We start from the raw sequence: 57671 nt of genomic DNA on the forward strand, positions 1-57671 counted from the left end.
AACTAATTTTAGAGTATACACAGGAAACAAACCCTCTGTACTTTATGCATAAATGGACAAAGTATAGAAGAAAAAATTTAAGCTAAAAACTCTGGAGTTGCCAACTCGACCTTTTTACCTTTTTGTTCCATGACCACCACAGTGATCTTATCACCTTCGCTGTATCTTTCTGAAAGGTTATTAACACGTTCTTTGGCTACTTTTGAAATATGAAGCAGCGCATCAAAACCGTCTGGCATTTCAACAAAAATTCCGAAATCTACGATCTTTTTCACTTTACCCTCATAGCTTTCACCGACTTTATATTCCATTTGCTTTTTCACAGGGGATGAAGCGATCTCTTCTATATGGGCTTTTGCGTCTGCTACTTTTTCTTTGTCTTCACCTGAAATTTTTACGCCACCTACATCACGGTCAAGATCAACGGAGACTTCAAACTTTTCTATGATCTCACGGATCGTTGCACCTGCTTTCCCGATGATATCTACTATCTTGCTTGGATGTACTGTAAAATGTTCTGTACTAGGAAGTGCAGCACTTGAAACAATGTTTTTTTCTGCTTCTTCCATAATATTAAGAATATGATTCTTTCCCTGGCTGGCTTTTTGTAATGCATCTCTTAGTACAGCCAAGTCTATACCACCGAGTTTCATGTCCATTTGAAGTGCGGTGATACCCTTTGAAGTACCTGCTACTTTAAAATCCATATCCCCATCATGGTCTTCCAGCCCCATGATATCTGTCAGTACAGCATACTTGTCACCTTCACTCACTAGACCCATAGCGATACCTGCCACAAGTGCTGTAGTATGTACCTCAGCAGCACGCAATGCCAATGCACCACCACAGATAGTCGCCATAGAGGACGAACCATTACTTTCTAAAATTTCAGAGACCAAACGGATACTTCCATCATAGTTTAGATCTAAAGTAGGTTCTAATGCTCTTTTCCCTAAATTACCATGTCCAAGCTCTCTTCTACCAGGCGCACCTATAAATTTCGCTTCTCCTACAGAGTAACCTGGGAAATTATAATGTACCATGAAGTTCTCTGACTGAGCGTTTTTCTCAGTGATCAATTCATACATCTGTGCATCTTTTTTATCGCCAAGTGTCACCGTGACAAGTGCCTGAGTCTGGCCACGTGTAAAAAGACATGACCCATGTACAGAAGGTAAAAGATTTGTCTCGATGCTGATAGGTCTTACTTCATCGAGTGTTCTGCCGTCTGCACGAATATTTTTATCTAGGATCATCGCTCTAACCACTGTTTTTTTGTAGCGTTCCAGGACTTTGGATACCAGTTCTTTATCTGCCTCTTTACCCTCTGATTCTAGAGCTTCCATGATTTTCGTACGCACTTTTTTAAGTTCAGTAGAACGCTCACTCTTTGCCATATGTGAGATAGCTTTTTCGACATCCGCTGCATAATTCTTTTCTATCATTGCATACAGTGATGCATCTATTTTCTCTTCAGCTAATGGTAGGTCCAGGGGTTGTCTTACCATAGGAGTAAAGGCATCTGCATAAGCAGTTGATGCTGCATCTATAGCTTCTGCTGCCATTGCGATCACATCAACCAGTGCTGACTCATCAAACTCATTGGCACTTTGTCCCTCTTCACCCTCAGTGGCGAGTGTACGCATCTCTATCATCACTACATCTTTACCTGAACCAACAACCAAAAGATCCAGTTCACTCTCTGCCTGTTGTGTAAGTGTCGGATTGATAACGATATCATCTCCGACTGTACCAACTCTGACTGCAGCGATACTTGTGGTCACTGGGATATCTGAAACATACAGTGCTGCATTTGCCGCATGTAAAGCAGCTACCTGCATATCAACCTCTGAATCTGCACTTACCACCATCACTGTGATCGTTACAGGATAGTGAAACCCTTTAGGGAATAACGGACGTAAAGAGCGGTCAACGATACGAGATGTCAGTGTTTCAAAGTCACCAGGCTTTGTCTCTCTCTTGATGAAACCGCCAGGGATCTTGGCTGCAGCATAAGATTTTTCCATATACTGCACAGTTAAAGGAAGAAAATCCTCATCGACTGCTTTTTCATCGACTGCAACAGCTGCTATCAGTACCGCTTTCCCCTGTCGGTACATCACTGCACCACTTGCCTGCTTTGCTATTTTATTAAATTCATATTTTTCTTCGAGACTGTTTACCTTGATCTCTATGTTTTGTTCTTTCATTCGTTTTTCTTTCCTTTTAACTGTTAAATACTTTCATACTATGCTGTTTTACATGTTTATTTTCATAAAAATATATTTATTCTACTTCTTTTGGTTTTACTTCTTGATCATGGACCATGGAGGATATCTCTTCAAAATTCAATCTTTCAAAATCTTTGTAATAGTATTCTATCGAAATATAGTCTTGTATCTTATGAGGACAAAATACACCATCACACACCGTAAGAAGATTTTGATAGACACCTTTATCCAATATAGGTGTTGCAATAAAAATATTTTTAGCTCCTCTTGCGATGACCGACTTCAGTGCAACCATCATGGTCAGTCCTGTTTCTATACACTCATCAGCTAAGATAACATATTTCCCCTTGAGAGAGATCAAGTCCTTGCCTTTTCGATATTTATAGACATAAGAGAGTACTTCCTCTTCATACTTTCTGTGGGCTTCGCCATAGACATAGTCTTCATTGATCTCAAATGCATCTACCAGTGCTTTATGTATCACCACTTCTTCTGTTTCGGAGACCATTGCGATAGCCAACTCAGGGTTATTCGGTGCCAATATAGGTTCTGCGAGTAAAATATCCATCTGTGCATTAATAGACTTGGATATCTTATCTGCAAAATAAACGCCCCCTTCACTGACACCTATCACTACCGTTTCATTTTTTGTGAATAGCTCTATAGGAAGCGTCTCGATCAACTGTTTTGAGGCATCTTCTCTATCTTCAAAATAGGCATTAGGGTTTGAATCGTTGGGCATAATCTGCTCCTGGGAATTGTTTGGAAATCTCTTCTTCATCAAAAGTATAACGAAACTCTTCTATATACTTCATCAATAATTTATACGCATGATTTAACTGCTCCATGTTTTCAACATCTCCACCCAGGTCAGGGTGATTCTTTTTAGCCAAAAAATGGTACTGTTTTTTTATATCTGCTTTGCTGATCAACTTAGGCAGATGTAATATCTCTAACGCTTTTTCTATCTCATCTTTAGGATTGATATTCATTATTCTGTTCCTACTGCACCAAAAGGAATAAAGTTCAACTGCAAATAGAAAGTAGTATCCTCTGTATAGCCTGTTGGCCTAGGTACAATGTCTTGTCGAACAGAAGCTGTAGCATTCCAGCAATCACGATGATAACTCCCCCCAAATCTCCACTGCTTACTTGATGCATCATCCACATCATATGTGACACCGCCATTCAACTTCATTTGTTCATTGAGTGTATATCCAAAAGAAAAATAAACTTCATTTGCATTGATATTACCGGTAATATACGTCGGTACATCAGGTAATATTTGTTTATAGGTATGCCCCAAACTAAAATGGGAACCTTGTTCATTCAAGGTAATACGGCTGGCTGACTCACGTATTTTACCATACTCATGTGAATAGATCACATTATTATACAAACTCCACCCATTCCAGTTGTACTGCATTTCATTACTCAGATCAGCAAACTCATAGCTTCTGTCAGGGTTATAGGTCTGCGTCAATCTTTGAAAAAACTTTAAATTCATCATTTCATCATAAAAGTATTGGCTTAAATTAAATGCATAGTGCTCTTCTGGTAACCCTACCGTGAACAATGCTGTTTGGTTCACATCCAGTGCAGACAATGAAGGGGACTTGTATTCATTCCCAGGTCTAATGTATGATAAAGCGGGTTGCAGTACATGGGTAAAGCCATCATATTTTTTCGTTAGATCTGTAAAAAGTTTTACCTTATGTATATTACTATAATACTCAAAATCATCATAAAGGTACTCTCCATTACCAAAAAAGAATTTACTGTAATATAACTCTTCTCCAAAGGAGAGGTTCAAAAAATCATCAAAAAAGGAGGTCGTGAATTCCACTGGTACCTTGAGCTCTGCCTGACGCATAGTTGTACCTTTTTCTCTATCAAAATTATTGATACGGAGATCTGCACTATAGGTAAGATTATCCCATAGTAAATGACTTAAGTATTTATGTAATTGTATAGAAGGCAGTATCTGTAATGTATCACTATTATCTTCTTTTCTTGTATCGATAAAATATTTGCTATTGAATCCTGCATAATAATCATTGTTATAAAGAAAATAATTCACTCTGGATTCCTGTAAAGGAATAAGTCCAAAATGTTTCAAATGACTTTGCTGTAAATTCAAATAATCGATATCATTCAGATAAGTGGTATTGATATAGAGACCATCTGTAAATCCAGTGGGTAATTTATGAGAAAATACTTTAGAAGATTCATAGTTGAACTCTACCCCATAATGACTACCATTTGGAAGAGAATTCTCCTCTATATACTCCGTTTTATCTTTGAAATATCCTACCCTTAACTTTCCAGATGAATACGCTGAGTCAACAAAACGTAACGTACTATACATCCCTATACTTCTTGCCGTTCGAATCTGAGGGTTAAACTCTATATCCATTCTTGGAGAAATAGCCCAAAAGATAGGTTGTTCATACAAAAATCCCCCATTGGATGAATACCCAAAAGCAGGGAAGAGAAGCCCTGAACTTCTTTCTTTATCAGTAGAAAAAGCTAAATACGGTGTGTAAAACACAGGAATATCCCATAAATATACTTTTGCACCATAGATCTTTATATAGTTTGTATCACTATCGTATAAAGCATCTGAAAAAGCCATTTTCCATAAAGGATCTACTATATCACAACTGGATATCAGAGATGCACCCAACGTGTAGTTGCTTTCTTCTTTATGTGCATCATCCGAAAAGATCCACACGTCATTTTTACCGATAAGAAAGAGTTCGTCAAAAGTGACCTCTTTCGACTCTGTATGAATTTCAAGATGATTGGTATGAACTTTACTTCCTTGATATCCCAGCATTTCGATCTGACCATCAAGCACAAGTATTTTCGTGCTTTTGTCAAAATATGCAGAAGATGCTTTTATCACAGAATCTTCATAATATACGACCACATTCTCTCTAGCTTTGACTAAGTTTTTAGTCGCATCCACATGTTTTGCTGTGATCTCTATCTTACTGTTATCTGAAACAGCATGCAGTATTTGCACACCCATTACTATAGATACAAGAAAAAAAAAGATCTTTTTAGTCATTCACAACTACGCAGTTAGAGAGTTTATCATGAAGCGTTTGTCTAAGCGGTACAAAAAATGCCATAAGAAAGCCTAAGTAAAAGAGTACTTCACTTGGAATTCTTACTGAAGCACGTAAAAATGCCTTTTGAAAACCAGGAGTTTCTCCTGTTTCTAAGTCTATGACTTTGATCTTCATAAAATACTTACCTAGTGTCATACCATTTTGCCATATCAAAACAGTATGATAGAGGAGTTTTATAGAGAGTACCACCAAAAGGTTTTGAGCGATAAAAGCATTGATATTTTCAAGTGCTGCTTCATCTACCACTGTGATATTTGAAAGAACTGCAGAAAACTGATCATAAAAAATAATAATAAAAAACAGTGTGATAACAATATCATCTATCACAAAAGAAGTAATTCTTTTTTGAAGACTTGCAATAGGCAAGGAGAGAGATTCAGACATCTCCACTTCCTAGAGTGCTTGATATGCAATGTCTGTACGACACTGCTTGCCTGCAAAATGTACCTGCCCTACTAACATATAGGCACGCCTTTGTGCCTCTTTGATACTGTCACCAATACCTACACAAACCAGTACTCTACCGCCTGTTGCATAGAGTTTTCCATCTTCACCACGCGTGACTCCCGCATATGAGATATGTGCATTTTCCTTTACCTCTTCATGGTAGATATCATCTACAATGATCTCTGCAGGCGGTGTACTTTTATAAGGATAGTCTTTACTTGCCATCACGACACCAACTGCATATTTGTCATGAAACTCTATCTTGGCATTTTTAAGATCACCCGTTGCTGCCTTATAAAAGAGTTCAGAAGCCGGAGACTTAAGCAGTGGCATCAACTCTTCACATTCAGGGTCACCAAAACGTACATTATACTCAAGAATTATAGGCTCACCTTTTACCACCATCACACCGATAAAAAGTACACCCGTAAACGGCATACCTTCAGCTTCCATACCCTTCAGTGTAGGCTCTATCACTCTTTCGTTCAGCTTACGATAGATCTCATCATTGACCAGCGGTGTAGGCGCGTATGCACCCATACCACCGGTATTGGGACCTTCATCATTATTAAGAAGTCTTTTATGGTCTTGTGCAGCAGGTAAAACCACATAATCTTTTCCATCACAGATAGCAAATACAGAAAGCTCATAGCCATCCAGGAACTCTTCCACAACGATACTGGTTCCCGCATCACCAAATGCATTGCCTGAAAGCATTTCACCTGCGGCTTTTTTTGCCTCGTCATGGCTTTGTGCGATGATCACACCCTTACCCGCACAAAGTCCGTCTGCTTTCACTACGATCGGTGCATCAAGTGTCATGATAAAATCATAGGCATCCTGCAGTGAATCCGTTTCAATATATTTTGCGGTAGGAACATTGTGTCGCGCAAGAAAGTTTTTCATAAAAATCTTGGAACCTTCAAGTTGTGCAGCTTGGGCTGTGGGTCCAAAGATCGTAAGACCTCTCTCTTTAAATACATCAACAATACCACTGACCAATGGTGCTTCAGGCCCCACAATAGTCAGTTCGATACCATTGGCTTCAACAAAATCTGCCAATGCAGAAAAATCACTGATCTCTAAGTTCTCACCTAATGTGTCTGTTGCTCCATTACCCGGTGCAAAATAGATCTTCTCTACATTCTCATCTTTTGTCAATGCCAAACCAATAGAATATTCTCTACCGCCGGCACCTATTATCAATACGTTCATTTACAATTCTCCGAAAAAAGTTTAATTATCACCATAATATGCGGTCTGATTAGCAGGGATGACCATTGTGCGTAGAGGGTTTTGGAAAGGTAAGAAGGCGAACTTCCTTGTCCGTCAATGACCTTTCCAAAGTCCTATGCGTGCAAACATCGTCACTAATAAGACCCGGGCGAGCGTTCTGTGTCAAGTCGGCCCTATATAGCCAACGGTGTAGGAGAGAGTCTCTCTTTAGGGGATGATCTCTCGCTGACCAAGTCAAGCTCAAACGAAAACATCCACACACTAAGAGACTACATGTCCCACTAAGAATAAATGTTGGACCCCAAATACAGTAGTCGCATCACCTAGGCTAAATATATTATAACCTATTTGGAGTTAGAAGTGAGTAAAATTTGCTTTGCTTTTAGTATACAGGCATCTATTGTTGGTCTATCTGCTGCTTCGTAGTGTACCCCGTCAGGTAAATGTACTTTTGTCGCTTCACCTATCACAACAGCTGTATAACTATCGTCCCATTGAAAATTTTTAAAGAAACAATGAATCGTCGAGGGAGATGTGAAGATGATAATGGCATTTCTACCTGGTTTATCTTGTTTATCATAGCGAATGCAGGATGTTTCATAAATAATTTGTTCCTGAAGTGCTATCCCTGCCGTGGCTAAAAATTTTTTGGACTCAAAAGAGACTTCTTTGGGACGTAAGTATAAAATCTTTTTATCTTGAAATTGCGTGATGATATCTTGACTGAGTCTCTCAGCATAAAATGATTTGGGTTGATAGATCACATTTCCACCCAAAGATTCTATCTCTTTTGCCGTTGCTGAACCTATGGCTATACATGGATATTTTTTCCATTCAGGATTTAATGCTTCTGCACTTTTGACCGCCTGCTTGGAGGTAAAGAGAAGGGTGTCACATTTTGAAAGATCTAGCGCTGAATGTAGAAGCGAAAAACATATCATGGGTAGATGTATCGTTCCTTCCTTCCGTAGAGGGGATAAAAGATAAATCATACCATCATTTTGAGTCATGATTACTTGTTTGCCACTCTGGATAAATGCTCACCATTCAGCATCGCCACATTCATACGTTCGTCATCATAAGGATCAAAGTGTGGTGTGATGACCCAGTTTTTATTGGTATCTAGTAAAAAGATTTGATCCTCTACTTGATCGGCGATACGGTGTGCTTCAAGCAGCAACATATTAGGGCGTAAAACCATATGAAATTCTACAAAGTTAGTGGTACCGTCCGTACGAGTTTTAAGCCAATGGTGACTTGTGATTTCAGGATGATTCGAGAGGATCTTTGCAATGTTTTCCACCATATCTGCATCCAGTGCACGGTCTAAAAGTATCTCTATACCTTCTTGAATGATCTCATAGGCAGAGTAGATAATATAAAGTCCTATTCCTAAACCAAAGATCGCATCAATCGCATCAATTCCTGTCAGATATACCAGTCCCAGTGCCAGCAGAACAGCAGCATTACTCCATAGGTCTGTTGTATAATGTAAAGCATCTGCTTTGATCACAAGATTGTCTGTTTCCTTTGCAACTTTCAAAAGATACTTAACTAAAAGATAGGTAATGATGATAGAAAGTGTCATTGCCACAATGGAAGGGGTAAGAAGCGTGGTCACAGATCCACTGCTTAACTTTTTAAACGCCTCATAAATGATATAGATACCCGACATAGTAATGATCGTCCCTTCTATGACCGCAGCAATAGCTTGGATCTTACCTTTACCATAGTGGTATTCATCATCTGGATGTTCTTCTGACTTTTTAATCGCAAAAAAGTTAAACCCGGACACCAACATATCTAAAAGTGAGTCAATTGCAGAAGCAAGTACCGCCACTGATCCGCTTGCTATACCCAAAACCAATTTTAAGATCACCAAAAGTGTTGCAACCGAACTTGACACAAGTGTGGCTCGTTTTTGTGGTGACATTTTTAACGCCTGACTCATATTCATACTCCTCTTTTTTCTTTCATCATTGTCAACCCATTGAGTGTTAACAATCCCACAGATACCATAAAATAAATTATAAGAAGTATACATAATCCACGACTTACTACATCCAAGAAGGTGAAGAAAAGTGTAATACGATACAGTATACCTAGTAGGACTGTATATTTCACTATGTTGTGTAAACGTGTATAGAATGTAACAATAGTTATTTCACGGCAATTGTCACATCGATCTTCAATCGCTTTTTGCTGATGTTTATCCAAAAATGCATAAACAAACTTTAACACATAACGTGACAAAGTAATGATCACAGCTATTCGAATGATAACAAAAAATGCTTCTAACCAAAAGCCCTCTGGTATCTTAGCCCACAGTGTAAAGAGAAGTGCTTTAAGACTCTTCCCCTCTGAGAGATAATAACTACCAAATATGAAGACACCTATGAGCCCAACCCATAACAGCATCTTCAGTACAAAAAAGAGATAGTGTTTGGCTTTCTCTATTTTAGCCTCATGTGTTTCATACGAAGAGGTATTTTTCATCAACCCGAAAGCAAACTGGTAATGCAATTTAAGCATAAAATGGAGTGCTACTACAGCACAAAGAAGCACTCCAAATGCAATCACTTCTTCGTATAAATTTGGGATGTTCATATGTAATGGCCTCAATGTTAAATGAAAAATGATTTTAGCATAGTTAGATTTAAATGGCACGGGAGAGTTTGCCCGTGCACTAAAATATAAAGAAAAATTAGAGTGCTTTTGTCGCTAACGAAGCTACACGTTGTGCGAATGCTCCCTTATCTTTAGGTTCGAGTCCCTCAGAGAGTTTTGCAGAATCCAGAAGTATCCATGAGAGATCGGAAAAGAGCGATTCGTCATCAAGTTTATCGAGCTTTTTGATCATTTCATGGTCAGGATTGATCTCCAAGATCAAAGGTATCTCCGGCATTTCCTGTCCCATTTGTGCAAACATCGCTGCCATGCTCGCCATAGGATCTGAGCTGTCTTTCAGTACACATGATGGACTAGATGTCAGTCTTGTCGAGGTTTTCACCTCTTTAACCTCTTCACCCAATACCTCTTTGATCTTATCCGTAAGCGATTTGAACTCTTTAGAGATCTCTTCTTTCTCTTCTTCCGTCTTAGAGTCTGGTGCTTCAATCGTTGTAATGTCTTTAAGGTTCCACTCTTTATAGGAACCTATCATAGGAGTAACGATACTGTCCACCTCTTTATCATCCATGATAAGTACTTCGATATTTGCTTTTTTATAAGCTTCAAGAAGTGGAGAGTTTCTGAGTACTTTTTCATCATCACCTACGATATAGTAGATCTCTTTTTTCTCAGAATCACCACGGCTCACATACTCTTCAAACGATACAAGACCTTCTTCTGTCGAACTTTTATACTTGACAATATCGAGCAATAACTCTTTGTTCACATGGTCTGTGTAGATACCCTCTTTCATTACTCTATTGTATTGTCCAATAAATGTATCTGCCTCTTCACCGCTTAGTTTCTTAATAGCCTGGAGTATCTTCTTTGTTGAATTTTGCTTAATGTTGGCCAAAATTCTGTTTTCCTGGAGTAACTCACGAGAGACATTCAACGGCAGATCCTCAGAGTCAATGATACCCTTTACAAAACGCAGATACGGTGGCAGTAACTCTTTGTTATCATCAGTAATAAATACACGCTTTACATAGAGTTTTACACCTGCTTCATAATCTGCTCTGTACATATCCATAGGCGCAGTTTTAGGGATATAGAAAAGTGTGGTAAACTCATTGGCACCCTCTACTCTATTGTGTAGATAGCTCAATGGTTCATTATCTCCATGGGCCAATGTTTTATAGAACTCTACATAATCCTCTTTCTTCAAATCAGATTTTGGAAGTGTCCAGAGTGCAGTAGCCGCATTTATCTGTTCTGATTTATGGACCATTTTAGTCGTTGCTTCATCCCCTTCACCTTCTGTCTCCTCTTCAGAGTAGTTCAACATAATAGGGTATGCAATGTGGTTTGAGTACTTCTTCACCACCTCTTGTACTCTCCACTTATCTAAGAACTCTTTTTCATCCTCTTTAAGTTTAATATAGATGATCGTTCCATGCGCTTCCTTCGTCACAGGTTTCACTTCATACTCACCTGTACCGTCAGTGCTGAACATGTAAGCCTGCTCTTCACCTGCCTTTTTAGAGATCACATCTACTTTGTCTGCAACCATGAACACAGAGTAGAACCCTACCCCGAACTGACCGATAAGATTTGAATCTTTTTTAGCATCACCGGTCAAGTTTTCCATGAATGCTTTTGTACCAGACTTGGCAATGGTCCCTAAGTGGTCCATCAAATCGGTCTCATTCATCCCTATACCATTATCACCGATGGTAAGAGAGTTATCCTCTTTATCTAATTTAATAAATACTTTTCCAGACCACTCATCCTTCTTGAACTTTTCATCTGTAAGAGAAAGATAATTAAATTTATCTAACGCATCTGAAGCATTAGATACAAGTTCACGTATAAATATCTCTTTGTTTGAATAAAGAGAGTGTGTCATCAGTTTTAAGAGTTGACCGATCTCTGTTTGAAATTGATGTTTTGCCATGCTATTTCTCCTATAGTGTATTAATTTTGTGGGATTATAATATATTTTTCTAAATTTTACAAGTTTTCTGAAGGAAACTTTAGTGTTATTGACTAAAGTATTTTTGTTTTAAAATATTTCTTTATCTTGCTATAATAAAAATATGAAAAATTTATACCTTATAAGACATGCAAAATCAGATTGGAGTGATGAGAGTCAAAGTGACTTCGATAGGGGTCTCAATAAAAGAGGTGAAAAAGCGATCCCTACCATGGCAAATGCACTCAAAGAGAAAAAAGTAATGCCGAATCTCATACTCTCCAGTTCAGCCAAAAGAGCCCAACTCACAACCAAAGGTTTAGCCAAAGAGATAGGTTATACTGGAAAAATAAAATATATCGATGCTCTTTATATGGCAGAACCTCTGGATGTCATTTCCATTATTAAAGAGATCAAAGACAAATATGATGATGTGTTTATCGTTGGGCACAATCCCGAAACAACTGAATTAACAGACCTGATGCTCGATGACTACATTGACAATGTGCCTACTTTAGGTATCGTCGCTTTGAAACTTCCTATCAAGCATTGGAAGAAATTAAAACCCGAAAAAGCAAAACTGAACTTTTTTATTTACCCCAAAATGTATACATGACCTTTACTCTTTCCACTCTAGACTCTCTATAGAAAGTTTTTCGTTTGAGAATGGCTCGACAATGACATCGATCTGATCCAGTGTATAGCGTAAAGGAAAACCTATATTTGAATTTCTGGCCGTGCTTTCAAGGATAAAGTATTTCTTTCCATTGATCCAGAACCCTTTTGTCTTATCCATTCGTTTATCCTCTATAGCTGTAATGACGAAAATGTGTTTAGGTACCAAAACAAAATAGGCTTCTATCCCTAATGCATGTAGCATAGAAATAAGTAAATTACTCTTATCATCACAATCTCCAAAATTCTGCTGTATTGTTTTTTGTGCAGAATACTGCTGAAAAGTGTTGGTCTGGTAAGGGATATTGGTCACAAAATCCAATAAGGATTGTATTTTACAGAGTTCATCGGAACAATGCGCTGTTAGTGCAAATGCTTTCTCTTGTATCTCTTGGGAGGTCGTAACATAGGATCTATAGAACCCATTAGATGTACCTATATGGGTCCTGTCTACGATATCCATCGCTCTGATCGTACCGTAGATAAAGGCTATAAAAGAAATAGCCATAATAAGAAGGGATAGATGTTTTTTACTTTCGCTTGTCATACCAAAACTACACCCATTTCAAAATATATTTTCTTATTATTCTTCAGCTGATTTACAACCCTGTTTTTCACGTTCAGTTAAAAGTTCTTTACGTTTTCTCTCTGCATCTCTTAACATTTTCTTTTTATTATTACTCACCGTAATCCCCGGTACCGGCATTGCTTGAAGCTTTTCTTCTAAATGAAAAGCACTGGTATTCTTTACCATAATCATAAATTCATACAGTTCGATCAGTTCTTTATCAAGGGCATCGCATACATCAGAATTGCCTCTCACAGCTTTTTTGTCAGCTATTTGAGCACTCTCCACCGTCATAAGAGCTTCAACATTCTCCTTTTGACGCTCTGCAGTATCTTCTGCATCTTTTTTCGTTTCCTCACTGACCATCTGCACTGTATTCTTTTTCACCGTGATTCCCGCTGCCGGAAGTGCTACAGCTTTTTCTTTCATATCGACAGTACCGATAGGGTTGACCTTGGTTGTCGATTCTTCTGGTTTTGTCATTTTTTTATCACTCTGAGTAGATGGTTCAGACACTGACACAGATTTATTGATCTCTTCTTTTCTATCTGATATGTTGGCAGTGCGTATAGGCATAGGTGTTTTACAATTGTATGTTTGGCGCTCTGCCGTATACTCTGTATATTTCTTCTTTGCATCTCTTAGCATCTGCTTTCTATTGTTACTGACTGTAATCCCCGGTACTGACAGTGCTGCAGCTTTTTCTTCCAAATGAAAAGCACTGGTATGGTTAACCATCGCAATAAATTCATTCAGTCTCATCAGTTTGTTATCGATAGTATCACATCGATCAGATAAGAGAGCAGCTTTACTTACCACTGCCATTTCTGCAGTGCTTGTATGTATAGAAGATTCACAACCGTATTTTTGATGCTCTGCAGCATACTCTGCATATTTTTTCTCTGCATCTTTTAGCATTTTTTTTCTATTTGTACTGACCGTGATCCCCGGTACTGTCAGCGCTGCAGCTTTTTCTTCTAAATGAAAAGCACTGGTGTTTTGTACCACTTGGGTGAACCTATCTAATCTCATCACTTTTTGATCGATCACAGTACAAGGATTAGAAGATAAAGAAGGGGTACCTACTACAGCCATTTTATCAGCCATTTGACCACTGCAGGCGGTCATAAATGTAGCAATAGCAACAGACAAGAAAGTGTAAAAAAAAGTTTGTTTCATAAGAGATTCCTTTAAAATATTATCACCGAAGCGTCTCAAATAAACGTCATGGTATTGGTGTAAAATTACTGTAAACGCTTTTGGGTAACCGCATCCGGTTCAACTTCACATAACATTGTATCTTGTCCACAATGACGGCAGGTTGTTCTGACTGTAAATATATACCAGCCATTTTTATCTTTCAATAGGGAATTACCACATTTGGGACAGTTGATGCGGCTTTGAAGTATGGCAAAGACCATTGCTACTCCTAGCTGAAGTGTACTATGTGTATAAAAGATTGACAAGATAATAAAAAGACCGACCATCACACCTAGGAGAATATACTTAATATATGCGGGGATACATTTCATCATTCTATTTCCTTTTTATTTGTAAATACTATTGTAACACAATGGACTTGCATCTAACGGTATAGCTATGATTCTATTTCTTTCTCATTGGTATTGGATTCAAGGGTTGTTAAGAAGAAGCTTGCGAAGTCACATGACTGACTGAACAAACTCCCATAAGATCAAATAGGAGAAACTACTCCCACTCGATCGTTGCAGGAGGCTTAGAGCTGATATCATACACGACTCTATTGATCCCATCAATCTCATTAATGATTCTTCTACTCATCCCTTCAAGTACATCATGTGGGATATGTGCAAAAGTAGCAGTCATACCATCCACTGATTCAACCATACGGATACATACCGTATTGTCATACGTACGGTTGTCCCCCATCACACCTACAGACTGTACATTCAGCAGTACCGTAAATGCCTGCCATACTTTGTCATAGTAACCTGTAGCTTTCAACTCCTCTTGCATGATCGCATCTGACTCACGAAGCAGTCTCAAAGCCTCTTCATTCACATCACCCATGACTCTTATCGCAAGACCAGGCCCAGGGAATGGATGTCTACCTATCATATGCTTTGGAAGGCCAAGCTCAAGACCCAGTTTTCTTACCTCATCTTTAAATATCTCTCTCAGCGGTTCAACCAGTTCAAATGTCATCCAGTCAGGAAGTCCACCTACGTTATGGTGAGATTTGATCGTCTTTGATGGCCCTTTGACCGAGACCGACTCGATGACATCTGTATAGAGCGTTCCTTGCGCCAGGAAACTTACATCTGTATGTTTCTTTGCTTCTTTATCAAATACTTCAATGAACTTCTCACCGATCGCTTTTCTCTTGGTCTCTGGGTCCGTTACCCCTGCCAGTGCTTCCATGAACTCTTGTTTTGCATCGATCGTGATCAAAGGTATACCGACCAATTTAAACATATCCTGTACCTGCTCTGCTTCATCTTTACGAAGTAATCCCTGATCCACAAATACACAGATCAGTTGTTCTTTAGGTAATGCTTCGTTGAGCATAGCAGCAACAACAGAAGAGTCTACTCCCCCACTTACACCACAAAGGACTTTTCTGTCACCTACTTGAGCTCTTATCGCGGCAATCTTCTCTTTAGCAAAGCTCCCCATGTTCCAAGTACTGTCACAACCACAGATGTGCTTCGCAAAGTTCTTCAACATCGCAGTACCCTCAACAGAGTGATGTACTTCCGGGTGGAATTGGAATGCATAGATGTTTCTACTCTCATTGGCTATAGCTGCATACGGAGAGTTTTCACTTGTTCCGATCACTTCAAAACCATCAGGTATACGTTCTGCTCTATCGCCATGACTCATCCATACGATAGAGTCATTTGAGATATTGTTGAAGATACCGCCATTGTTTTCTATGTGAAGTTTTGCTTTTCCGTATTCATGATGATCCGCTGCAATCACGCTTCCGCCAAAGTGCTGTGTGATAAGCTGCATACCATAACAGATACCCAAGATAGGTAGTCCTAGATCCCACACGCCATCATCTGGTTTATACGCATCTTCCGCATAAACAGAAGCCGGGCCGCCAGAAAGGATAATACCTTGCGGCTTTCTGGCCTTAATGTCTTCAATACTCTCGCGATACGGTACCACTTCTGTATAAACACCACTCTCTCTCAGTTTTCTAGCGATAAGCTGCGTATATTGTGATCCGAAGTCTAAGACTAATATAGGTACTTGTTTCATCATCTTTCCTTGTATATGTATGGTTAAATCTTTCAAAAAAAACTTAACTATAAAAATACGTTTTTAGTAGTTCTAAGGGATATTCAGAACTACTAATTCCATAAACCAAACCTACGTAAGGTTACGCGCCTATTCCAAGTATAAGAAACTGCACATACCAGACAGAGACAGATACGATATAACCTACCAGTACGGTCCAAGCCAGTTTTAAATGTGCACCAAATGTATAGATACCATGAAGTTTACCCATGACACCCACACCGGCAGCAGAACCAAACGAGATAAGTGAACCACCCACACCGGCAGTCAGTGTTACAAGCATCCACTGTGCATGTGCAGAAGCACCCATGTCCGGACTTGACTTAAGTACTGCTGACATCACAGGTACGTTATCCACGATTGCAGAAAGGAATCCTACCCCGATATTCACGGTAGTTGCACCAAACTGAGAATAAAGTGCCGTGAAATATTCTAAGAAACCTAAAAAGTGAAGCCCGCCAACCGCAGCTAAAATACCAAAGAAGAAAAGCAGTGTATCATTTTCAATTTTAGCAATGAATGAGAAAACATTGACCGGAGGACATACAATACCATCACTATCATATCTTACTTCTCTGCTCATTCTATAAATATAGAGTTTAAGCACAGCCAAACCGAACATCATTCCCCACATTGCAGGCAGATGAAGCACTTGGTGCGAGAGAACTGCTGAAGCAATGGTTAAAGCGAAAAGACCCATGATCACTTTTCCACCTGCAGAAATATACACCTTTTTTTCATCAGCTGCAAATGGTGGTGTACCGTTCGGTACAAAACGGCTCAATAGAAATGCCGTGACAAACCAGCCCAGTATAGATGCAGGGAAAAGATAAAGGAAATCAACAAATGCCCCCTTGCCATCAACCCATACCATCAATGTAGTGATATCACCAAACGGTGACCAGGCACCACCTGCATTTGCCGCAACAACGATATTGATCGCGGAAGGTACAATAAAGGCTTTATTCGTCTTATCAATGGTGATCAATACCGTTGAAAGGATCAATGCTGTGGTGAGGTTATCGGCAACAGGAGAAATGAAGAAAGCCAAAAGACCTGTGATCCAGAACAGTTTTTTATAGCTATACCCTTTAGAGACAAGATTGTAACGTAAAGCAGAAAACACATTCCTATCGATCATCGCTTCAATATAGGTCATAGCCACATAAAGGAAGAAGAATATCCCTGCGATCTCATAAATAAGCAACTCTATTTCGTGGTGCAGATGTGCCCCGTCTAAACCATTGATAGCATAATAGACACCGATCAACATAAAGATCATTGTTCCTGCAAAAAGTGCCGGTTTTGCTTTGTTTATAAGGTATTTATCTTCCGCTGCAATAAAGTAGTATCCTACGACAAATATGATAAGTGAAGCGATCCCCACCCATGTGGTTGTCAAATCTGTGTGTAATATCTCTGTGGTCATTAATTGTTCTCCTAATTCTTTGGTATGCCATATCTGTCCATACATGGAACGTTATAAAGACTCTATATAGTGCGAGCCCAAAGACTCTTTTCTCGCAAGTGCTGCATCTACAATGGCAGAAGCAGTATTTAGTCTAAGTTTAAGTAATCTGCCTATCTCTTTATTTTTCATATCATAAATGAGATTTTTAGCTTCATGCAAACCTTTTCTTGTCCTGATAATCCCTATATCATCCCACATCACTTGACGCAATTTTTGTTTATAGATTTTATCGTTTTCTTTGTGCAGAATATTACCGTAATCTTTCTCAAAAAGAGGTGTTTTCATGGCTTTATGCTCTTTGGAAAGCAGATGGTCCACTGCACGTTTCGCAAAGACCACCCCTTCAAGCAGTGAATTGGATGCAAGACGATTTGCACCATGCACACCTGTTCTAGCGGCTTCACCTATGACATAAAGCCCTTCCATACCGTCTATACAGCCATTGGTATCGCATTTAATACCCCCATTAGAGTAGTGAAATGCAGGAGAAATAGCGATCTTATCTTTCGGAAATTTATAGCCAAGTCTGGCAAAAGTATGTGTGATATTAGGGAAACGATGTTCAAACCATTTCTCTTCGAACATGGAAAAATCAAGATAAGCTTTTTGTCCCGTTTTTCGCTTATGATTGAAAATACCGCGAGCCACAATATCACGACTGGCCAATTCTCCTCTTTCGTCATAATCAAACAGGAAACGTCTTCCCTCTTCATCCACTACATGTGCACCCTCTCCCCTAAGTGCTTCAGTCAGTAACAGTTTTCTTGCAAAAGGGGTCTCAACAAATACCGTAGGGTGAAACTGCATAAATTCCATATCCGCAAGTTCTATACCTTTTTCCACACAAATACCATGAATATCAGCACTAACGGTACGGGAGTTTGTATTATACGCATAAAGAGAGCCTATACCTCCAGAAGCGATGATCACATCATCCGCATAGATAGTCGTCGGTTCATAATTAACCGTTGCTTTGACTCCAAAACATCTGCCATTGTCTATAAGCAGATCATAGACCAGTGTATTTTTCTGAAGTTGGTGTTTGTTTTGTACCATCATAAAGTAGTGCATATAACGTCCCGTCGCATCTCCCCCTGCATGGATGATACGCTCTACAGAGTGTGCCGCCTCTTTCGTATATAAAAGATTCCCACTTTCATCTGTATCAAACTCCATTCCTCTGGAAATGATATCAGGTGTGGTCTCCAGTGAAGTACGAGAAAGGATCTCCACAGCCTCTTTATTATTATGATACGAACCTGCAGCCATGGTATCTTCGACATGAAGAGGAATATCCGCTTCATTCAAAGCGGTTGTCATACCACCCTGGGCATAAAACGTGTTACACTCCCAGGGGATGTCTTTACAGACTACTAAGACTTTTTTACTTGCAGGTAGCTGCATGGCTGCATAGAGTCCTGCTATACCTGCACCTATAATCAATACATCATACTTCTGCATCTTTACCCTTCTGTCTTCGTACTTGTATTGTTCTCTACAGTCTCTTCTACATAGACAGGGTCAGTTTTGTAGCCACACCCTGTTAAGATGATACAGCAAAGTGATGATATAATCGCTTTATGAAAAAAGCCAATATAATTTTGTCTCATTTATCTTCTCAGCCTCAGTTTAAATCATTAAAACGGCAGGAGTGTTACCAAAAGTTTATCGATCTTCTGAGTCCCAAATGGCAAAAAGCTATTGCTTTTGTATACATCAAAGATGAAACACTCTTTATAGCAGTCACACACCCCGGTTTTAAAATGGAACTTAATTATAATAGAGATTTATTAAAAACCCTATTAACACAGCTTAACGAACATGATGAAGCGTGTAAGATGATGCAGGCTGAAAAGGTTGTGGTATTTCATAGCAAGTATTATGCGATGCCTCAGGAAAAAGTCTCTTATGTCAGTGTCCCGAATTATCATGAACGCGCCAAGGGAAATTTTGAAACACCTTCAGATAACGAACTCAAAGAAAAATTTGAACGTATTAAAGCCATAGTCACATGCAATCAGTAATCAAAGATCTACCCGTCTCTGCAGGCGTTTACCAGTATTTTGACACAAACGGCAAACTGCTCTATGTAGGAAAAGCCAAAAACCTTAAAAACAGGGTCAAAAGCTATTGGCGTTTTTCTCCTGAATTCAGACCCAATCCTACGCAAAGTTCTCGCATCATCAAAATGCTCTATGAAGCCAGTAGACTTGAGTATATCGTAGTTGAAACAGAAGAGGATGCACTCATCCTGGAAAACTCGCTGATCAAGCAGCTCAAACCCAAATACAACATTTTACTTCGTGATGATAAAACCTACCCCTACATATATATCGATGAATCTGTCGCATATCCCAGATTTGAGATTACTAGAAAGGTCATCAAAGGAAAAAATATTACCTACTATGGCCCTTTCCCTACCGGTGGGAAAGCCTTGCTTGATGCACTCTATGAGGTCTATCCGCTTGTACAAAAAAAGTCTTGTTTAAAAGAAGGAAAAGCCTGTCTTTTCTACCAGATCAAAAAGTGTCTGGCACCCTGTGAAGGAAAAGTATCACCTGAAGCCTATGGAGAGATCGTCACGCAGGCCAAAACATCCATTGTCAAACGTAAAGATCTACTCTCTGCCCTTGAAGAGAAGATGACAAACCTTGCTATGCAAGAACGTTATGAGGAAGCAGCGGCTATGCGCGACAGCATCAATGCTATCTCTTCACTCACCATCTCATCGAACATCGATTTTGCAAATGCAATGGACCTTGATATCTTTGCCATACTTAATGGTGATGAAAAAGGAGTGATCGTCAAACTCTTTATGCGCGGAGGAAAGATCATCTCATCCTCATACTCCTACTTCAGACATACACATATTTTTGATGAGAATGAAGCCTACAAACAAGCTTTATTGGAATTCTATACCATCGATACCCCTAATATAAGCAAACAGATCCTTACGGCCCATACCTTTGAAGACTCAGAACAGGTGGCACACAGTCTCTCTGCCCGCTTTAACAAAAAAATAGAGATACTTACCCCTCAACGCGGCCCTAAAGCCAAACTGATCTCTCTAGCCCTGCAGAACTGCGAAGAATTATTGCGTAAAACGCAAAGCGATACGCTCATGGAACAAAAAATAGCAGACCTCTTTGACCTTTCTGTCATTCCTTACCGTGTAGAAACTTTTGATAACTCTCATCTTATGGGAGCTGCTACCGTGGGTGGTATGGTAGTCTGGGATGAAAACAAATGGGATAAAACAGCATACCGACGATACATCCTGCATGAACGTGATGAGTATGGACAGATGAAAGAGATGCTCTCCAGACGGATAGAGAAGTTCAAAGAAGAACCTGCTCCAGACCTATGGATACTTGATGGAGGACAAGCCAATCTCAATCTTGCAAAAAAACTTCTAAAAGAAGCCCATGTCAATCTTGATGTCATAGCTATAGCCAAAGAGAAGCTCGATGCCAAAGCACACCGTGCGAAAGGTGCGGCCAAGGACATCCTTTATACCTCCCATGGTGTTCTTGAGCTCAAAGCAAATGACAAACGTCTGCACTGGATACAGCGCCAAAGAGATGAAGCACACCGTTATGCCATCACCTACCACCAAAACAAAAAACGTAAAGAGGATACACAAATCTCACTTCTGAATAAAAAAGGCATAGGTAAAGCAACCCTCAAAAAGTTGATCGACTATTTCGGAACATTTGAAGCCATAGAGAATGCATCTTACGAAGAAATAGAAAAAGTTACGAATAAAAAAATCTCTAACATTATTAAAAATTATAATCCATAAACAACCATAATTTAATATTTTTTACTAAAAAACTTCTTAATTCAATCTATTTTTAGTTTAGTTGTTATAGAGTTTTAGCAGTGCTATTATGTTTGCAGTATTTCCAGACAACAATGTTCTAGTGCATCTTATGTAATACATAACGTTAAATTAAAAGCTAAACTCATTGTGAAGTGAGGACAGAAAGCCATGGGTCTTATAAAGATTGCCAGGCTGCAAACAGTAAACTTTATGATTGTGAGTTTATTGGAACTACACTTCTTACACTACACACTACAAAAGGGGGGAGAATAATACAATGAATAGACCTGATCCAATTGATGAAGAGTATATCTTTGAAAAAGGCTTGATAGTAAGTTCTACAGATCTTAAAGGCATCATTACATACGCGAATAGAAAATTCTGTGAAATAGCAGGATATACCAAAGATGAACTCGTAGGCAAAAATCACAATATCGTCAGACATCCAGATATGCCAAAAGCAGCATTCAAAGAACTTTGGGACACAATACAGGGCGGAAAAGAGTGGACCGGTATCGTAAAGAACCTAAGAAAAGATGGCAGATATTATTGGGTTTATTCACATATTTCACCTATCATCGTTGATGGAGAGATCACTGGTTATACTGCAGCCAGAAGACCGGCATCTGAAACAGAAGTAACAGAGACAATTCCTATATACAGGGATTTATTAGAAAAAGAAAGTAATTAAAGAGAGGTTGTCAACAAAATGTACTATATACTAAATGAAACAAATCAAATTATCGCTGCAGATAAAAGTCTATTGGAATTATGCGGTTTATCGCATATCGATGAATTATCATTAAAAATTGCATTAGGCGATACAAGATTTGATTTATCCGAAACAGATATCAAGATCACAACAGGTCAAGATGATACAATGTTTCCGGTCTCTAAAACTTCCCTTTCAAGTATGCTTGGTCGTATCACATTGGTTGAAATCCAAACAGAAGAGGAAAAAGCTGCTGAAGATGATCTATCGGTATTAACACTTGATGATACTATAGAAAATATCGCACCTTTGGAAATAGAGAAAAGCAGTGAAGAAAAAGAAGTGGCTATCGATGACAACGAACTCTTTGATCTTGTCATGGAAGAGGAAACAGAAAGTATCACTCCTCTTGGTAGTCAAGATACAAGTAAAGAGGCGGAGCTTGCCATAGAGGATAACGAACTCTTTGACCTTGTTATGGAAGAGGAGACAGAGCGCAGTGTTGAAACGGTAGAAGCACCACTCGATATTATGACCGAAGATACAGAGATCCTTGACTTGGGCTTATCCGATAAAGAAGAAGTAGCTAGTGAGAAAACTGTGTCAGAAGAGAGTGCTGAAATTCTTGTAGATATCGATAAAGTGTGTCAACAGATCGGTATTTCTCATGAAGACTACGATACATTCCTCAATGAATATATCGATACGGCACTGGGACTTGAGCAGGATCTACAGAGTGAAGAGAGTACAAAACGTTCCAATGCTGTTGCAACACTTTCTCATCTTGGTGAGGTATTACAACTACCGGTTATCGGAGACATCATAGCCAAAATAGATACTGTACCTGCAGATGAGCTAAAAGCAACTGTAGAATCTTTTTACGCAACTCTCTCAAGAATCACTACAACACCAACTTCTCAAGCAGAACCTGAAATGACACTCCTTGATACCCAAGAAGAAGATAAGATGGATCTTTTCGATGTAGAAGAAAAAGAAGTTGAACTAGAAGCGCCTATCAATGAAAAGGGATTTGGTACGATTTCACTTGAAGGTATCAAACCTATTCACTTTGACTTTCAACTTGAAGAAGCTGCTAATGATCTCTCTTTACCGGTTGACCTTATTGAAGAATTTGTACATGATTTTATCGAGCAATGTCATATTGAGACCAAAAATATGCTCAAAGCCTATGAAGAGGGTGATCTGGATGCCATTCAGAAAATAGGACATCTGCTTAAAGGTGCAGCAAGTAACCTTCGTATCAATCCACTCTCTGATACGCTCTATAAGATACAGTTTTGTGAAGACAGCAGTACTTTAGAAGCTTTGATCAAAGACTATTGGGGACACTTTTTGTCTTTCGAAATTCAAATAAATGCGCTAGCAAAATAAAAGGAAATACACTATGACTATACGTAATAGACTCAAACTTATTGGTCTGGTACCAATTTCTCTACTCATTCTACTATCAAGTTATTTCTTTGTAACTTCATATGTAAACTATGAAAAGGCTAATGCACTGAAAACGACATTGATCAACAATGGTGCTTTGGACAAATCACTTATCGAAATCGGTAAAGAGAACGGATTAACAGCCTTATATCTTGGAAGCGATAAGAAAATGTATGCGGACGCACTTATCAAACAACGTGAGAAACTAGATGAGTCTTTTGAAAACCTCAAATATGAAATCATCACAGACAAAAAGGTATACCTTCCATTCTTAGTTGAACTATTAGAAGGAGGGGCGGCAAAAGCATTAGACCCTTATACACTGCTAGTAGCCAATATAGATAAACTTCCCGAAGCCAGAAAAAAGATAGATGCTGAAAATGTAGATTTTAAAACGACGTTTTTTCAAACCTATAGAAACGGTCTATCTACACCAACGCTTGACAAGATCCTGATACTTAAGAAGTATGCACTTGATACAGATATTTCAGGACTGATCGATACACTTACACAAATTTATACAGCTCAAGAGTACAGTGGACTTGAAAGAGGATTTATTGCATATTATATGGCAAAAAGATCTTCTCTCTCATTTGAGGAAATTGCATTATGGGATGAATTCAAAACAAAAGCACATATTTTTGATCTCAAACAGGTAAACAATGATGCATTGCGTACACAACTGGAAAAAGTCCTCTATAACGATCATGCCAAAGAAGTGATGAATGACCTGGCTCTGACATCATCTGCGATCCAGACAGATATCGATAACGGTGACTATGCAGAAGAAGTTATGGACTGGTTTGCATTGCAGACACAGAAGATCGCACTGCTTTCAAAAGCAGAACTCGTGGTTTCAAATGCTCTATGGAAAAAAAGTAACCTCTATCTTGATAAACAACTTTTGCTTCTTGCTATCGCAGGCGCTATCTGGTTGCTGAGTTTTATTTTGGCCTACCTGGGGTACACAACAGCAAGAGATATTACAAGAAACATTAAAGAGCTTGAAGACGTATTGAACAAAGCGGTTGAAGAGATGAAAGCCAGTGATCAATACCTTGCATCAGATTCACATGCGATTGAAAATATCGACCTTGATACGCATGAAGGTACAAAAGAAGCCTATAAATTCCTTGAGGACCTTGTTGAAACAGCAAAAGATGATAAACTTATTGCCCTCCAGGCCAATGAAGCAAAATCACTTTTCCTCGCAAACATGTCACATGAGATTCGTACACCTCTGAACGGTATTGTTGGATTTACAGAGATCTTACGTAGTACGAATCTTACTGAAGAACAAGAAGAGTTTCTTTCAATTATTGATAAAAGTTCTGAAAACCTTCTTAGTATTATCAATAACATTCTCGACCTTTCAAAAATTGAAAGTAACAAGGTCGAGATTGAAAGTATCGTATTTGATGCAGCTGAAGAGTTTGAGAGTGCAGTTGAGACCTATGCAGTTGCAGCAACAGAGAAAAATATTGACATGAACTACTACATGGATCCAACGATTTCTGCAAAACTCAAAGGGGATCCGACGAAGATCAAAGAGATTGTGATTAACCTTCTTTCCAATGCCGTTAAGTTTACAAGTTACGGTGGAGAAGTCAATCTTGATATTGTCAAAGAGACAGATGAAAATGGTGTGAATAGAGTGAAGTTCAGTGTTAGAGATAACGGTATTGGTATGACTAAAGACCAACAATCTCGTATTTTTGATGCCTTCTCTCAGGCCGATGTATCGGTCACAAGAAAGTATGGTGGTACAGGTCTTGGTTTGACTATTTCTAGTCAATTCGTTGAACTTATGGGTGGAAAACTTGAACTTGAAAGTGCTAAAGACTACGGTACAACATTCTTCTTCTCACTACCATTAGAAGAGGTTGCATCGACTGAGGTAAACTATGAAAATGCATTCACCGATCTTGTCCTAGGTAAATATGAGCAGGATGTTCCGACAAAACTAGACAAAAATCTAGAAAAATGGTTTGAATACTTTGGACCAACTGTCAAACATTTTGAATCCATAGCTGAACTCAAAGAGCTTGATTATAATGATACCTGTAAGAACTACTGGATCGATATTGACAAAGCAAGACAAAACATGCTTGATGCTATTGAAAATATGGATAAATCGAAACTCATTGTGATTGCCAATGTTACAAGCCGTAATAAGGTTGAAGCACTGGGTATTGATCAAAGCAATGTTCTCTTTAAGCCGGTTACACTCAGTAAACTAAAAACTGTCTTGAACAATACTGCGACTATCGCGCCTCAGCGTATTGAAGAAGCAGCAGCAGTACAACAGACCAGATTTGATGCTAAAGTATTAGTGACAGAAGACAATATTATTAACCAGAAACTTATTAGACGTATACTTGAAGAGCATGGGATTACCGTGGATATCGCAAATAACGGTCTTGAATCCTTTGAAAAACGTAGAAGTGGTGATTATGACCTCCTCTTTATGGATATTCAAATGCCTGTGATGGATGGTATTGAAGCGACACATGAGATCCTTGACTATGAAGAGGATGAAGAGTTAGCACATATCCCGATCGTAGCTTTAACAGCCAATGCCCTTAAAGGTGACAGAGAGCGATTCTTGGCTGAAGGTATGGATGAGTATATCACTAAACCTATTGAAACGACTGAACTACTTTATATCCTAAACAAGTTCTTATCAGACAAAGCAACTAGTGAAACTGCAGAAACTACCAAAACAGAAGAAACAGTGGTTAAAGTATCTGAAGAGAGTATCACTCCAGCAGTTGAGATCTCTGATGAACCAGAACTTACGCTTGAAGAGCCTGCGGTAGAGAACATTGAAACACCTAAAAAAGCAAAGATCCTGATTGCTAAAAAATTATTGCTGGCTCGTAGAGTTTTAGCAAAAGTTTTGGAAAATCTAGGACATGACTATGATACATTGGATGATATAGAGATGTTAGAGAACACATTGGCATCAGGCGACTATGATATACTCTTTACTGATACAGACCTAGTTACAGAGAGTATCAGCCACTCTAATGGAAATGTAGCTATAATTTCATCAAGCAATACAAATGCTCTTCAAGAAGTCAATGTACAAAAGGGTGAAACCATCTCAAGTACTGCTTCTAAAGAAGAGATAGAAAACATAATCACAAAGTATAGAGGATAAGAAACATGGCATTAAAAGTACTTGTTGTTGATGATGACTTCATCAACAGAAAGCTCATACAGACTCTTTTAAAAAAGAATCCAAAAGTAACAGAGATCATAGAGGCAGAAAATGGGTCTGACGCATTAGATAAAATGAAAAAAGATCCTAGTATCAATATGATACTCTTGGATATCATGATGCCAGTTGTGGATGGGATAGAGTTTTTGAAGATCTTTAGATCTGACATGAATAATGCACATGTACCTGTTATTGTACTCTCTACGGATGATACACGTAAAACAGAAGTCTATGATAATGGGGCAAACGACTTCTTGCGTAAACCTGTTATGCAAGATAATCTCTATGAAAAAATAGACCAGTGGGCAAACTAACTGATCTCTTACAACAATAAATCCTGCCAGCCATAAGGCTGGTTAAACTCTATAAAAAATCTCCTTATTTTACAAATATCTCTTTCAATACTTCTTCAATACGAGACACCCCGATAACTTTTACGTTATTCTTTACTTCATCAGGAATATCATCTAGATCACGTTCATAGTTCTTCATTGGAATAAGCGCCTTTTCAACTCCTGCTTTGTATGCAGCGATCAATTTCTCTTTGAGCCCGCCGATAGGCAATACTTTTCCTGTCAGTGTGACTTCACCGGTCATAGCGACTTTATTGTCTATCTTTTGTCCGCTTAAGATGGAAGCGATGGCACTTACCATGGCGATACCCGCACTTGGGCCATCTTTCGGCGTTGCTCCTTCAGGTACATGGATATGAAGGTCATAACGCTTATAGACTTCACTTGGATCCACTGCGATACGCTCTTCTCTCTCTTTTGCACTATGAGGAATGATTGAAGGTGAGATAGGAAGTTCACCACTGTCTATTAGTATCTTCACAACAGAATGTGCGATACGCACAGACTCTTTCATCACATCACCTAAACTACCGGTAAGCTGTAATGCTCCCTTACCTTTGATCTTAATCGCTTCAATGGTTAAAACATCTCCCCCCACCGCTGTCCAAGCCAAACCACTGACAATTCCGACTTGAGGCTTACTGTCTACTTGCGATATCTCGAAGACTTTTTTGTCTGTAAACTTCTCCAGGTTCTTTCTTGTGATGCTTATCGACTCTATTGTTTTATCTTCTAGTAGTTGTCTTGCACCTTTTCTCATTAAGCCGGCAATCCTACGGCGTAAATTCCGTACCCCAGCTTCTCTAGTATATTCATCTATCAGTGTTTTTAGTGCTTTATCTGTAATGGAAAACTCTCTACTCTTTAACGCATGTTTTTTCAGTTCCTGAGGTATGAGATAGCGCTTTGCGATCTCAAACTTCTCTTTAGGTGTATAGGAGTTCAACCCTATAAACTCCATCCTGTCACGCAGTGGTGCAGGTATACGTCCCACGTCATTTGCAGTCGCAATAAAAATAGCTTTACTCAGATCAATGTTGAAATTGAGATAATAATCTCTATACTTACTGTTTTGCTCCGGGTCAAGTATCTCAAGCAGCGCTGCAGTAGGGTCACCTCTCATGCTGCGTCCTACTTTATCTATCTCATCAAGTACGATGACCGGGTCCATGCTTTTGGCTTCTATCAATCCCTGCACTAAACGTCCAGGCATTGCTCCTACATAGGTTCTTCGGTGTCCTCTCAGTTCATTAACATCTTCAAGTCCACCAAGCGCCATGCGCACAAGAGGCCTTCCCAATGCCGTAGCGATGGAGTTGGCGAGTGAAGTTTTACCTACACCCGGAGGTCCTGCAAAACAGAGTATGACACCTCCAGTCTCTTTTTGTTTGATACCTCTAAGCTCTGCCAATTCACGAACGGAGAAAAACTCAACGATACGCTCTTTTGGTTTTTCCAAAGAGTAATGGTCTTTATCGAGCTCAAGTGACACATCTTTCACACTGAGATTTTTCTTGGTCAACTTTCCAAATGGTAGTTCAAGTACCCATTCCAGATAACTCTGAAGTACATTGGCATCAGCAGAGTCAGGATGCATACGGGCAAAACGGTCTAACTGTTTGCTGATCTCTTTAAACGCATCCTCTTGCATGTGGGGTTTGAGTTCTGCTATTTTTTCTCTAAAGTTAGCGATCTCCTCTTCCCTTTGCGTATCCATGCCCAACTCTTGCTGTATCTCTTTTAGCTGTTCTTTAAGGAAATACTCTTTATTGGTCTGTTCTATCTTCGAATGCACTTTTGTACGTATCTCACGCTGTACCTTTGCAGATTCTATCTGAGAGGTTACGATGTCAATGAGCCCCAAGAGACGTTTTTCTATATTCATCTCCACATAAAGGACATACGCAACTTCTTTATCCAGTTTCAACATAGAAGAGACCAAGTCTGCGATACGGTTCGGCTCATCATTCTCCTCTATGGTACGTACAAGATCCGCAGGTATTTGACTGTTCAGAGCAGAAAGTTTTTTTACCTTGTCTCTAAGAATATCCATCAAAGCATCTGCTTTGAGCTTATTATAACTCTCTAACGTGACCACATCTATCACAGCACGGTTAAAAGGACCTTCTTGAGGTTCAACGATCTTTCCACGGGCAAGTCCCTGGAAAAGTATCTTGACCCTGCCATCAGGTATATGTACTTTTCTCATGATCGATCCGATCACCCCTACTTTATACATGGTATCAAAATCATGTGTACCCTCTTTACCAGGCATAGAAGAAGTCACAAAGAGTAATGAGTTATTTTCCATCGCATCAGCTGCCGCATCGATATCTTTTTGGTCTGTAAGAAAGATGGGACTTATCATAAATGGGTAGAGGAAAAGTTCATCCTCAACCACTATAGGTAAGGTAGTCGGAAATGCATCATAATCACTGAGTTGCATAATGTTGCTCCTTTAAAAATATTAAATTTTGTTTTATATATCAAACACACCCTTAAAAGGTGTTGTGTTCCTGCATTTTAAAGATTAGTCGAAGACATAACCTATGATGCCTTTTTCAGGTGGCGTAATATCAGTCATTTCAACCACAGAGCCTTTGTTTTTCTCTCTGTAGATCTTGGCTGCCTCTTCTTTGCCTGTACGGTCATAGAGTGCTGCGATATTTTCATTGAGCAGATATTGACTCATATGTAATCTTATCAGCATAGTGTTAACAAGCGGTGCATAAGGGGAGCCCGGATAACGATTGATATACACTTTAGCCGTAGCGATACTGTCCATAATGAGCTTTTGGTCTTTATAGACATCTTTGATACCTAAGAATGATGCCTTGAGTTTCATGAAGTCTGTATATTCACGGCTCTCATACTCGCCAAAACGTTTGTTATACTCATCAAGATAATAGTTTGCAAGCAGGTACTCTTCCGCATTCATATGTGCATGAGCAAGCATCATCAAAGAGGTCGGCATAAGGGGTGAACGCATATGTTCACTCTTAAGAGATATATAATATGCATCAGCCTTATCCAAGTTTCCGCTCGTAATACTGTTGGCTATCTTCTGATACCAATAGAGTGCCGGTTTATTAAACTCAGCCACTTCCTTCTCATCACCACACCCCACAAATAAAAATGATATCGCTGCAGCCATACCTACCAACACACTTTTCTTCAAGTTCATATCTTTCCCTAAATTAAAATCTAATAATATATATAATAGCTCAAAGTATGTAAAAAGCGTATTAGCTTTGTACAAACAATCTATATAAACCATAAAAGATCTCATTTTTTTATCTAGTCCGTGTAGTAATATTCCTCTTTATATTATGTAATATTTAAGAATAAATTAATTATAAACGTCCTATAATGAATAAATATTTGGGCATCTTATACCCTGGAGTTATACATCATTTAAAATATACACATTGGGTGCACATATAAGGGAGAATGGAAGATATGTTTAAAAATAAAATTATACTATTTATATTATGTACTTATTTTGCTTTTGGAGCTGGGTTAGAAATCTATAAATCTGCATCGCCTCAATATATTGAGGGTAACAGAACCATACACTATACATTAACGATCAGAAATACTTCAAATGTTAATACCTATGATCCCATAACTATCGAAGATAACCTGGAAGATGGATTTTTTTCTGATGCCACTGTTAATATCATAGATGATGGAAATTTTTCTTGTGACGTAAATACAAGTGATACAAACTCAGAGATCACATGTACAGGAAGCATGACACCAGGTGGAATCAAATTTATAGATTATGATGTACTTGCTCCAGATCAAGGTATGCAGCTAACCAATGAAGCATCTGTCATCTATAACAATAGTGTAGCCGATACTGCCAGTGTCACGGTGACCATATTCCCAAGCTATTTTGGTGATTTGGATTATAACCGAGATGTATGTTATGTCCCTACTCTTCCTTTAGAAGACCAAATCTGTTATCAGGCAGGGGCATTTTTATATGGTCCCGACTGTAATACCTCTGTTACTATTCTCAGAAGTACGGATCAAGAACTTAACAATGTGCATATCTTTAAAGCATATACTTCTGTGATAACCAGTGATGAATGTTATGTAGTAGAAAATGGTAATACATGTGGAATAGAAAAAGATCTTGATAATCTTCTTAACAGAGATTCCAGTTCATATTTTAAAGAAGCATTTAATGAGGCACATGACTTTAGTTTAGGTGACCTATCAGCAGATATGAATCGTACGCTTGTAGATGTCAATACCGTACCAGCAGGGCGAGGGCAAAATGCAGGTACAACATTTGAATATATTGCTTTAATCGCCCAGTACAACCTTCCAGGTGAGGAAGATACCATTGAAGAGTATGTCTATCCTTGTGATAATGTTTACTATGTCCCACCTCCACTTACCCAGCAAACTGGTGCTGGTTTGAATGATGTTAGACTGCTCAATGAAGATATCACAGTAGCAAATCCCGCTCAGTACATTGACTATCTTACCTATCCTAAAGTAGGAACAAAAATAGTCAATCAGCCATTCCTTTTAGGGGTAACATATCTGGATGCCGATGGGAATCCAGCAGACTATAATGGTGAATTTGGAGAGGGTAACAATCTTAGAACTATAGATGCTGGTATTATTTTAGACTATATAGACCATAATGGGAACACTCAAGTACTATGGTCAGGTGCACTACCACCTGATCCGGATCCACATCCAGACCATATACTAACACTTCCAAACTATAGTAATGATAATAACCAAAACCCATATCCTGTCATCAAAGAGGCATGGAGAGATCTTAATATCCATATGCAATTCATCGACTATGGTAATTTTTTCAGAGCTGTTGAAAATCTTAATTGTGCGCAAAGTTCACTTGAAAGTTCTCTTTGTATTGTGCCTGCCTGTTTGAACTCTGCACAACAGATCACCAACGTATTTCCTATTGAGAACTATCCTCATATTTCCACCTGCCTCTATGGAGATGGTGGAGGAGCAGCACCTTGTGATTCAAATGCATATTTAGGAAACTGTGGAGGTAAAACAACAACCATTTCACCACACAAATATGATACAGACTATGGTTGCGCACAGTGTATAGCTGATGCCACGGCTCCAGATATTAATATCAGATTCTCTGTTCGTCCAAAAGATTTTTCTCTGAACGTACCTGTATGGCAAAATGGACTGAATAAAGCTGGTGTAGACTACCCTATTGATCTCAATGCGACGACTGGTGATCCTAGTGATACTCAATCTGACTATTACAGTGCTTTACCAGCGTGGCAACTAAAAGGTAACGATCATCCAGAAGCGATTGCAGTGATCGTACCGGAAATAGATCCAACTCTCTCCTGTCCAGATGAGAACAGTTACTCTCAGACCATAAACTTTTATACAATTGATGGTAATGATATTGATACTGCTCCTGGAGGTCAATCTACTAGCACGATAAACTATCCGAATGTAGGTAAAGTCAAACTTGTTATTATGGATCAGAACTGGACCTTTATAGACCAAAATAGATCCACCTGTATCATCAATAGTAACGAAACAAATCCTTACCTAGATGCATACGGACGAGTGGGATGTATGATAAAGACTGAAAAATCCATGATTTTTATACCTGATCATTTTAATATTGATGCCAATTTAACGGATCATAATGAAATCACTAATTTTACCTATCTTCATGATATCAACGCCTATGAAAATGATGACAATTATTCTATGGCTGCTTCTTTAACTGTGGATATCAAAGCTATGGGAGGAGATAACAATGTCACAACCAACTATATAGAAACCTGTTATGCGAAAGATACCAATCTCACATTGGTATTAGACAGTACAGATATTAGCTACCCTGGTGCTACACCTGCAGTGACACACTTTCTTTACTATAACCCTGTAGAAGATGATGGTACGGACAATAGTGGAGAAGGAAATTACAGTTTCCCTACACCTATAACCAGTCCTATCACTCTTCCATCACTGCCGATTGAAAATATGGCAGCAACCTTCCCTGCTGATGCACCAGATGGTAATGGTACATCACATATCGAATACAAACTAAATTTTGATAGAAAAGAGGATTTGGTAGTCAACCCTTTCAAAATGGACTTGTCTGGTCTTAATATCATTGATACAGATGGTGTAGAAGCAGGAGCAGTCACACTGACAGATACAATTGTCACTTACTATTATGCAAGATCAAGAGCGTCTAAATTCTTCTATGAAGATATCACCGGGTCTAATCTTGACACACCTATTATAATAGATGTTTATTGTGACTTATCTCCTACAGCTTGTAGTACTACTGGCATTGACACAGTTCTTGGAAGAATAAACGAACCAAATTGGTATGTCTCCACAGGTCACACCCCTGCTGATGGGAACATAACATTGATGGTTGGTGATCCACTCATCGAAGGTACCGGTACACCGACAGTCAATAATACAAGTAATCCAGATCCTACAGATATTACTAGTTGGACTAGTGGTATAGCTAATACTGTCAATGTCGCTACGAATGGATCAGCTGTTCCTCTAACTGTACCAATTGAGATTGTAAGAGAAACCGATACGCCTACTCCATCCATTTACTCTAATGAGTGGTTAATATATAACCCGGATGATCCGATACCTCTTAGTCCCTTTTATAAAGTACGTTTCATTGGTGACTCTGCTTGGACAGGTGTAGGTGATACTGGTTATGTAGTAGATATCAATGCAAGTAAAAAGAAATCAAAAAGAATGGATTGGTAAATGAAATTAAATCTGAACATTAAACGACCTGCTATTGCTATGATAGAGCTTATATTTGCAATCGTAGTAATTGGTATTACTCTTTTAAGTGTTCCCTTAATGGTGAATCAAGCAAGTCAAAGTGGTTACACCACTTTACAACAGGAAGCCATTGCAGCTGCAGCTTCAGATATAAGCCTTATCATGACCAGAGAGTGGGATGAGTCCAATACTAATGATACATTAGATTCGACAATCCTAACAACTGCTAGCGGGAATTATAATCAAGCTGCTAGAACCAATCTACGTTCAAGAACCTATTTCTCCTCTACAGGAGGGACACGTTCAGCATCAACTTTAGGTGCAGATACTGGTGATTTAGATGATATAGATGATGTAAATGGCATAAATACCACGCTTACTCCTATGGGTGGTTCAGATCTTATAGACCAAACAATAACAATTGCCACAACAGTGAGCTACCTCAATGACACGTCTACGTCTCCAGTTGGGACTTCTGCATCTGGTGCAACATCGAACATTAAAGGAATAACCATCACGCTTACTAGTGGTGGAACAACACCAGAACTCCAAAAACAAATCAAACTCAATGCATTTTCATCTAATGTAGGTTCGTATAAGCTTGAAAGAAAGGTATTTGAATGATGTATAAAACTTTTACTTCGTTTAAACGTGCTTTTACCATGCTAGAATTGGTCTTGGTTATTACTATATTAGGTATCGTAGCATCAATTGGGTCATCTGCCATTGCCAACGTTTACGAGAGTTATATTGTCCAAAGAGCTGTTCATCGTGCAAGTAATAAAGCCGAACTTGCAGCCATGCAGATTGCTAATAGATTAGCTTATCGTATTTCAAGTTCTGTCATAGGTAGAGTAGGTCCTGCTACTACACCAGTACCTCTTGAGCAAGTTCCTGATGACAGTTACAATGTTTTAGAATGGATTGCATATGACAACGATAGTTTCAGTGCACAAAGTACGCCGGGGTGGAGTGGATATTGTGATCTGAACGATACAGTCAATACAACAAAGACAACCATATCCACACCTGGTTCTAATCTTAGTACAACAAATAGCATTATTGGAGAACTTAGCAGTGGTACTAAAAATATTAGTAATGCTGCAATCATCTTTGATGGGCATGAGTACAGCCCTACCACAAATTACATTGCAGGATGTATGGGGTTTACAGATAGTACATGTATCTCTCCAGTAGCCTCTGTAAGTGGTACTACTATTACCATTGAAGACAACAATGAAAAAGTCATGACAGACCAGTATAAACTTGCTTGGAGTGCCTATGCCCTAGTACCTGTAGGGAATACTCTCACATTGCGATATAACTACCAGCCGTGGGATGGAACGCAAAGTTCCAATGGTAGTTCCCGTGTACTTGTCGATAAATTTGTCTCTTTTAGATTTAAAGGTGATGGAGATACCATACGCTTTAAACTTTGTATAGAAGAAGAGATAGCAGCTGACGAGAAGATCACAATCTGTAAAGAAAAGGCGGTTATCCGATGAGACAAGCATTTTCATTGATCACAGCAATATTTATTATTGTTCTAATGGCAACCGTAGGTGCATTTATACTTAATATATCTGCAAAATCTGTTAAATCTACAGTGCTTCAGTATAAAAGGGAACAAGCTATTCTCTATGCTAAAAGCTATACAGAACTTGCTATTATGGATGCAACTACCGCCGCAGCAAATAATACGGCAAACCGAACTATAAATGGTACTGCTGCTGGAAATTATACGATTACTGCAACCAGTAAGCCTATTTCTGATTCAGACTTCATCATTGTTGATGTCAGTGTAAGTTATCCTGATTATGATAGTGCAATACCTGTTGTATATTTTAGAAGAACATTACAAAAATTATAATAAAAAAATTTATTTATTTTTTAAAGGAATCCCAATGAAGAAACAAGCCTTCACAATGATAGAACTTGTCATGGTTATTGTTGTCCTAGGTATACTCGCAGCACTTGCCATGCCAAGATTGGATCGTGATCTAAGACAGGAGGCAAAGGACAATATCCTTTCGGCAATCCGATATACTCAACATTTGGCACTTATTGATGATAAAACTGTTCCAGGTACAAATTGGCAAACAACGCTCTGGAAGATCACTTTCTCAACCTCAGGAGACAATTTGGAAAATTTCTATACAGTTTCATCCGATGCTAACCTCAATGGTTCTGTAGATAAAGCTGAAACTGCCATAGATCCTGCCAATGGTAAATATATGTTTACTGATGATAGTACTATTGATGCTGATGAAAGCCCTAATATCTTTATAGGAAAAACATATGGTATCATAAATATGACTTTTAATGGTGGATGTTCAAATGAAGATCCTGATATTGGATTTGACAACCTAGGTAGGCCACATAATGATATAGCCGATGCTGAAAATGACTACGATGAATACATGAATTCAGACTGTATAATCCAGTTTAACTTTGCAGACGCTTCGATTACACCACTTACTGTAACCATTGCCACTGAAACAGGGCATGTAAGTGCGAATTAATAAGAGATAAAAATCCTCTTCTATTTACCTTTCATTAAGTATCTTAAGTTAAAATTAAGTATGGATATAGCGATATATCTATACTTTAACATTAAGGATATATTATGAACAAAAGTATAACGGGAAGACATTTCGAACTTACTGAGCCTATCAAGACTTATGCTGAAGCAGCTATTGATAGCCTGGAAAAATATCACTTAGACATTATTTCTGCAAGTACTGTGATCTCAGCGAGTGAAAAGAATGGGAAAAAAGGCTTTGTCACAGAGTTCATTATTAACCTTAAAGATAAAAATACGATCGTTATCACCCAAGTAGATAAAGATGTGTATGCCGCTATGGATCTGGCCATAGAAAGAGTGAAAAAATCACTTAGAAGACATGCCGATAAAATAAAAGATCATAAAATTATGAGTTTTAGGGATCTGGGAGAAGAAGCTGAAGCTGTCAGTGAATTAACAACAGAGGAAGTAGAGATTGTCCCAATGGACCTCGAGTTACATAAACCATTGGATTTTGATGAAGCGATAGAGGCACTACAAGCTGAGAAAAAAAGACAATTTATTGTCTTTAATGACAATGAGGGATTGATGCGTGTCATGTATAAAAGAGCGGATGGTAGATTCGGACTTTATTAAAATCCCTTTCTTAAGTTCTCCAGGATACCCTGGGGATCAAATTCCCACACTTTTCAATCTATTTTTTGCCCTTGAAACGATTGCTTCATCTTCAGCCATATCCAGCCATTTGAACCGCTGACCGCTTTGTATCGTACCGTCCAGTATATCACCACTGTCACGAAATTTCAGATCCAGTTTCGCGATATCAAAACCATTGTTCGTTCGTGCAAACTGTTCAAGCCTGAAATTCTCTGTACTGTTGGAGTAAAGATAACACCAGCTCTTTAGCCCATTACGGCCTACCCTACCCCTGAGTTGATGCAGTGTAGCAAGTCCAAGCCGTTCTGCACCTACGATCACGATAAGTGTAAGCCTTGGCAATGAGATACCCACTTCAACCACTGTTGTGGCTAAGAGTATATCCCCTTTTTCTCTGAATTCAAGTAATACATCCTCTTTATCCTTATCCTTACCATGTGTGACATAGACATTCTCAAACTTCTCTTCCCAAAAGCCCCGACTCTCTTCCAAAGACTGATACGGAACCTCACTACTCTCTTCTACCAAAGGGTAGATGATGAGCACCTGATGCTTTTGGGCAATCTCATCTTTGATATGTGTCAAAAGATTGGGAAAATCCTGCTTACTTATGGTCTGAGTCAAGACTTCACGTTCAAAAGGTGTGGTAGCGATGAGACTGACATCAAGAAGTTCAGACTCCATCATCGCCTGTGTTCTTGGTATCGGGGTAGCTGAGAACTGTATAAAGTGCGGTTTTTTCTCACCTGCACTGACCAACGCTTCCAAACTCTGTCGCTGCTTAGTACCAAAACGGTGTTGTTCATCGACCATGACCAAAGAAGCCTGGGGCAGGTCTTCTTTAAATAGCAGTGCATGAGTTCCAATGATAAAATCTGCCTCTTTGTAATTTCCCTGGTCTTTGCCTTGCATGACCAGTGCCACTTTGATATCTTTTGGCAAATGTTTACATGCCTCTTCATAGAGTTGCAGTGCAAGCAGTGATGTAGGTGCCATCAATATACTCTTATGCGGTAGTGCCATCATCACTGAGGCAAGTATCACCATCGTTTTACCAGAACCCACATCACCAACGACCATGCGTTTGGCTGCTTTGTCTTCTCTTGCCAAATCCGATCGTATCTGTGCTATGACCTCCTGTTGTTCGTGTGTCAGCGTAAAAGGCAAATGATTCACAAATGATTCTATACTGCCTGTCAGTGATCTGTGTGCAGGGAAATCTGCTCTTTTACCCCGTAATTTTTTCATATGATTGTAGGCTTCAACAAACTTCAGTACACTGATAAAGTCAGGCTTGAAGGTCGTACCCTCATACACCTCTTCCATACTTTTTGGAAAATGTATATGCATCAGTGTAGAAACCTCTTTACTGTCCAAACCTTCATGATAGAGATTTTGTTCATTAACATAACACTCAATAAGTGAAGAGATCTCACTCTCTTTGAGTACAGTTTTGTACTTGGGTGTTATTTTTCCTATCGTTTTGATGGATTTGGGCTGTGACATTTGCAAGTAACCCTTATACTCTTCCAATCTGCCTTGTATCACATGGCTTGACCCTACTTCAAAAAGTTTATGGTGGTACGGGGTGACCCTAAAAAATGTAGAAGAGAGCCGTCTGCCTGATCGAGTGAGATTAAAAGTGACACGCAATTTTCCCGCGTAAACACTCGAATCAACTACTTTGGCCTCAATGGTATTGATCTTACCTAGCTCCAGGGTAGTTGAAAGTGTCGTATCGTTGTAAGAAGTCGGGATAATCAGTGCTAGATCAAGCAAAGAGTGAATTTTGAGTTTTTTAAAAAGTTGTTTTGCCTCTTCCATCCCTATTCCCTTCTGTTTTAATGATTATACAAAAGTTTTAGAGACAAAAGGAATAATATGTCAATTTGACATATTATTTTTTAGGAGCAGCTTCCTTTTTTGTGACAATGCTGAAAGTAATATCTGACAATTCTGTATGTGCTTTAATAAAGGCATTGACCTCGTCCAGTGTAACAGACTCGATCTTTTTTAACTGCTCTTTACTAAAATCAAGCGGTCTCCCATAGTAATAGTCATTATAGGCTCTATGCAGTCTCTGGGAAAGTGTTTCTGTACGTAAGGGCTCAGAACCAAGTAAAAACTTCTTCGTATCATCAAGCTCTTTTTGGGTGATACCCTCTTTGACAAAGGTGTCTACCACTTCTTGTATCAGATCTTTTGCCTCATCTTGCGTACTAAGCTTTGTTTGCATATATCCACTCAAATAAGAAACCGGTTTTGTACGTCTGAATGACGAATAGACACCATAGGTGAGCCCGCGTTTTACACGTATCTCCTCCATCAGACGTGAACCAAACCCGGCGCCCCCAAGAAGATACTCTGCTATCTTGGCGAGGTATTGATCTTTTTCTTTATAACTATAGTTGAACGGTGCACCAAAATAGATATAGGCCTGTTGGGTATCTTCATCGATGAGTACCACTTCTTTTTTATCTGAAGCTTGAATACTTTTTATTTCTTTCTCTTCCACTTTTGGCAATACTGCAAGAAGTTTTGTCAGATACCCTTGGGCTTCATCCAAAGTAATATCACCGCCCACAACACCTATGGCATTGTTATACCCTAAATGTGTAGAGATAAATGTCTGAATATCCTCCAATGATATACTCTCTATACTCTCGATCGTACCGTCATACGGTCTGGCTAAAACGCTCCCTTTAAAAAGTGTTTCACGCAAAGAAGTCCCTGCGATATAATCAAAATCACTCTTCTTTTGTGTCAGCCAACCTATCTTTTGATGTTTAATGTGAGACAGTGCTTCTTTGGTGTAATTTGGATCTTTTAAAAGTTCTTCCAGACGCTCTACTGCATAAGGAAATTCACTTTTTAATGAAGAGACCTCTATCACAAAACTCTCACGTCCTACATGTGCACCGATCTCTACGGCATGTGCATCAAGTTTTGTAGCGAATCCTACACTTCCCTCTTTAGAGGTACCTTCATTCATGAGCCTTGCAGACATATCAGCCAAACCATCTTTGGTATTACTCAAATGTCCTGCATTTTGAAAGATCAGTTGGATGGATACGATAGGAAGGTACTTCTCTTGTTCAAATACAACAGGTACTTTACTTCCTTTAATCTCGATCTCTTGAACGAATGCTGCCATCAATACTCCTTGTACTGCTATCCATAATAAAATTATTTTCTTAAGATTCGGCATTTAGTGCCTCACTGTACTGAATTTTAATTCTTGTCATATAAAACCTTTAGGTTTTTATTTACTCTACAATACCCATAAATGTGTATGGTCACATAAGTCGACTGCTAACAAACAACTAAATTGCAACGTCCTATTAATAGTACCGTTCTAATATCTCATACGCGGTATTACGTTTTGCAGGCTTTTCCCCCACATCCCTAATGAGCTTTATCATCTCTTCCTGGTTCATCTGATTTTTAGCCCCTGCTGCTGAAACCACGTTTTCTTCCATCATCGTTGAACCCAGATCATTGGCGCCAAAAAGAAGGGCCATTTGTCCTATGTAAGAGCCCTGTGTCACCCATGAACTCTGTATGTTTGGTACATTATCCAAAAAAAGTCTGGCAACAGCCAAATAACGAAGATAAAGATTGGAAGAGGTCTTGGTGATCGTTGGCAACTCTCTTTTCAGCTGTGTATGGTCACTTTGATAGGACCACATGATAAAGGCTCTGAACCCTCCGGTCTCATCCTGAAGCTGACGTATATAATCCCAATGCTCTACGATCTCTCGGGTTGTCTCTACCGTACCGTACATCATCGTAGCCGTAGACTTGATACCAAGTTTATGTGCCTGACGGTGTACTTCCAGCCATGTATCTTTATCGTGTTTTTTAGGTGCTATGATGTCACGTACCCTGTCTGAAAGAATCTCGGCACCCGCACCAGGGATAGAACTGAGCCCCTTTGCTTTCAATCTTCTCAGGACTTCGGAGATACTGATCTTTGAACGGTTGGCGATGTAATCAATCTCGATGGAGGAAAAACCGTGTATCGTAACTTGAGGGTATTTCTTTGAGATATGTTCAACGAGGTCTTCATACCACTCTATCTGCAGTTTAGGGTGTACGCCTCCTTGAAAGAGTATCTGTGTCCCGCCTATAGCCAAGAGCTCATCTATCTTTTGGTCTATTTCATCGAAACTCAGAATGTACGCATCTTCTTTTTTCTCATGTGTATAAAAAGCACAAAATTTACAATCCACCCAACAAATATTCGTATAGTTGATATTTCTGTCTACAACAAAAGTAGTGACACCTTTGGGATGCATCTCTTTTTTACGTGCGAGTGCCATCTTCCCAAGGGTTTTCAGATCAGCGTTTTCAATAAGCTCTACTGCCTCATCAATACTCATACGTTTATGTGCGGAATTGGTACGAATCGTCATTTAGTGCCTCTCTTACATTGCGTTTTCACGCATATCATTTTTTTATTTCTCTTTATCCAATGCATCTAAAACACCATTGATAAACTGTGGTGACTTTTCATCTGCAAGTTCTTTTGCCAATTCAACGGCTTCATTGATGATAATGGCTTTATCTGTTTTGGCGACAAGGATCTCATAGGCTCCTAATCTCATGATCGCTTTTTCTACTTTTCCTATGGCATCATAGTCCCAATCTTTCAAATGCTCTTTGATTTTAGTATCTAACATTTCAAGATTTTCTATGGTTCCTTGGAAAAGAATATCTGAAAACTCTTTTTGCTTGTTTCGGATCTTACCCTCTTCCAAAATCTCATCTGAGAACTTACCTATATTCTCATTTCCCAGATCATAGGCATAAAGTAGCCCCACTACAGCAGTACGTGCCTGATGTCTAGTAGCCATTAGTCAAGCTCACTGTAAAGGTTAATGAGCTCGATCAGTCCTACCATCGCTTCAGCACCTTTATTTCCTGCTTTGGTACCCGCTCTCTCTATAGCTTGTTCGATGCTGTCTACTGTAAGTACACCGAATGTTGCCGGTTTACCGTGTTTCAATGTTACTGATGCCACACCTTTGGTTGCTTCTGCAGATACATAATCAAAGTGAGGTGTTGCACCTCGGATCACTGCACCTAAACAACATACTGCGTCATATTTTCCAGAAGCCAATGCTTTATCCAGTGCGAATGGTATTTCAAATGCACCCGGTACCAAGATAAGATCCAGCTCATCGGCATTTCCGCCATGTCTTGCATAAGCATCCTTTGCCCCTTCTACCAGTCTATCTGTAATGAAGTGGTTAAATCTTGCATTGATGATCGCTACTTTTTTACTCTTATCTACCGATAATTGACCTTCTACGATTTTCATGTTATTCCTTTACTTTTAATATTTAAATTCTTATTTACTCAACGATCATTCTGATCGCATCGATCTGTTCTATCAATGCATCCAACTTGCTTAACTCTATCATATTCGGTCCGTCACTTAAAGCGATGCTCGGATCAAAGTGCGTTTCGAAGAAGAAACCATCCACACCTACTGCTGCAGCAGCACGTGAAAGGTAAGGCACAAATGAAGAATCTCCACCTGAACTTGCTCCACCCGATGCAGGCATCTGTACAGAGTGTGTTGCATCAAAGATCACAGGGGCAAACTCACGCATCGTTTTAAGACCACGCATATCTACGACAAGGTTACCATAGCCAAAGGTTGTACCTCTTTCCGTAAGCCATACCTTATACTTCTTGGCATTCTCATAACTCACCTCACCATCGAACCCTCTGGTCTTAAGCACTTTTCCTACAGAGTGTTCCATGGCAGCAGGTGCCAGGAATTGTCCTTTTTTGATATTCACGACTGCAGAGGTTTTTGCAGCAGCAACCAACAGATCTGTCTGTCGGCATAAAAATGCAGGAATTTGAAGTACATCTGCTACTTCAGCCGCTGCTGCTGGTTGTGTGTAATCATGGACATCCGTTAAGATCTTATAACCAAACTGCTCTTTAACCTCTTGAAGCATTTTAAGCCCTTCATCCAGTCCAGGACCTCTGAAAGAATCCAAACTTGTACGATTGGCTTTATCAAAACTTGCTTTAAAATAAAAATCTTTAGTACAGTCATCATGGTACTTCCCTAAAGATTCAGCGATACGCATTACATTGTCACGACTTTCCAGAACACAAGGTCCAGCGATCAAAATCATTTTAGTCCTTTTGGCAGAGCTACAAGCAGCCCTGATAATATTACCAAGATTATACCCAAAACTGTCCAAATATCAGGAATGGGGTCTCCAAGCATGATACCGATCACTACCGCGAAGACAATATTACTGTAACTAATGGTACCAACAATCCCTGCCTTTGTAAGTTCATACGCTTTGGTCATCAAAAGCTGAGAAATGGTTGCAAAGATACCGACTGCCACAACATAAGCCCACTCTATACCCTCTGGCATCACAAACGCTGCAAACATCCAATCAAACTCCTCTGTAACATTCACATAGGGTGTGATCAGCATCAGAAAAAGCGGTGCAACTGTTCCCACCCCCATAAATGACATGACTATAGCACGTGTATCATAATATTTTCTAAGTTCCCGTATAGAAGTATACGCCAGCGCTGCACCCATACCTGAAAAAATACCCAGAATGTCATACTTATCAAAAGTCCCACCTTCAGGCTGTGCTACCAGAATGATTCCCACGAATCCTATGATGATAGCGAGTAAAGCACTCTTGTGTAATTTCTCATTTAAAAACAGATAGGCAAATATCGCCACAAATATCGGTGAGGTTTTGTTATAAGTCACGGCTTCACCCAGGGGGATATATGCCATGATATAAAAGTATGCCAAAAGTGCTGCAAACCCCATAGAACCGCGGAAAATAAGTAAGAAGGGCTTTCCGCCTATTTGCTTTAAAGGCACTTTATAAATGGCTATGCCTACAAGAATGACTCCAAAGATATTTCGAAAAAAAGTCACTTCTACCGGGGGCAGCGCCTGGCTCACGACTTTTGCAAATCCTCCCATCACAGCAAAGCTCAGTGATGCTAAAAGCATCAGAAGGATACCTCTATCCATATTTTTAATCATTTTTGTCAAAAGATCATCCCCATTTTTTCTAAAAAACTTTTTTACCTAGGCAAAACCATATTTGCTAATTTTGTGAAAGTGTAGCATAATACCTTTATGAATGATACAGAATTTTATACCAAGCTTTTAGCACTTCCCAATGGTGCGAATGATGTACGTTACCTTGACAAACGGTATTTACTGAGAAAAGAGACATTGCTGGACGGCAAACTTCTCAAAGTGTATGCCCAAGAGCTGGGAGGCAATGACATTGTCAGTGGGAACTACTACCCCACCCTGAAAAATGGGATGCTTAAACCTTGTGAAATGTCAGATAAAAAAGTAATAGACTTTGTGCTTCATGCTAAAGCTATTTGATCCTTGTAAGCTTTGCATCTCCATATAACAGTATATCCTTGATCACAGATCTATGGATAAATCCATCTTCTGCAACAGAAAGTAGGATATCACCTTTTTTCTTTCTGAAATTTTTTTGATGGATGAATGCCTTCGCATAGATCTTTCCATCCTGACCCAGATCTTTTTTGTATGCTGCTACGTGACCCTCATCGGGTACAGTAATTTGGACTTTACCCTTTTGTTTTTCAAGTCCCACTGACTTAAACAAATATGTTTTCCCTTTCTGCTTTTCCTTCACAGCATTACCCAGGTTAAAATAGAGTGTCAAAAGGTCATCTTCAGCATAAAATTTGAGTCTTTCTGTATGATCTTCTACCAATCTTTCTTTCTTCCATTTTCGAACCCTTTTTGTGACACTCTTCTTATCATGATCGATACGATATTCTTTAACGACTTTTTTATCTCCCTTCTCACTTGTCATCTGATAAAAATCACTCACCATGATTCCATCTTTCATATGCCCCTTAGAAAGATAATGTTCAGTCTGTCCGCCCATCAGGACTTTCGCCAATCCTGCCAATCTTACTTTTGTATTGATCTCATAGGTTTCAGCATTTTGTGTCAGTCTGTTTTTTATCGTTCCTACCGTACCAAATATTCCAAAGGTTGCTCTATAATCCAATTGTGTCACTTTGGCTGAAGCAAAATTTCCTAAAAGTAAAAACAAACCACTCAATATAATCATTCTTCTTAGCATATCGGTCCTTTTCCATCTCAATTTATACCAAATTCTATTATAATGATGTGTATAAAAAGTGGAGGATACGAAAAATATGCCAACAACTGAAGTAAATACGACCGAACTCAATGCCACACAATCCCTCAATGTCATAGATGACCTCTCCATGAACCTTGAAGGAACTGTACAGACACTGCTTGTACCTGTGTATGAAAAGTTTCCTTTTTTGCACAACACCTTTTTGGATATCCCTTTGGCAAACCTTTTTGCTGCTATAGTCGTTTTTTTACTCTTTCTGCTTTTTCGAAAACTCTTCACACTTATTGTTATAGGTACCCTGCAGAAAATCTCCAAAGTAACAGAGACCTATTATGATGACAAGGTTATATCAGCACTCAAAGGGCCTATACGTTTTGCTTTTATACTGATCGGTGCACATCTCTTTTTCTTGCTGATATTCAAAGAGACGGAATTCATTAAAAATGTTCTCAATACACTGGTCGTCTATACCGTATTTTGGGCCATAATTTCTGTGATGGAGTCTTTGCGCAGTGTGTTTCACCATGCAACGGAGAAATTCAACCCTGACCTTGCCAAAGAGATGGGGAACTTCATACTTAAAATAGCCAAGATCCTTGTTGGGGCTGTAGGTTTGGGGGCCATGCTTCAAGTATGGGGGATCAATGTGACCGCGCTTGTTGCTTCTTTGGGGCTTGGAGGTCTTGCCTTCGCACTTGCTGCGAAAGATACCGCGTCCAATATGTTTGGATCTTTTGCCCTGCTTGCAGACAAATCTATACGCATCGGCGAATGGATCAAAGTAGGAGGTGTGGAAGGTACAGTAGAAGACATAGGAATGCGTACGACCAAAATACGCTCATTTGAGAAAGCACTTATCACAGTGCCTAACCAGATCGTATCAAACTCCCCTATAGAGAACTTTTCCCGCAGGGGAGTCCGTAGGATCAAAATGCAGATAGGACTTACATACGGTACCAGCAGGGATCAGGTGGATGCCATCGTCAAAGAGATAAGAGCCATGCTACATGGACATGAGAAGATCTCCCAAAAAGAGACTTTGCTTGTCAATTTCGAATCATTCGGAGATTCATCCCTGAACATTTTCATCTATACGTTTACCGACACTTCCAACTGGGAACGCTACTTAAATATACGTGAAGATATCCATCTGAAAATTATGAAAATCGTTGAAGAGAACGGAGCAAGCTTTGCCTTCCCTTCACGCTCTATCTATATAGAACAGACACCTGATAAAAATGTGTTATAATTCCAATAATTATTAAGAAAGAATATTATTTATGCAAGAACTTAAAAAAGTAGCAATACTAGGAAGACCAAACGTGGGAAAGAGTTCGCTCTTCAACCGTTTGGCAAGACAGAGAGATGCCATCACTGCTGATGTCTCAGGAACCACAAGAGATATCAAAAAGCGTATCGTGACGATTTCAGAAAACCGTGATTTTGAAGTGATCGATACCGGGGGGATAGACTACTCAACTGAACTTTTCTCTAAAGTAGCCGAATTTTCACTGAAAGCTGCAGAGGTGGCAGATATCATCATTTATATGGTAGATGGTAAAACCCTGCCATCTGAAGAGGATAGAGAACTCTTCTACAAACTTCAGGCAATGGGTAAACCACTTGCGCTTGTGGTCAACAAGATCGACAATGACAAAGAAGAAGAGCGTTACTGGGAATTTTTGGAGTTTGGTGCAGAGGCGACGTTTCCTATGTCCGTCAGTCATAACCGTTATTTCAATGACTTCTATGCATGGCTTGAAGCACTCATACCTCCTCGGGAAGAAGAACCTACAGGACTTGAACTAACCGAAGATACGGAAGTAGACCCTTTTGAGGAGATAGTCCGCGATATCAATAGTACCAAAGAAGAGATAGATAACGAGATCAAGGTGGCCATCCTCGGTCGGGTAAACACAGGAAAAAGTTCACTCCTGAATGCACTGTTGGGTCAAGAACGTTCCGTGGTCTCTGATGTTGCAGGTACAACTATCGATCCTATTGATGAGACCATAGAATACAATGACTACAAAATTACTTTTGTCGATACTGCGGGAATCAGAAGAAGAAGCAAAATCGTGGGTATTGAAAAGTATGCACTTTCACGTACAGAAGAAATGCTGGAAAAAGCAAACCTTGTTCTACTTGTGCTTGATGCTACCGTAGGTGTGACAGAGCTTGATGAAAGGGTGGCCGGACTGATAGAAAAATACAAACTGGCTTGCCTAATCGTCGTGAACAAATGGGATATCCATGGAGAGAAAACCTATGAGGAAATGGTTGAAGAGATACGTGATGAGCTGAAGTTCCTGCACTATGCACCGCTGATCACCATTTCGGCAAAAACAGGATTGCGTGTCAACAAAATACTTGACAAAGTGACAGAGATCTATCAACGATATACCCGTCGTATCCCTACTTCCGAACTTAACGATACAATACGTGAAGCCATAAGAAGGCACCATGTACCCTCACATAACGGTGCGGTAGTAAACATCAAGTTTGCAACACAGTATGAGACCAAACCACCAAAAATTGCCCTCATCAGCAATAGACCTGAATTTATACACTTCTCTTACAAACGTTACCTGGCGAATTTCCTTCGAAGTAAATATGACTTTGAAGGGGTACCTTTAGACATCGTTGCCCGTAAACGCGGCGAGCGCTTCGATGATGATGAGTAGGTTTTTTTACTAACACTTCGCTATAATCTCCTAAAATTATTTTAGGATACTATATGCGTGTACTTACAGGAATACAAGCTTCAGGAAAACTTCATTTAGGAAACTATTTTGGAGCCATGAAGCCTATGGTTGAGCTTCAAGAAGAACATGAACTTTTTACTTTTATCGCCAACTACCACTCACTCACAAGTTCAAAAGATGCAGCTACACTAAAACAACACACCATCGATGCTGCTGTGGATTATCTTTCCATTGGCATTGACCCGGAGAAAACAACATTTTGGGTACAGAGTGACATGCCTGAAGTACTTGAACTTTACTGGATACTCTCTAAGTTCACACCTATGGGATTATTGGAGCGTGCGCACTCCTACAAAGACAAAGTGGCCAAAGGTATCCCAGCAAGTCATGCTCTCTTCTCCTATCCTGTATTGATGGCAGCGGATATCCTTATCTTGGATACCCAAAAAGTTCCTGTAGGTAAAGACCAGATCCAACACGTTGAAATGACCAGAGATATCGCGATAAAATTCAACAATGAATATGGTGAGATCTTTACGCTTCCAGAGCACCTTGTACAAGAAGATGTGGCTACGATCCCAGGTATTGACGGGCAAAAGATGAGTAAGAGCTATGACAATGCCATTGATCTATTCATGGAGGAGAAACCCCTTCAAAAAAGATGTAATAAGATCATCTCATCCTCCACACCATTAGGTGAACCATTAGAATATGAGGGAGACAATATCTATGCATTGGCATCCCTCTTTTTAAATGATGAACAGAAACTTGAACTGCAGGCACGTTATAAAAGCGGTAAAGAGGGGTATGGTCACTTTAAAAAATATCTCAAAGAATTGATCTGGGAAGAGTTGGGTGAAGCCAGAGAAAAACGAGAGTATTACCTCAACCATATGGATGAAGTCAATGATATTTTGGCACAAGGAGCGAAGAAAGCCAGAGCGATCGCACATGCCAAAATGTCTAAAGTAAGAGAAGCGGTAGGACTACTATAAAGTCGGTCCTACTTTCACTTCATCACACTTACCCCTATAGATCACTATCCTCATCCCCTTCATCATCAAGATCAAGGTCATCATCTGCTTCTAGTTCTGCATCTGTCGGCATTTCATAGGCACTCTTATCTAGCGGATCCACAAAGTTTTGATCATCGATCGTATTGTACTGTACAATTAAATATACGATACCTATAGACAAAAGTCCAACAAGCAATATTGCAAAGCTTTCTAACAAATTTTTCATCTTTTATCCTCAAATTGGTGGTCTGGCAAACTCAGTTATGACATTTCTGAGTCCCATAACTTGCTTCACAACAAATTAGGCTTTTTACATACAGTAAAACCGTATGGATGTATTCTAGCATAGATAAGTTTATATTAGGTGTTTTTTATTAAAAATATATATGAAAATAACTTTATCTAATGTATAATTAAGTAGCAGCTTATCAGGGGAAATAGAGGGTCTTAATGATTATCCACTTCTATAACTTGTATATGTACATAGTTCTCAATGATACTCTCAACCACTTCGATCCGAATCTCACCTGTCGTATGAATATGTACCTGCAAGTCTCCCTCATTAAGATGTCCTTTTTGGATACCTAGTGTAAGTAAATGTCTGGAGATCGCTTCACCTGTATGGATAAGGCTTACGTTACAGTCCATGATCTTTTCTATACTTTGACCCACAAGAGGGTAGTGTGTACACCCCAGTACAATCGTATCGACATTATTCTCACGCATCGGTGAAAGCCATGTTTCAAGTAGCCCTTTTGTCACCTCACTCTCCAGTTCACCTTTTTCTATCTGTTCAACCAAACCGGGACACGCCTGTTCAAAAATATCAACACTTTTTTGTGATGAGAGCATTTGTGCCAATGTTTTATACTTATCTCCCTGAAGTGTGGCCGGTGTTGCTAAAACTCCTATTTTCCCAGTTCTTGTCTGTTCGATAGCCGGTTTGATACCTGGTTCTGTACCTATGATGATCAGCGAAGGGTACGTTTCACGTAAATGTTGGATCGCGGAAGAAGTTGCCGTATTACATGCCAATATCAATGCATCGATCTGATGGGTATTGATAAGATAGTTGGTAATATTGAGTGAGTATTGTAGAATTTGTTCTGGGGTTTTTTCACCATAAGGCGCATTTTTAGTGTCTGCCACATAGAAGATCTGTGCACCTTTGATCACTTGGGTCATAGCCTGAACCACGGTCAAGCCACCCAAACCAGAATCAAAAACACCTATACGCATTATAGTTATCTCCTTGTAGATAGACAAAGCCCATCTACAATTGCCCCATTAGGCAATGCCCTTGGGGTGCCTTTCACTAAAGCTTTACCTATCGGTTCAGATGAAAATATAGATATTTTCATTGTAGTTACCTACGCACCTTCGTTCATCAGAGAAAGAAACTCTTCATTTGTTTTGGTTTTCATCATTTTAGAGAAGAGGAACTTCAGCCCTTCTACTTCTTCCATGTTTTGCATTGCATTTCTCAATGCCCATACTTTTTGAAGCGTTTCAGGATCCATCATCAATTCTTCTTTTCTTGTTCCTGATTTCGTTACATCGATCGCAGGATAGATACGTCTTTCAGAGACATGACGGCTAAGCACCACTTCGGAGTTACCTGTACCTTTAAACTCTTCAAAGATCACTTCATCCATACGGCTACCCGTATCTATCAGTGCTGTAGCAATGATAGTTAAAGAACCACCCTCTTCTATGTTTCTAGCTGCACCGAAGAAACGTTTTGGTTTATGAAGTGCATTGGCATCCACTCCACCAGAGAGTACTTTACCTGAACTTGGTGTCACAGTGTTGTAGGCACGTGCAAGTCTTGTGATAGAGTCAAGTAAGATGATGACATCTTTACCCATCTCTACTCGTCTTTTGGCTTTTTCTATCACCATTTCGGCTGTTCTGACGTGATTCTGTGCAGGAAGGTCAAACGTCGAAGCATAGACTTCACCTTTCACTGAACGCTGCATGTCTGTGACTTCTTCCGGTCTCTCATCTACAAGTAGTACCATCAGAGAAGCATCGGGATTGTTGTGTGTAACCCCATGTGCAAGCTCTTTTAAAAGTTCTGTTTTACCTGTTCGCGGCGGAGCAACGATCAGTGCTCTTTGTCCTTTTCCTATAGGGGTAAAGAGGTCAAGTACCCGTCCGGTCATTTTCATTGGATTATATTCGAGTTTGAGTTGTTCACTGGCATACAATGGAGTAAGGTTTTCAAAAAGAGGTCTCTGTTTCGACTTCTCCGGAGCTAAATAATTGATCGCTTCAATTTTAAGCAGTGCATAATACTTCTCTTGGTCTTTAGGCGAGCGTACCTGACCTGTAACAATATCACCATTTCTCAGTGCAAATCGTTTGATCTGTGTACCGCTTACATAGGTGTCATTACTCGAGTTGGCAAAGTTTCCGTCTATTGAGCGCAAAAAACCAAAACCATCGTTCATGATTTCAAGAATACCCGTATAGAGGATAAATCCTCCCTGGCTCACTTGTGATTTAAGGATTTCGAAAATAAGATCTTTTCTTTGAAATTCATTAGGGTTTTCAACTTTGACCTCTTTTGCTATCGTTACAAGTTCTGTCAGTGGAAGTTGTTGAAGATTTTCTATTTTGTAGCCCTCTACCGGTACGTGTGTTCTGTTTTTCCTGCTGGCAGCATTGCCATTAGAAGATTTTTTATTATCGCTCATATTTCCTCTTGTTCTGAATATGCATTGTGAAGATTGTACGTTAGCCATACGATATGCTACGTGTAGTAGTTAACCGCATTATAATCCTTTTTGGCTGAAATTATAATTAAAGCGCGTCTCTTGGGCAAACCTTGAACAGTCTATGACTCCCTATGTAAGGGCAAAAAGCAGTAACGGTGGATACAAGGCTGCTCCCATCCAAAAAAACATTGAAGGTATTTTCCATTCTAACATTTGTGCTATCTCAGGTGATACTTTACGCTCGATAAAGACTTTTTTAATCAGTTCTATTTTATAAAACAGATCAAAGATTTTAATGGCTAAAAGAAAGATCATAGTCAAATTCAATACACCGGTAAGTACGACTACAAAAAGTATAAAGTAAAACCCTGGTTGGATGAGAAAAAACAAAAAAATGCTTTTCTGATAATAGGTATAGAGTTTTGCCAAAACTCCCACAAGCGTCTGGGCACGCTGAATAGTTGCCTCAAAAAGTTCTGCAAAAAGAAGGATCATTGTCAATAAAAGTGCATTTTCCATAGAAGATTTTACCCATATTTAGATAAAATATATACTTCTCGTGATATCGACAAATAACCATATATTACAATCAATCAAGGAAGTATCATTGGCAGACATAGCTTGTACCCACTGTAATCTCACTTTCCCTGAAGAAGTGATGATCGCTGAACAACAGAATGAGAAACAACTCTTTTTCTGCTGTAAAGGCTGTCAGGGGGTCTACCATCTCTTGAACTCCAAAGGACTGGATACCTTTTATGACAAGTTAGGCGATACCAAACTTCAACCTGCCATACAAAATAATGAAGATATCGAAAAGTTTGACTTGGAAGGATTTAAAAACAAATACATTACTCTCCATGAGGATGGACTGTATGAAATCAACCTCATCATTGAAGGTATCCACTGTTCTGCATGTGTATGGCTCAACGAAAAGGTCCTGCATAAGACTGATGGTGTCATAGAAACAAGTATCAACTATACCAACAACAAAGCCAAGATCATCTGGGATCCTGAGGTCATCCAGCTCTCCAAGATCATAGAGACGATCCGTTCCATCGGTTATAACGCCTACCCTTACGATCCGAAGCTTCAAGAAGAACGTGCTATCAGTACACGAAAAACCTATTATTCCCGTATTTTAGTGGCTGTTTTTGGAGCCATGAACATCATGTGGCTGGCTGTTGCCCACTATGCCGGATACTTTGGGGGTATAGAACAATCCTTTAAAGATATTCTGAATGTGGCTGAATTCGTGTTGGCCACACCGGTACTCTTTTACTCCGGATGGATCTTTTTCAGAGGTGCGTATTATGGGTACAAGAATAACATTGTCAATATGGATACCCTGGTTGCTTCAGGTGCGCTTTCTGCCTATATCTACTCCATCTATGCCATGATCACTCAAAGCGGAGAGGTCTACTTTGACTCCGTGGTGATGATCATCACTTTTGTACTGGTAGGAAAATACCTTGAAGTACTGAGTAAAAAACATGCCGTTGACACACTGGACACACTTATGGGAAGTACACCAACCGAAGTGACCACACTGAAAGATGGTGTAAAATCCCTCGTGAGCATTGAGAACATCATCGTAGGAGACATCATAGAACTGAAACCCGGTGAAAAAGTCGTGATCGATGGTGAAGTCATCTGGGGGCAGGGCTCTTTTGATGAGAGTTCACTCACAGGAGAAAATGAACCGATCTATAAAAAGAAATATGACACGATCTTAAGCGGTTCTTTGTGTTTAGACTCCGTCATACACTACAGTGCAACCAAAGATGCCTCAAATTCTATGCTGACCTCCATCGTCAATCTTCTTGAAGAATCCATCACAAAAAAACCCCGTATAGAGCAATTGGCAAATACGGTTTCAGGGTACTTTTCAACGGTCATTCTCATCATTGCCCTACTTACCTTCGCAGGGTGGTACTTTTGGACAGAGAGCTTTGAACAGGCACTCATCGTCGGTATCTCTGTGATCGTTATTGCCTGTCCCTGTGCCTTGGGATTAGCTACGCCTATGGCAACCCTTGTGGGTATCAGTGTTGCAGCAAAACGGGGTATCCTTTTTAAAGAAGCTTCTTTTCTTGAAACAATGGCAAAAAGTGACATTTTAGCCTTGGACAAAACAGGTACGATCACCGAAGGTAAACCCTCTGTTGTCAAATCTGAGTATCTTGAAGCTTTTGATCCCTCTTTGCTCTATGTACTTGTCAGTACCTCCAACCATCCTATCTCTCAAGGGATCAAAGCATATCTTGAAGATACACATGAAAAGTTAGAGACGCGCACGCTTGAAGAGATCACCTCTGTCGAAGCCAAAGGGATCAAAGCCAAATATCAAAACCAAGTACTGCTTGGAGGCAACGCGGAACTGATGAAAGCTTCAAAGCTCGATGTGGATACAGATTCACCAAATGCCCTCTTCTTCTTTATGATAGACGACAGGCTTATCGCACGGTTTGAACTGACCGATACCATCAGGGAAGGTGCAGACCGAGCTATCAAGAAGATTCAAGATCTAGGGATCAAGGTGGTCATGCTTACAGGGGACCATGAGCAGAGTGCTCAAAAAGTGGCAAAACAGGTAGGAATAGAAGAGGTTTATGCCAAACTTCTTCCTCAGGACAAAGCTGCACTGATAGATAGATTTCATCAAGAGGGACATGTTGTTGTAATGGCCGGAGACGGCATTAATGATGCCATAGCGCTTGCTTCTTCAGACATCTCTATAGCGATGGGGAATGGTGCAGATGTGGCTATCTCTGTGAGTGACATAGTGCTTTTAGATGAAAAACCTGAAAGTATTTATGAGTCGTATAAGCTCTCACAAAGAACCTTTGGTGCAGTCAAGGAAAATCTTGGTTTTTCTTTGTTGTATAATGTTGTAGCTGTTCCGCTGGCTGTCATGGGATTTGTCAATCCACTGGTGGCAGCACTCTCCATGAGTCTGAGTTCATTGGTCGTGGTCGGTAACTCTATCCGTATTAAACGTTTAAAATTCAAGGATAAATAATGTCAGAAAATATAGTCATTTTAATGATAGGTGTCTCTACATTTTTAGGTGCCATAGGCTTACTGGCTTTAATTTGGGCGGTAAGAACAGGACAATTCGACGACCATAGCAAATTCATAGATGCGGTCCGTCACGACAATGAAGAGGACCTGAAAGATGCTGCTATGATGGAAGAGAAGAGAAAGACCTATAAAAAAAAGATCAAACAAGAAAAACTGGAAAAAGAAAAAAACTATCGACCGGCAGATTAGTCTCTGTCAAGAAAGTTTATGATAGTATTATATGCATAAATATCAAAGGCTTACTATGTACATAAAAAAACTCTGTATCACTTCACTTTTAACACTTGGACTGCTTCATGCCCAAAGCAATATAGGGCTTAATGTCAATAATGAGGATCTAGAAGTAGGTGCTTCTATCGATCTGAATGCTTTGACCTACTATTCGGACAGTACTTCCTATACACTGGATACTTCTTATCTTCATACGGATGGAGACAACCTAGCGACCGTGGGTGTCAGTGCGGAAAGTACTTTCCAGGGTATCGAAGGACTTGCACTTGGACTAGGGATAAAATCTGTGTTTGCCGATGATTTTATCGCTATTCCCTTCTGTGCTAAAGCAAAATATACACTTCCATTGAACTACAGCATCCCTACCACTTCGTTAACAACAAGTTTGGCTTATGCGCCTTCTGTGCTTACATTCAGTGATGGAGAAAGCTATACGGAATTTAGAGTAGAAGCAGATATGGAGATCATCACGAATGTACATCTGTTTACCGGGTATCGTAATATAGATACAGAGTATAATACCTATGATCAAACGTTTAATAACAGCTTTTATGGTGGGATGAAACTTAGTTTTTAGTGCTATACTTTCATACACAGGCTAAATAGGCTATCTGGGAGGAATAGAATGACAGATATAATAGAAAAAAATATATTCAGAGAGTATGATATCCGCGGGATCTTTGAAAAAGAGCTGAATGAAATATCTGTCAAACTGATCGGCTATTACCTTGGTCAGAAAATCGGTGGCGACAAAGTCGTTGCTATCGGTTATGATGCTCGCTCTCACTCTCCCATCCTAAGAGATTATCTGACTTCCGGACTGAATGCAGCTGAATGCAAAGTCTTAGATATGGGAATGGTCGCTACCCCGGTAAACTACTTTAGCAACTACATCAATTTTAACGGTATTACAACAGATGCTTCCATTATGATCACAGGTTCCCACAATCCAAGCGAATATAACGGTTTTAAAATCACAGTGGATCAAGCTCCTTTTTTTGGAGAATCGATTTATGCATTAGGGGATGAGATCCTGGCCCATCAGGATCTCGTCATTGAAGACAACAATACAAAAACGGATATAGATGTAAAAACCCCTTACATCAACTTTATGGTCAAAGAGTTTGCCCACCTGAAGAACTTCCCTAAAAAAATTGTTATTGATGCGGGTAATGGTGTTGCAGACACCGTCATCACAGATATCTTTGATGCGTTGAACTTCGACTACACTGGCCTCTACCTTGAACCAGACGGTACTTTTCCGAACCACCATCCCGACCCCTCTGTAGAGAAGAACCTTGCAGATATCAAATCAGCTTTAGAGAAAGATGGAGATATCGCTTTTGCCTACGATGGAGATGCTGACCGTATCGCAGTGCTCACACATAAACATAACATCAAGGGGGATCAAATGGCACTTCTCTATGCGATGAAGATGCAGAACCCTACAGTTATAGGTGAGGTCAAATGCTCACAGGTTATGTACGATGAACTTGAGCGTCGAGGTGCCAAAGCCATCATGTATAAAACAGGACACTCCAACCTCAAAGTCAAAATGAAAGAGACCAATGCCGATCTTGCCTGTGAAGTGAGCGGGCATATCTTCTTCAAAAACCGTTATTTTGGGTATGATGATGCCATCTATGCCACACTTAGGATGTTGGAACTCATCCATGATGGTATTAACCTGGATAGAGAGATCGATGCACTGCCTACCGTTTTTTCTACTGAAGAGATAAAAGTAGAGACCACAGAAGAGGAGAAATTTGCGATCATTGACAAAGTGAAAGAGCTTCTTCTTAATCCTCCTGCAGATTTTCCTAAGATTCTTAGCATTATTGATGTGGACGGTGTGCGTATCAACTTTGAAAAAGGTTGGGGACTAGTGAGAGCCAGTAACACCACACCTGTACTTGTCACACGCTTCGAATCTACCGATGAGGCACTGGCAAAAGAGTATGAATCCAAAGTCAATGCGCTGATCACACAAGCAAAGAGCCTACTATGATCAACCGACTCTCTTTTACTTTCGAAGATGAAAAAACGCAGAAAAAGGCATTTAAAGCGATTGAAAAAGAACAGCAGAGTATTGGCTATTATGCGCTGCCAGATCAAGACATCACTCCACTATTAAAGTATTGTGATTCGATCTCTGATACGATAGATACGATCGCAGTCATTGGGATCGGGGGGAGTTCTTTAGGTGCTAAGGCCGTGTATGAATTTCTCAAACCTCTCAATGGGCTTACAAGAAAGCTATACTTCTTTGAAAGTACTGATCCTATCAATATCACAAATCTGCTTTCACATATAGAGTTTTCAAAAACCCATTTTCTCGTGATCTCCAAATCAGGGACCACAGTAGAGACCTTCTCTATCTATAAATATATCTATTCGCTTCAGAGTGATCCTACCGCCTATACTTTTATCACTGATCCTGACTCACCGCTTGAAACATATGCTAAAGAGATCAACTCTACTGTACTCCATCTACCTCACAATGTAGGCGGAAGGTTTTCAGTACTCTCAACGGTAGGGCTTGTCCCTTTAGCTTTATGTGGTATAGAGATACAAGCTTTGTT

53 protein-coding genes and 1 riboswitch (1 of these 54 running past the window's edge) are annotated in these 57671 nt (G+C 39.5%); of the genes, 22 read left to right on the top strand and 31 right to left on the bottom strand.

Translation table 11 applies throughout. The features are described 5' to 3' along the window. Window positions 1–77: 77 nt before the first annotated feature. From PF327_RS01530 to htpG, 10 genes are all read right to left on the bottom strand, one after another. Window positions 78–2210, bottom strand: a complete 2133-nt coding sequence (locus PF327_RS01530; protein WP_289401031.1) for a polyribonucleotide nucleotidyltransferase — start codon at window positions 2208–2210, stop codon at window positions 78–80. A gap of 76 nt (window positions 2211–2286) precedes the next feature. After that, a complete protein-coding gene (locus PF327_RS01535; RefSeq protein ID WP_289401032.1) occupies window positions 2287–2973 on the bottom strand; it encodes a phosphoribosyltransferase in 687 nt (228 codons plus the stop codon). Further along, window positions 2951–3223, bottom strand: a complete 273-nt coding sequence (locus PF327_RS01540; protein WP_289401033.1) for a DnaJ domain-containing protein — start codon at window positions 3221–3223, stop codon at window positions 2951–2953. The genes PF327_RS01535 and PF327_RS01540 overlap by 23 nt, the downstream gene beginning before the upstream one ends. Continuing rightward, window positions 3223–5265 (bottom strand): LPS-assembly protein LptD, encoded by a 2043-nt coding sequence (locus tag PF327_RS01545; protein ID WP_289401302.1) that lies wholly within the window; start codon window positions 5263–5265, stop codon window positions 3223–3225. The genes PF327_RS01540 and PF327_RS01545 overlap by 1 nt, the downstream gene beginning before the upstream one ends. Window positions 5266–5296: 31 nt before the next feature. Next, window positions 5297–5752: an RDD family protein gene (locus PF327_RS01550; protein ID WP_289401035.1), complete on the bottom strand. Its 456-nt coding sequence runs from the start codon at window positions 5750–5752 to the stop codon at window positions 5297–5299. A 9-nt stretch (window positions 5753–5761) separates the two neighbouring features. Beyond that, window positions 5762–7030: a phosphoribosylamine--glycine ligase gene (purD, locus tag PF327_RS01555; RefSeq protein WP_289401036.1), complete on the bottom strand. Its 1269-nt coding sequence runs from the start codon at window positions 7028–7030 to the stop codon at window positions 5762–5764. 365 nt (window positions 7031–7395) lie between these two features. Further along, on the bottom strand, window positions 7396–7992 hold the full coding sequence (locus PF327_RS01560) for a uroporphyrinogen-III synthase (RefSeq protein ID WP_289401037.1): 597 nt from the start codon (window positions 7990–7992) through the stop codon (window positions 7396–7398). A gap of 71 nt (window positions 7993–8063) precedes the next feature. Then, window positions 8064–9002 (bottom strand): cation diffusion facilitator family transporter, encoded by a 939-nt coding sequence (locus tag PF327_RS01565; RefSeq protein WP_289401038.1) that lies wholly within the window; start codon window positions 9000–9002, stop codon window positions 8064–8066. A 2-nt stretch (window positions 9003–9004) separates the two neighbouring features. Continuing rightward, on the bottom strand, window positions 9005–9658 hold the full coding sequence (locus tag PF327_RS01570) for a hypothetical protein (protein WP_289401039.1): 654 nt from the start codon (window positions 9656–9658) through the stop codon (window positions 9005–9007). Between the two features lie 97 nt (window positions 9659–9755). Continuing rightward, window positions 9756–11618, bottom strand: coding sequence for a molecular chaperone HtpG (gene htpG, locus PF327_RS01575; protein WP_289401040.1), 1863 nt, complete (start codon window positions 11616–11618; stop codon window positions 9756–9758). 142 nt (window positions 11619–11760) lie between these two features. Between htpG and PF327_RS01580 the strand changes: the two genes are divergently transcribed. Then, a complete protein-coding gene (locus tag PF327_RS01580) occupies window positions 11761–12252 on the top strand; it encodes a SixA phosphatase family protein (RefSeq protein ID WP_289401041.1) in 492 nt (163 codons plus the stop codon). Between the two features lie 3 nt (window positions 12253–12255). On the opposite strand, the gene PF327_RS01585 is transcribed toward PF327_RS01580, so the two are convergent. From PF327_RS01585 to PF327_RS01615, 7 genes are all read right to left on the bottom strand, one after another. Continuing rightward, window positions 12256–12858 (bottom strand): transglutaminase-like domain-containing protein, encoded by a 603-nt coding sequence (locus PF327_RS01585; protein ID WP_289401042.1) that lies wholly within the window; start codon window positions 12856–12858, stop codon window positions 12256–12258. A 36-nt stretch (window positions 12859–12894) separates the two neighbouring features. Next, entirely contained in the window at window positions 12895–14058 is a 1164-nt protein-coding gene (locus PF327_RS01590; RefSeq protein WP_289401043.1) for a hypothetical protein, read from the bottom strand. Window positions 14059–14123: 65 nt separating this feature from the next. Further along, on the bottom strand, window positions 14124–14414 hold the full coding sequence (locus PF327_RS01595) for a hypothetical protein (protein WP_289401044.1): 291 nt from the start codon (window positions 14412–14414) through the stop codon (window positions 14124–14126). A gap of 172 nt (window positions 14415–14586) precedes the next feature. Further along, the gene (gene guaA / locus PF327_RS01600) at window positions 14587–16125 is read right to left on the bottom strand and encodes a glutamine-hydrolyzing GMP synthase (protein WP_289401045.1); all 1539 of its coding nucleotides are present in this window, start codon (window positions 16123–16125) and stop codon (window positions 14587–14589) included. Between the two features lie 121 nt (window positions 16126–16246). After that, a complete protein-coding gene (gene nhaD / locus PF327_RS01605; protein WP_008244155.1) occupies window positions 16247–17593 on the bottom strand; it encodes a sodium:proton antiporter NhaD in 1347 nt (448 codons plus the stop codon). A gap of 51 nt (window positions 17594–17644) precedes the next feature. Then, entirely contained in the window at window positions 17645–19096 is a 1452-nt protein-coding gene (gene nadB / locus PF327_RS01610) for an L-aspartate oxidase (protein ID WP_289401046.1), read from the bottom strand. 2 nt (window positions 19097–19098) lie between these two features. Then, a complete protein-coding gene (locus PF327_RS01615) occupies window positions 19099–19245 on the bottom strand; it encodes a hypothetical protein (RefSeq protein WP_188084890.1) in 147 nt (48 codons plus the stop codon). Between PF327_RS01615 and PF327_RS01620 the strand changes: the two genes are divergently transcribed. The 6 genes from PF327_RS01620 (at window position 19237) to PF327_RS01645 (ending at window position 27159) form a co-directional block, all read left to right on the top strand. Further along, the gene (locus PF327_RS01620) at window positions 19237–19659 is read left to right on the top strand and encodes a DciA family protein (protein ID WP_289401048.1); all 423 of its coding nucleotides are present in this window, start codon (window positions 19237–19239) and stop codon (window positions 19657–19659) included. The two genes, PF327_RS01615 and PF327_RS01620, sit on opposite strands and share 9 nt — an antisense overlap. Then, on the top strand, window positions 19647–21437 hold the full coding sequence (gene uvrC, locus PF327_RS01625; RefSeq protein ID WP_289401049.1) for an excinuclease ABC subunit UvrC: 1791 nt from the start codon (window positions 19647–19649) through the stop codon (window positions 21435–21437). Before PF327_RS01620 ends, uvrC begins: the two co-directional genes overlap by 13 nt. A gap of 146 nt (window positions 21438–21583) precedes the next feature. Continuing rightward, window positions 21584–21658, top strand: a riboswitch (cyclic di-GMP riboswitch). A gap of 77 nt (window positions 21659–21735) precedes the next feature. Beyond that, window positions 21736–22149 (top strand): PAS domain-containing protein, encoded by a 414-nt coding sequence (locus tag PF327_RS01630; protein ID WP_008244164.1) that lies wholly within the window; start codon window positions 21736–21738, stop codon window positions 22147–22149. Window positions 22150–22167: 18 nt separating this feature from the next. Then, window positions 22168–23562: a hypothetical protein gene (locus PF327_RS01635; protein ID WP_289401050.1), complete on the top strand. Its 1395-nt coding sequence runs from the start codon at window positions 22168–22170 to the stop codon at window positions 23560–23562. Window positions 23563–23575: 13 nt separating this feature from the next. Continuing rightward, the gene (locus PF327_RS01640; protein WP_289401051.1) at window positions 23576–26785 is read left to right on the top strand and encodes an ATP-binding protein; all 3210 of its coding nucleotides are present in this window, start codon (window positions 23576–23578) and stop codon (window positions 26783–26785) included. Window positions 26786–26790: 5 nt separating this feature from the next. Then, a complete protein-coding gene (locus PF327_RS01645) occupies window positions 26791–27159 on the top strand; it encodes a response regulator (protein ID WP_008244170.1) in 369 nt (122 codons plus the stop codon). Between the two features lie 64 nt (window positions 27160–27223). Here the strand turns inward: PF327_RS01645 and lon are convergent, their stop codons facing one another. Continuing rightward, complete coding sequence (gene lon / locus PF327_RS01650; RefSeq protein ID WP_289401052.1) at window positions 27224–29644, bottom strand: endopeptidase La; 2421 nt, start codon at window positions 29642–29644, stop codon at window positions 27224–27226. Window positions 29645–29728: 84 nt separating this feature from the next. Continuing rightward, window positions 29729–30382: an outer membrane protein assembly factor BamD gene (locus PF327_RS01655; protein WP_289401053.1), complete on the bottom strand. Its 654-nt coding sequence runs from the start codon at window positions 30380–30382 to the stop codon at window positions 29729–29731. Between the two features lie 275 nt (window positions 30383–30657). On the opposite strand from PF327_RS01655, the gene PF327_RS01660 reads away from it, so the two are divergent. From PF327_RS01660 to hpf, 6 genes are all read left to right on the top strand, one after another. Beyond that, window positions 30658–33966: a DUF6701 domain-containing protein gene (locus tag PF327_RS01660; protein WP_289401054.1), complete on the top strand. Its 3309-nt coding sequence runs from the start codon at window positions 30658–30660 to the stop codon at window positions 33964–33966. 99 nt (window positions 33967–34065) lie between these two features. Further along, on the top strand, window positions 34066–34611 hold the full coding sequence (locus PF327_RS01665) for a hypothetical protein (protein WP_289401055.1): 546 nt from the start codon (window positions 34066–34068) through the stop codon (window positions 34609–34611). After that, window positions 34608–35492: a type IV pilin protein gene (locus PF327_RS01670; protein WP_289401056.1), complete on the top strand. Its 885-nt coding sequence runs from the start codon at window positions 34608–34610 to the stop codon at window positions 35490–35492. Before PF327_RS01665 ends, PF327_RS01670 begins: the two co-directional genes overlap by 4 nt. Further along, window positions 35489–35857 carry a type II secretion system protein gene (locus tag PF327_RS01675; RefSeq protein ID WP_289401057.1) on the top strand — a complete coding sequence of 123 codons (369 nt, stop codon included), beginning with the start codon at window positions 35489–35491 and terminating at the stop codon, window positions 35855–35857. Before PF327_RS01670 ends, PF327_RS01675 begins: the two co-directional genes overlap by 4 nt. A 34-nt stretch (window positions 35858–35891) precedes the next feature. Then, window positions 35892–36509: a pilus assembly FimT family protein gene (locus PF327_RS01680; RefSeq protein WP_289401058.1), complete on the top strand. Its 618-nt coding sequence runs from the start codon at window positions 35892–35894 to the stop codon at window positions 36507–36509. A gap of 104 nt (window positions 36510–36613) precedes the next feature. Further along, window positions 36614–37147 carry a ribosome hibernation-promoting factor, HPF/YfiA family gene (hpf, locus tag PF327_RS01685; RefSeq protein WP_008244183.1) on the top strand — a complete coding sequence of 178 codons (534 nt, stop codon included), beginning with the start codon at window positions 36614–36616 and terminating at the stop codon, window positions 37145–37147. Between the two features lie 36 nt (window positions 37148–37183). Here hpf and recG read toward each other — a convergent pair whose 3' ends face one another. From recG to PF327_RS01720, 7 genes are all read right to left on the bottom strand, one after another. Then, window positions 37184–38992: an ATP-dependent DNA helicase RecG gene (gene recG, locus PF327_RS01690; RefSeq protein WP_289401059.1), complete on the bottom strand. Its 1809-nt coding sequence runs from the start codon at window positions 38990–38992 to the stop codon at window positions 37184–37186. 73 nt (window positions 38993–39065) lie between these two features. After that, window positions 39066–40322: a M16 family metallopeptidase gene (locus tag PF327_RS01695; RefSeq protein WP_289401060.1), complete on the bottom strand. Its 1257-nt coding sequence runs from the start codon at window positions 40320–40322 to the stop codon at window positions 39066–39068. 187 nt (window positions 40323–40509) lie between these two features. Further along, entirely contained in the window at window positions 40510–41583 is a 1074-nt protein-coding gene (locus tag PF327_RS01700) for a dehypoxanthine futalosine cyclase (RefSeq protein WP_008244188.1), read from the bottom strand. A gap of 42 nt (window positions 41584–41625) precedes the next feature. Further along, on the bottom strand, window positions 41626–42024 hold the full coding sequence (nusB, locus tag PF327_RS01705) for a transcription antitermination factor NusB (protein ID WP_289401062.1): 399 nt from the start codon (window positions 42022–42024) through the stop codon (window positions 41626–41628). After that, window positions 42024–42491 (bottom strand): 6,7-dimethyl-8-ribityllumazine synthase, encoded by a 468-nt coding sequence (gene ribH, locus PF327_RS01710; protein ID WP_008244203.1) that lies wholly within the window; start codon window positions 42489–42491, stop codon window positions 42024–42026. The genes nusB and ribH overlap by 1 nt, the downstream gene beginning before the upstream one ends. A gap of 34 nt (window positions 42492–42525) precedes the next feature. After that, entirely contained in the window at window positions 42526–43326 is an 801-nt protein-coding gene (gene kdsA, locus PF327_RS01715; RefSeq protein ID WP_289401063.1) for a 3-deoxy-8-phosphooctulonate synthase, read from the bottom strand. Beyond that, window positions 43323–44216, bottom strand: coding sequence for a DMT family transporter (locus tag PF327_RS01720; RefSeq protein WP_038000302.1), 894 nt, complete (start codon window positions 44214–44216; stop codon window positions 43323–43325). Before PF327_RS01720 ends, kdsA begins: the two co-directional genes overlap by 4 nt. A 96-nt stretch (window positions 44217–44312) precedes the next feature. Between PF327_RS01720 and PF327_RS01725 the strand changes: the two genes are divergently transcribed. Beyond that, window positions 44313–44573, top strand: coding sequence for a hypothetical protein (locus PF327_RS01725; protein WP_289401064.1), 261 nt, complete (start codon window positions 44313–44315; stop codon window positions 44571–44573). On the opposite strand, the gene PF327_RS01730 is transcribed toward PF327_RS01725, so the two are convergent. Continuing rightward, window positions 44566–45312 carry a DUF3108 domain-containing protein gene (locus tag PF327_RS01730; RefSeq protein WP_289401065.1) on the bottom strand — a complete coding sequence of 249 codons (747 nt, stop codon included), beginning with the start codon at window positions 45310–45312 and terminating at the stop codon, window positions 44566–44568. The two genes, PF327_RS01725 and PF327_RS01730, sit on opposite strands and share 8 nt — an antisense overlap. A gap of 76 nt (window positions 45313–45388) precedes the next feature. Here PF327_RS01730 and PF327_RS01735 point away from each other — a divergent pair, with 76 nt between their 5' ends. From PF327_RS01735 to trpS, 3 genes are read left to right on the top strand one after another with little or no spacing between them, the layout of a single operon-like run. Next, the gene (locus tag PF327_RS01735) at window positions 45389–46582 is read left to right on the top strand and encodes a mechanosensitive ion channel family protein (protein WP_289401066.1); all 1194 of its coding nucleotides are present in this window, start codon (window positions 45389–45391) and stop codon (window positions 46580–46582) included. Between the two features lie 31 nt (window positions 46583–46613). Next, window positions 46614–48017, top strand: coding sequence for a ribosome biogenesis GTPase Der (gene der, locus PF327_RS01740; RefSeq protein WP_289401067.1), 1404 nt, complete (start codon window positions 46614–46616; stop codon window positions 48015–48017). Window positions 48018–48070: 53 nt separating this feature from the next. Continuing rightward, window positions 48071–49033, top strand: a complete 963-nt coding sequence (gene trpS, locus PF327_RS01745) for a tryptophan--tRNA ligase (RefSeq protein ID WP_289401068.1) — start codon at window positions 48071–48073, stop codon at window positions 49031–49033. Between the two features lie 34 nt (window positions 49034–49067). Here trpS and PF327_RS01750 read toward each other — a convergent pair whose 3' ends face one another. The 4 genes from PF327_RS01750 to PF327_RS01765 all read right to left on the bottom strand — a co-directional run bounded on the left by PF327_RS01750 (window position 49068) and on the right by PF327_RS01765 (window position 52293). Beyond that, on the bottom strand, window positions 49068–49280 hold the full coding sequence (locus PF327_RS01750) for a hypothetical protein (RefSeq protein ID WP_289401069.1): 213 nt from the start codon (window positions 49278–49280) through the stop codon (window positions 49068–49070). 221 nt (window positions 49281–49501) lie between these two features. Then, a complete protein-coding gene (gene murI, locus PF327_RS01755) occupies window positions 49502–50293 on the bottom strand; it encodes a glutamate racemase (protein ID WP_289401070.1) in 792 nt (263 codons plus the stop codon). Window positions 50294–50424: 131 nt separating this feature from the next. Then, on the bottom strand, window positions 50425–51753 hold the full coding sequence (gene rho / locus PF327_RS01760) for a transcription termination factor Rho (RefSeq protein WP_008244225.1): 1329 nt from the start codon (window positions 51751–51753) through the stop codon (window positions 50425–50427). Window positions 51754–51903: 150 nt separating this feature from the next. After that, window positions 51904–52293, bottom strand: a complete 390-nt coding sequence (locus PF327_RS01765) for a hypothetical protein (RefSeq protein ID WP_008244226.1) — start codon at window positions 52291–52293, stop codon at window positions 51904–51906. Window positions 52294–52381: 88 nt separating this feature from the next. On the opposite strand from PF327_RS01765, the gene PF327_RS01770 reads away from it, so the two are divergent. The 5 genes in view from PF327_RS01770 to PF327_RS01790 are tightly spaced (at most 55 nt apart) and all read left to right on the top strand, a layout consistent with a single transcriptional unit that may run on beyond the window. Next, on the top strand, window positions 52382–54796 hold the full coding sequence (locus PF327_RS01770; protein ID WP_289401071.1) for a heavy metal translocating P-type ATPase: 2415 nt from the start codon (window positions 52382–52384) through the stop codon (window positions 54794–54796). Further along, window positions 54796–55047 (top strand): cbb3-type cytochrome oxidase assembly protein CcoS, encoded by a 252-nt coding sequence (gene ccoS / locus PF327_RS01775; protein ID WP_289401072.1) that lies wholly within the window; start codon window positions 54796–54798, stop codon window positions 55045–55047. The genes PF327_RS01770 and ccoS overlap by 1 nt, the downstream gene beginning before the upstream one ends. A 55-nt stretch (window positions 55048–55102) precedes the next feature. Further along, window positions 55103–55666 (top strand): YfaZ family outer membrane protein, encoded by a 564-nt coding sequence (locus PF327_RS01780; protein ID WP_289401073.1) that lies wholly within the window; start codon window positions 55103–55105, stop codon window positions 55664–55666. Window positions 55667–55714: 48 nt separating this feature from the next. Then, entirely contained in the window at window positions 55715–57097 is a 1383-nt protein-coding gene (locus PF327_RS01785; protein ID WP_289401074.1) for a phosphomannomutase/phosphoglucomutase, read from the top strand. After that, window positions 57094–57671: the 5' end (the start) of a glucose-6-phosphate isomerase gene (locus PF327_RS01790; protein WP_289401075.1), read on the top strand. It continues 646 nt past the right edge of the window; only the first 578 of its 1224 coding nucleotides appear in the window; its start codon is at window positions 57094–57096; the stop codon falls past the right edge of the window. The genes PF327_RS01785 and PF327_RS01790 overlap by 4 nt, the downstream gene beginning before the upstream one ends.

It is taken from the genome of Sulfurovum xiamenensis, from assembly GCF_030347995.1.
In the GTDB taxonomy this organism is placed as follows: domain Bacteria; phylum Campylobacterota; class Campylobacteria; order Campylobacterales; family Sulfurovaceae; genus Sulfurovum; species Sulfurovum xiamenensis.

Bases quoted from the DNA above. Each gene is read 5' to 3' on its own strand.
- PF327_RS01530 (WP_289401031.1), bottom strand. From the start codon at position 2,210: ATGAAAGAACAAAACATAGAGATCAAGGTAAACAGTCTCGAAGAAAAA.
- PF327_RS01535 (WP_289401032.1), bottom strand. From the start codon at position 2,973: ATGCCCAACGATTCAAACCCTAATGCCTATTTTGAAGATAGAGAAGAT.
- PF327_RS01540 (WP_289401033.1), bottom strand. From the start codon at position 3,223: ATGAATATCAATCCTAAAGATGAGATAGAAAAAGCGTTAGAGATATTA.
- PF327_RS01545 (WP_289401302.1), bottom strand. From the start codon at position 5,265: ATGGGTGTGCAAATACTGCATGCTGTTTCAGATAACAGTAAGATAGAG.
- PF327_RS01550 (WP_289401035.1), bottom strand. From the start codon at position 5,752: ATGTCTGAATCTCTCTCCTTGCCTATTGCAAGTCTTCAAAAAAGAATT.
- purD (WP_289401036.1), bottom strand. From the start codon at position 7,030: ATGAACGTATTGATAATAGGTGCCGGCGGTAGAGAATATTCTATTGGT.
- PF327_RS01560 (WP_289401037.1), bottom strand. From the start codon at position 7,992: ATGATATGTTTTTCGCTTCTACATTCAGCGCTAGATCTTTCAAAATGT.
- PF327_RS01565 (WP_289401038.1), bottom strand. From the start codon at position 9,002: ATGAGTCAGGCGTTAAAAATGTCACCACAAAAACGAGCCACACTTGTG.
- PF327_RS01570 (WP_289401039.1), bottom strand. From the start codon at position 9,658: ATGAACATCCCAAATTTATACGAAGAAGTGATTGCATTTGGAGTGCTT.
- htpG (WP_289401040.1), bottom strand. From the start codon at position 11,618: ATGGCAAAACATCAATTTCAAACAGAGATCGGTCAACTCTTAAAACTG.
- PF327_RS01580 (WP_289401041.1), top strand. From the start codon at position 11,761: ATGAAAAATTTATACCTTATAAGACATGCAAAATCAGATTGGAGTGAT.
- PF327_RS01585 (WP_289401042.1), bottom strand. From the start codon at position 12,858: ATGACAAGCGAAAGTAAAAAACATCTATCCCTTCTTATTATGGCTATT.
- PF327_RS01590 (WP_289401043.1), bottom strand. From the start codon at position 14,058: ATGAAACAAACTTTTTTTTACACTTTCTTGTCTGTTGCTATTGCTACA.
- PF327_RS01595 (WP_289401044.1), bottom strand. From the start codon at position 14,414: ATGATGAAATGTATCCCCGCATATATTAAGTATATTCTCCTAGGTGTG.
- guaA (WP_289401045.1), bottom strand. From the start codon at position 16,125: ATGAAACAAGTACCTATATTAGTCTTAGACTTCGGATCACAATATACG.
- nhaD (WP_008244155.1), bottom strand. From the start codon at position 17,593: ATGACCACAGAGATATTACACACAGATTTGACAACCACATGGGTGGGG.
- nadB (WP_289401046.1), bottom strand. From the start codon at position 19,096: ATGCAGAAGTATGATGTATTGATTATAGGTGCAGGTATAGCAGGACTC.
- PF327_RS01615 (WP_188084890.1), bottom strand. From the start codon at position 19,245: ATGAGACAAAATTATATTGGCTTTTTTCATAAAGCGATTATATCATCA.
- uvrC (WP_289401049.1), top strand. From the start codon at position 19,647: ATGCAATCAGTAATCAAAGATCTACCCGTCTCTGCAGGCGTTTACCAG.
- PF327_RS01630 (WP_008244164.1), top strand. From the start codon at position 21,736: ATGAATAGACCTGATCCAATTGATGAAGAGTATATCTTTGAAAAAGGC.
- PF327_RS01635 (WP_289401050.1), top strand. From the start codon at position 22,168: ATGTACTATATACTAAATGAAACAAATCAAATTATCGCTGCAGATAAA.
- PF327_RS01640 (WP_289401051.1), top strand. From the start codon at position 23,576: ATGACTATACGTAATAGACTCAAACTTATTGGTCTGGTACCAATTTCT.
- PF327_RS01645 (WP_008244170.1), top strand. From the start codon at position 26,791: ATGGCATTAAAAGTACTTGTTGTTGATGATGACTTCATCAACAGAAAG.
- lon (WP_289401052.1), bottom strand. From the start codon at position 29,644: ATGCAACTCAGTGATTATGATGCATTTCCGACTACCTTACCTATAGTG.
- PF327_RS01655 (WP_289401053.1), bottom strand. From the start codon at position 30,382: ATGAACTTGAAGAAAAGTGTGTTGGTAGGTATGGCTGCAGCGATATCA.
- PF327_RS01660 (WP_289401054.1), top strand. From the start codon at position 30,658: ATGTTTAAAAATAAAATTATACTATTTATATTATGTACTTATTTTGCT.
- PF327_RS01665 (WP_289401055.1), top strand. From the start codon at position 34,066: ATGGTGAATCAAGCAAGTCAAAGTGGTTACACCACTTTACAACAGGAA.
- PF327_RS01670 (WP_289401056.1), top strand. From the start codon at position 34,608: ATGATGTATAAAACTTTTACTTCGTTTAAACGTGCTTTTACCATGCTA.
- PF327_RS01675 (WP_289401057.1), top strand. From the start codon at position 35,489: ATGAGACAAGCATTTTCATTGATCACAGCAATATTTATTATTGTTCTA.
- PF327_RS01680 (WP_289401058.1), top strand. From the start codon at position 35,892: ATGAAGAAACAAGCCTTCACAATGATAGAACTTGTCATGGTTATTGTT.
- hpf (WP_008244183.1), top strand. From the start codon at position 36,614: ATGAACAAAAGTATAACGGGAAGACATTTCGAACTTACTGAGCCTATC.
- recG (WP_289401059.1), bottom strand. From the start codon at position 38,992: ATGGAAGAGGCAAAACAACTTTTTAAAAAACTCAAAATTCACTCTTTG.
- PF327_RS01695 (WP_289401060.1), bottom strand. From the start codon at position 40,322: ATGGCAGCATTCGTTCAAGAGATCGAGATTAAAGGAAGTAAAGTACCT.
- PF327_RS01700 (WP_008244188.1), bottom strand. From the start codon at position 41,583: ATGACGATTCGTACCAATTCCGCACATAAACGTATGAGTATTGATGAG.
- nusB (WP_289401062.1), bottom strand. From the start codon at position 42,024: ATGGCTACTAGACATCAGGCACGTACTGCTGTAGTGGGGCTACTTTAT.
- ribH (WP_008244203.1), bottom strand. From the start codon at position 42,491: ATGAAAATCGTAGAAGGTCAATTATCGGTAGATAAGAGTAAAAAAGTA.
- kdsA (WP_289401063.1), bottom strand. From the start codon at position 43,326: ATGATTTTGATCGCTGGACCTTGTGTTCTGGAAAGTCGTGACAATGTA.
- PF327_RS01720 (WP_038000302.1), bottom strand. From the start codon at position 44,216: ATGATTAAAAATATGGATAGAGGTATCCTTCTGATGCTTTTAGCATCA.
- PF327_RS01725 (WP_289401064.1), top strand. From the start codon at position 44,313: ATGAATGATACAGAATTTTATACCAAGCTTTTAGCACTTCCCAATGGT.
- PF327_RS01730 (WP_289401065.1), bottom strand. From the start codon at position 45,312: ATGCTAAGAAGAATGATTATATTGAGTGGTTTGTTTTTACTTTTAGGA.
- PF327_RS01735 (WP_289401066.1), top strand. From the start codon at position 45,389: ATGCCAACAACTGAAGTAAATACGACCGAACTCAATGCCACACAATCC.
- der (WP_289401067.1), top strand. From the start codon at position 46,614: ATGCAAGAACTTAAAAAAGTAGCAATACTAGGAAGACCAAACGTGGGA.
- trpS (WP_289401068.1), top strand. From the start codon at position 48,071: ATGCGTGTACTTACAGGAATACAAGCTTCAGGAAAACTTCATTTAGGA.
- PF327_RS01750 (WP_289401069.1), bottom strand. From the start codon at position 49,280: ATGAAAAATTTGTTAGAAAGCTTTGCAATATTGCTTGTTGGACTTTTG.
- murI (WP_289401070.1), bottom strand. From the start codon at position 50,293: ATGCGTATAGGTGTTTTTGATTCTGGTTTGGGTGGCTTGACCGTGGTT.
- rho (WP_008244225.1), bottom strand. From the start codon at position 51,753: ATGAGCGATAATAAAAAATCTTCTAATGGCAATGCTGCCAGCAGGAAA.
- PF327_RS01765 (WP_008244226.1), bottom strand. From the start codon at position 52,293: ATGGAAAATGCACTTTTATTGACAATGATCCTTCTTTTTGCAGAACTT.
- ccoS (WP_289401072.1), top strand. From the start codon at position 54,796: ATGTCAGAAAATATAGTCATTTTAATGATAGGTGTCTCTACATTTTTA.
- PF327_RS01780 (WP_289401073.1), top strand. From the start codon at position 55,103: ATGTACATAAAAAAACTCTGTATCACTTCACTTTTAACACTTGGACTG.
- PF327_RS01785 (WP_289401074.1), top strand. From the start codon at position 55,715: ATGACAGATATAATAGAAAAAAATATATTCAGAGAGTATGATATCCGC.